Genomic DNA, 57,671 nt, shown 5'->3' on the forward strand with positions numbered 1-57,671 from the left:
TCCAGGGTGGTGCGGAGTTGGTCGCGGACGGACTCGTACATCGCAAGGCTCCCTGTCGGGGTGGCGGAGGGGTGGGGTGGGGCCACGTCGTGTGCCGGGGCGTGCGCGCCTCTGGTCATCGACGGGGCGATCGGGCGGAAGGGCGTACGAGGTCACGGCGGAGCCGGCCCGGGGTCCCGGTGGGGCTATGCCGCCCAGTTGAGGATGATCTTCCCGCTGCGGGCTGTCGCCGCCTCGTCGAAGGCGGCCTCGTGGTCCCGGTAGTCATAGCTGCCGGTGATCACGGGGCTGAGGTCGAGCCCGGCTTCGAGCAGGACGGTCATCGCGTACCACGTCTCGTACATCTCGCGCCCGTAGATGCCCTTGACGGTGATCATGGAGGTGACGATCTTCGACCAGTCGACGGCGAACTCGTCCGCCGGCAGCCCCAGCATGGCTATTCGGCCGCCGTGCGTCATGTTGTCCACCATGTCGCGCATGGCGGAGGGGCGGCCGGACATCTCAAGACCGATGTCGAAGCCCTCTTTCAGCCCGAGCAGTCGTTGGGCCTCCGCAATACCGTGATCCATCACGTTCAGTGCGAGGGTCGCCCCCGCCTTGCGCGCCAGTTCCAGACGGGACTCGCTGACGTCGGTGATCACCACATTGCGCGCTCCGGCGTGTCGCGCGACGGCAGCGGCCATGATCCCGATCGGGCCTGCTCCGGTGATCAGTACGTCCTCCCCGACGAGGGGAAAGCTCAGCGCCGTGTGCACCGCGTTACCGAAGGGGTCGAAGATCGCGGCGATATCCAGGTCCACCTCGGTGCGGTGCACCCAGACATTGGACGCGGGCAGGGCCACGTACTCGGCGAACGCACCGTCGCGTCCCACACCAAGCCCCACGGTGCTGCGACACAGATGCCGACGGCCGGCAAGGCAGTTGCGGCACCTGCCGCAGACCAGGTGCCCCTCGCCACTCACCGTGTCGCCCACCGCGATGTCCCGGACGTCGGGGCCGACTGCCGCAACCTCGCCCACGAACTCATGGCCCAACACCCTGGGAGTTTGGACGGCCTGCCGGGCCCAGGTGTCCCAGGATCGGATGTGCAGATCGGTTCCGCAGATCCCGGTCCTGAGCACCCTGATCAGAACGTCACCGGGTCCGGTCTCCGGCTCCGGGACGTCCATGAGCCACAGCCCGGGCTCCGCACGCTGCTTGACGAGTGCCTTCATGACTGCGGCTCCAGACGGTGGTACCGATACGGCAGGACAGTGGTGCGGAGAGAAGCCAGCTGGAACCGAACGAACGCCAGACCGTGCTTCCTGGTGATCGGCACCAAATCTGCCCAGGTCAGCGGCTGGAGTCCAGCGAGGTTTTCTTAAGCAGGGCAACAGCAGAGCTTCACACGTCAGTGGGCAGCCACGGCATGTCGAGAAATCCGAGCGTGCCCGCGCACCGTGGTCGGAGCTCAGAACGCAGACAGCCGGCCGGCCGCCCGGCCATCGGTCCAGCCCCATCCCGGGGCCCGCACACCGCACAGTCGAGAGTCACCCAGGGCAATGGTTCACATCCCCTTGGTCACCGTGCGAACTGTCCGCGGTACCCCGCAACACGGAGAGCCGGAGCACCCCACCCGTTCCTCAAGCGATAGAAAGCGAGCATTTTCGATTTGTGCCGCACATCAGTCGCGTATCCGGCTCCGCAGTGCGAGCCTGGGAGGATGAGCTGGGCATCGTGGACGACCACGGGGGTGTATTCCGGGCGTGGTGGAGTGCTCACCCAGGAGGTGGGCATTCTGACCGGTGACCTGACCGTGCATACGACCTGGGCCGGCGATGAGGCTCGCGTGGCGGTGCAGTACAGCGGAGCTTCCGACTGGTTCACCATGGCCGGCAGCCCCCTGCCCTGTGAGTCCGAGGAGGACAGTCGCGCGCTCCATCAAGCGGTGGTGCAGGCGGTCGCGCTCGGGGGCGGTGCCGCGGTACCGCCCATTCCCCATCACACGGTTTAGCGACATCACGGGGTTGAGTGACACGCGCACATGCCCCCGCTCTGTGGAGCGCCGCGAGTGGGCCGCGCATCGCGCCGTCATCGGGTGGGAAGAATAGAGATGCCCGACGAGCCCACCCGTCGAGGACGCGGGCTTCGAGTCGCGCGATGGACTGCGTGGCGTCCGGTGAGAAGCGACCGGTCCCTCATGGGATCGGCGCCCGGTTCACGAACCAGCCGGAGTTCGGGCCCGAACCGTCCGCCGGGTGATCGCCGTGGATCACGGTCGGTGGGTATCACCAGCGACGCCTCTTGCTGATCGCCCACAGTCATCAGCCCGTCTCCGAGGGCCATGGAATCGTTGCCCCCTGGTTCGGCGGTCGGCGATGAAGGGCGCTCGACGGCCTCCCCCGAATCTGCCTCCCGCGCTTCCCGCAGCGCTTGGGCCAGGTGTGTGCGGTGCCACTGGATCTCGTCCGGAGGTACGGCGCGCGCCAGCCGCCCGACCACCTCCTGAGCCGCGGTGCTCCTTGACCGGCCGGCGGCGGACCCGGGCCTCAACCGGTGCAGACGAGTCCGCTCGGCCGGGTCGGGGACCATCTCTGCCAGAACGCTCTCGTCGAGTGCGGAGCTGATGATCGCAGCCCGCCGCCATGGATCGTCGGTGCCCCTGAGCAACAGCCCGAGCCGTCGGCCCCGCCAATTGCGAGGGCGTCGGTCCTCCCCGGACTCCAGCATGGACCGCAGCTCCGGCGGTGTTCTGCCACGAAGGAGCGCCGGGTGGTCCCTGGCGAAGTCCTTCACTTCCTCAACGAGGTAGAGCCAGACCACCGTGCGGTATCGGTTGAGGGAGAACCGGACCGGGACCAAATGTCCGGTGCGGGCGAGCCGGGCGAAGCGCGCGGGGCTGATGGAGAGCAGCCGAGCGCCCTCCACCGTGCCGACGGTCCGCACGCGCTCCCGTAGGGCCAGGAGCCCCACGCCGTCACGTAACCGATCGAGCTCTTCAGGTGCAAAACCCCGACGGCGACCCACCGATGCGCACGAGGCACGGACGTATCCGAGCTGAACGGCCAACTCAAGTTCGTAGCGCCTCAGCTCCAACAGGGCAGCGGCACGGTCGAACGCGATCACACCCCCGGGTCGGTCCCGAGCGGATAAGTCCATCGAACCGTGGTTCGACCTTACGGTGGCGGCTGGTTGAACGGGTGATGCGTAACGCTCCATGCTGGTCTCCCCCGTGAGTCGCAAGCTCTCGGTCTTGACCATAGCCAGGATGCGCGCCGCCCGTCCGAGCCTGTGGATAACCTCGCCCGTACCTCCTGGGGCGCTCGCCCGTACCTCCCGGGCCGTGATGTCGCTCCGCCGAACCGACAGGCGTTGCTACAGGTCAGGAGCTATGCACCCCTGGTTGTCGTGCCTCAACGCTCAGGTGTTCACCCACCCGGTTGACCAGGAGGGTCATCTCGTACGCTATCTGCCCGACATCGGCTTCCGCCTCACTCAGCACACAGAGGCAACTGCCCTCCCCCGCAGCCGTCACAAACAGCAGCGCTTCGTCGAACTCGACCATGGTCTGACGAGCCCTACCCGCGCGAAAGTGGCGTCCCGAGCCGCGAGCCAGGGAGTGCAGCCCCGACGAGACGGCCGCCAGGTGCTCGGCGTCTTCACGCGCCAACTCCGTGCTAGCCCCGGTCACCAGGCCATCGTTGGATAGCACCAGTGCATGCCTGATGTGCTCGATCCGCTTGGTCAGATCGTCGAGCAGCCAGTCAAGTCCCTTGTCCAGCGGCATGGTGGTCCCTCCCCGCTCATATGTTCCCCGTGTGCGCGTAAGCCTTTCGTACACGGGACGACAGGGCAAGGTGTAACTTGCGCACCGAATCGAGGAACGTCACTGTGTACATTCAGTCGGCATATTCAGGCGGCTGTGCCGGGGCCATCCGCCACTGATTCCCGCCCGGATCGCCTCGTTTGCGTGAGCGCTCCGCTTCACCTTCGGCGCCGATGGAGCACCCGGGGGATGACTCCCCTCAACGAACGCATCGGGAATGAACCGTCATGATGCGTGAGGGATGTGACCCATGAGACAGGAGACCATGGCGAGGGAATCGTCTTGCAGGTCGCTCTCGATCGCCCATTCCACCTCCCTCCATGGATCGCCCGATTCGACACCCAGGGGGTTCCTATGCCCCGCGGCAACAATGGATTCCCCGCGGCCATCGGCGCGATTGCGTTCACCTTAGAACCGCCACGCACATCTGACGGTCCATGCCTGAAATGCCGCATCACCGAATGCTCCACGAGTCGCTTCATGGCAGGTTCTGAACGCGCTCGCCGACCGATCTCCTCCCCCGATTCGCACGGCCGGGCGGCTCCCGGCCCGTCGCTGGCCCCTCGGGCTCCGCGGGCCGCGGTTGATCCCGGGAAGGTGCACACATGGCCACCACAACGACCCGGCTTCTCCGGCCCCTCGTCCAAGTCTGGCCTGACCATCACGACTCCCGCCCGTGCAGGGACTTGACGTGCAGAGGCGGTGAAGATCCGGAACTCGGCCAGGAACAGATCTCGATCCGAGCAGATCCCTGCCTCCAGCCTTTCATTCGACGTAGAAGGCCCTGTGCCGACCGTGCAATGGAAGTTGCGACTCAATCGATCCTGAGGCGACGGTTCGGACAACCGCAGCGGGCTTGCAGACAAAACCCCTTGGGGCGGCGCGTCGGCGAGGCAGAGAATGAACCATGTCCATTCCCCTCACCACCGAGCGCCTGGCCCTCCGCGCCTTCGATGAATCGGACTTGGACCGACTGCTGAGCCTCGACGGTGATCCTGAGGTCATGCGCTTCCTCGACCACGGACCGCCTCCTACCCGCGACCACCTGCGGAAGCACGGCCTACAGCGGTTCATCCGACCCCACCCCGGTACGGGTCGACCGGACTACTGGGCCGTCTGTGAGTCGGTGAGCGGGGAGTTCATCGGATGGATAGAGTTCCGACCTGTTGCCGACACCAACACCAGCGTGGTGGAGCTCGGCTATCGACTCGCCAAAGCCGCCTGGGGAAGGGGCTATGCCACCGAATGCGCGTTGGCTTTGATCCGCAAAGGTTTTTGCGATTGGGGTGTGCAGTCGGTCATCGCGAACGCCATGGCGGTCAACCATCGTTCGCGTCGAGTGATGGAGAAGTCGGGTCTCACTCATGTAAGGACCGCCTTCGACGAATGGCCCGACTACATCGAGGGGGCAGAGTTCGGCGATGTCCACTATGAATTGACGAGAAGTCAGTGGAGGGCGCGAAATTCCGAGAAGGCGCTCTGAACGACTGCTTCCCTTCGTCCTCGATAGACCCTCTGCAATCCGCCACATGGTGAACCCATAGGGTTCCTCGTGCGCTCAAGAAGACACACCACGATCGGCACCGCACTTCAGACCAGCACTCCCAGATACCGGGTGATTCAAAAGGTCTCGCCGAATGCTCCGCACGGCGGAGCGACGACGCCACACGGATCGCTGCTTCGGGGATGATCACTTCATCACGACCCTCGGCTCACCCGTTGCGATCACATCCGTGAAAGGAATTCTGCCGCTCATGTCAGTCGACCCGAAGGACGACCAACGATCCGTCACGGAGTTCTTCAGCTCCCGCGCTGCCGACTGGGACGCGCGCTTCCCGGACGACGGACCCGCTTACGCAGCAGCAGTGGCCTCACTGGAACTGCCGCCCGGTGGCACGGTTCTCGACGCGGGATGCGGCACCGGGCGGGCTCTCCCGGCCCTGCGGTCCGCCGTCGGACTCGGGGGCACCGTCGTAGGCGCCGATCTCACACCCGCCATGCTCGCGCAGGCCACGGCCCAGGGGCGTACGGAGCACGGCTCGCTCCTGCTGGCCGACGTCAGTCGACTGCCCCTGGCCGACATCTCTCTCGACGCGGTGTTCGCCGCCGGACTCATCAGCCATCTGCACCATCCGGGTTCCGCACTGCGAGAGTTGGCGAGAGTGGTGCGCAGCGGGGGACGACTGGCCCTCTTCCACCCCGTGGGCCGCGCCGCGCTCGCCAGCCGGCAGGGAAGGCAACTGGCTGACGACGATCTGCGTGCCGAACCCCGACTCGATGCCCTGCTGACCGGGTCGGGATGGACGATGACGTCCTACGAGGACCGGGACCAGCGCTTTCTCGTCCTCGCCGTACGGAAGGCCGAGCAGACGGACAAGTAGACGGACGGCTGCACCGGGAGCTGGCCGCAGCACCTACGGCTCTCTCCCCGCACCCGGATCTCCCCAGATCACGGGGTTGCCGCAACAGCTCTAAAGGCGGCACCTGACGGGCATGCAGAGTACAAGGATCGGCGACGCCCCGTCGCCGCTGGGGAAGGTGGTCCGGGTGTTCAGCAGACTCCGCAGGCTCTTCGTCCATCGGCAGCAGAAGACTCCGGCGGCTCCCGTCCGCTCACCGCAGCACAACCTCTTCGAGGCGGCGGCCTCCTATGTGTCCGGATGCGCAGAGGACGACCAGGTGCAGATGGACGAGGCGGTGACCTGGGTGTCCCCCGAGGCGCTCTCGTTCGGCATCAACGAGTTGGCCTGTCGGGCAGTCATAGCCCTCGCCCGGGAGCGGGACGAGTCCCCTCAGACGGTGGCGCGGAGCCTGTTGGGGCTCCCTGCCGCCTGAGGGCCGACCTGCTCTGCGTCGGGCGGGGTCCCGCGACGGCCACCGCGAAGGCAACGGGGCCGTCGGAAGAACACTCGACGGCCGGGTTACCCACTGGTTAGGGTGCGCCGACGAACCATCGGGTAGGAACGATCCGGGCGAGGAGGCATCATGGCCGAGACGGAAGTCTCCGTCGATGATGACGCGCTGTACGTACTGACCGCGGTGCTCTTGACCCCGGCGCAGTTTCCCAGCGTGCTCGGCGACGATTTCCCCGCCGCGTGCGCCGCTCTGGGTGTTCAGCCGTACGCGGACGGCTACGGGCTGGTGATCGGCCAGGACTACGAGGGCTCCCGCTGGACCGTGGTCGTCGACGATGTACCGCTCGTCGCCGTGGCCATCGCCTCGTGGGACTGCGGGATGGAGTACGACCTCTCTCCCCACGATCGCACCGTGGTGACCGCACTGCCCGGTTGGCCCCTGTCCGTGGCCGTCGCGGCGCCCGGGGTGCCGGAACCGCACGACCCGGAGCCGGAGGAGGGCAGCGTGCCGCCACTGGCGCCGCCGAGCCCCGAGGAGTGGGGCCCCGCGCAGCGCCGGCTGGGTGCGGACGAGATCGCGCTCCAGTGGTCACAGTGGCGACAGCAGATCGAGGACGAGCAGACACTGCCCACGCCGCGAACGACCGCAGATCGGACACAGGGTGTACACCCGGGGCTACGTCAGGCCATGGACCAGGCCAGGAGCTATCTGGAGTTCCCTCCGCCGGTCGGACGGGTGCGATCCACCTTCGCCCCGGGCGGCGCCCGGACGCTGCGCGCCGACGGCCCGGGTTGGTCCATGGTCGCCCGGACCGACGACATGGCGTTCTTCCTCCTGGACGAGGAGCCGCACGAGGTGCTCCCGGTGCGTCGGGGCGAAGAGTTGCCCGAACTGCTCACAGCCCTCGACAAGATGGCCGTACGGCCGGGCTGAGGAAACGGGTCAGCCGGGCGGCCGGGCGGCGCAGCAGGGTCCCACCCCACCCGCCCGGTGGACCGGACGCGAGCCAGGTGATGTGCGCATCCGCCGCCCGGTCAGCGGCCGATTTCCTTGCGGCTGACCCTGCGCAGCCTGCGGCGCTGGCTGGGGTCGAGCATCAGATAGGCCAGAGCCGGCACCCCGAGCACGACCAGGAGTGAGTACCAGCCGAGCAGCGGGCTCAGAAGCAGAGCCACGGCCACTCCTGCGATGACGACCTTTGTCCTCGTTGACACGTCAATGCCTCCTTGCACGGCCTTGCCCCGACATCTGAAGGGAACAACGTACGGGCTCCCCGGGTGGTTCCGTACGGACTCGGGCTCCCCCGTCTGCCCCGGAGTACCGGATTCGGGTGGCCCTCCTCCCTACTCTCCCCTTTTACCGGCTTTACCGGCTTTACCGGCTTTACCGGCTTTACCGGCTTTACCGGCGTTCCGCAGGGGTTCGCCCACGTCGCGCAGATGGGTGAGCGCCTGCCGGTAGGAGTCGATGAGTCCGCTCTCCGTGTAGGTGATGCCCAGCCCGCGGCAGTGGGCGCGTACGAGAGGTCGGGCGAGCCTCAGGTGCGGTCGGGGCATGCTCGGGAACAGATGATGTTCGATCTGGTAGTTCAGGCCGCCCAGCATCCAGTCGGTGACCGGTCCGCCGTGGACGTTGCGCGAGGTGAGGACCTGTCGACGAAGGTGTCCCCAACTACGGGCTTCCTCCTCGTCGGGCATGGGCATCCCCTTGTGGTTCGGCGCGAAGGCCATGCCCAGATGGAGCCCGAGCAGCAGTTGGTGGATCAGGGCGAAGAGGAGGGCTTGGCCGATCGGCATCGTGGCCAGGAGCAGGACCGCGTAGCCCACGAGGTGGACGACGAGGAGGAGGCCCTCCGTGGCACGGACGGTGCGAGAGCGGGGTGAGCCACCGAGGCGGTTCGGGGAGAGGACCGCCCGCAGGCCGTAGACCTTGAGCGCCATCCCCTCCAGGGTGGTCAGCGGGAAGAACAGCCACGCCTGGTGGCGGGTGAGCCAACCGTGAAACCCCGACCTGGTCCCGGCTTGCCACGGGGTGAAGACCAGGACGTCCGCGGCGACGTCCGGGTCCCTGTCGACGTCGTTGGGGTGGGCGTGATGGCGCTGGTGCTTGTCGTTCCACCACTGCTGGCTCATCCCCAGCAGCACATTGCCGTGGAAGAGCTGGATGAGCCTGTTGGTGCGGCGGTCTCTGGAGATCTGTGCGTGGCCCGCGTCATGGGCGAGGAAACCGGTTCTGGCGGAGAGCACGGCCAGGAGCGGGGCGAGGAGCAGGACCCACCAGGAGCCTCCGAGGACCGCCGTGCCGACGACGGTTCCGGCCAGACCGAGCAGGTTGAGAAGGATGCTTCCCGCGTACCAGCCGGCGCGGTGCTCCAGGAGTCCCTGTTCCTTCACCGTGCGCAACAGCGGGGTGAACTCGCTGGGGCTGCGTGCCGGAGGAACGGGCGTACGGGGCTTCGGCGCCTTCATCGTGCTCCACAGGGCCGTCTCTGATCTGTCGCGAGGGGGTTGCTGGTCTTCGGACACCCGCCCCGAGTGCGGCGCTGAGGGCTCCCAGGTCTCGCCGTTCGCTGTCGGCGGTGCGGCGGACAGGGGTTCCCTGTCCACGCGTGGCCTGGCCTGGGGCATGTCGTCTCCGGTTGTCGCGGGCGTTGCGGCCCGGGTGTGCCTGTGCTGACCTGAGGAAACGTAGACAAGGCGGGTGGGCCGTGACCATGACGCCATCCCCCGTACGGTGCGGGGGCGGGCCCTCCCCCACTGAGGTGGTGTTGAGTGCACCCATGACCGCCGAACCGGTTCACGTGGGCTGGATCACAGCGTCGCGCCCGCCGTGAACGCCGCGCATGGAGTACCCTCGGCGACTCCCAGTCGAAGCTAGTCAAATTTGAGGAATGCGTCATCGCTGTGCACAGGCCCCCTGCGGCAACGCCCTCGCCGACCGCTGAACCACCCGTCGGTCCAGCCCCGTCCCTCCCGAGCGCCCCTGATGCCTGCCCGGACGGTGCGCTCGCCTCGCGCTCCGCAGTGTTCCTGCCGGCGGACCCGCCCCGTGCCGGCCGTATCGCGTTCTGGTCCGCCGAGCCCCCCGGGGTCCCCGGGTCCGACTCGTCGGGGACCGTCGACGACCTCACCGTGGTCTGTGCGGACAGCGGGCTGCACACCGTCCCCGCCCTACTGCTCCCCGTGCGAGAAGCCCTCGACGTCCTGACCAGGGCAAGGGGCGACGCCGGTGCTTCGTCGAGCGCACGGTTTTGGGGATCGGCCGCCGTCGTCGCACTCCAACTCGTCGCCAGGGGACTGCTCCTCCCCGGGCTGACGCCCACCGATCGGGACGCGTGGCGGGTCGGCCCCCTGACGGCCGAGGACACGGAACGCATCCGCGCCCTGGCCGCCGCCATGCCGTCGAGCGCGCACGCCGTGCCGCTCCCGGCACCGGCAGCCGACGCGGGTGAGCCCGTACTCCTGCCCGAACCGGAACGACTGCTGCGATCGTTCCTGGACGCGGTGGCGGACGTTCTGCCCCGCACTCCCGCGGCAGAAATCGCAGCGGGCGCACCGGCGTTCGCCGCGGACGCCCCCCAGACCCTGCCAGGCGCGCGGGCATGGGCGGCGGACATCGCCGCGGGCCACGACGCAGGCGTACGCCTCTCCCTGCGGATCGAGTTGATCGAGGGATCCGCGTCTCCGGATCCGGATCCGGCACACAGGGAGGGCGGGCAGGAGCCCTCCCCGCCCTCCCTGAAGGCCGTTCTCCAGATGCACAGCGCCAGCGACCCCGCGATCGTCGCGGACGCAGCGGACGTCTGGGCGAGCGGCGATCGCCCCGGCGAGGCATTCGGTCCCCGGGCCCGGATGGATCTCCTCCTCGCGCTGCGCCGCGCCGCCCGGGCATGGCCGCCGTTGGCCCCGCTGCTGCACGCCGCCGTACCCGATGAGCTCCCCCTCGCGGAGGAAGAGGTCAGAGAACTGCTCGGCGACGCGACGCGGGCCCTCGCCAGCTGTGGGGTGGAGGTCCACTGGCCCAAGGACATGGCGCAGCGACTCGTCGCCCGCGCCGTGATCGGACCGATGGACGGCGCCGCCGAGGGACGGGCGGCCGAACGTTCGGGGCTCGACTCGTTCGTCTCCGCCGATGCGCTGCTCAGCTTCAACTGGTGGTTCGCGCTGGGTGATCAGCAGTTGACGCCGGAGGAACTGGATCGGCTCGCCGAGGCGAACCGCCCGCTGGTGCGCCTTCGCGACCAGTGGGTGCTCGTCGACCCCGACGAGGTGCACCGTGCCCGCGATCGCCGGGACCACACCTTGGCACCGGTCGATGCGCTCGGTGCCGTGCTCACCGGCAGCACGGAGATCGACGGTCGGAAGGTCGAGGTGGAGGCGGTCGGCTGGGTGGCCCGGTTGCGCGATCGACTCGCCGATCCGGAGGGCGGACTCCAGGAGATCGGCCAGCCGTCGGCACTCGCCGCGTCCCTGCGCGACTACCAGTTGCGCGGATTGAACTGGCTGCACCGCATGACCTCGCTCGGTCTCGGCGGCTGTCTCGCCGACGACATGGGCCTCGGCAAGACCATCACCCTGATCGCCCTGCATCTCCACCGACAGATCGATGAGTCGACAGTCGGCCCGACCCTGGTGGTCTGCCCCGCATCGCTCTTGGGGAACTGGCAGCGGGAGATCGAGAAGTTCGCTCCGGGCACACCGGTACGTCGGTTCCATGGCCCCGCCCGGACCCTGGAGCACCTGCGCGACGGCGAGTTCGTTCTCACCACGTACGGAACGATGCGTCTGGACGCCGAGCGGTTGGGCGGCGTCAGCTGGGGCATGGTGGTGACCGACGAGGCGCAGCACGTGAAGAATCCCTACTCCGCGACCGCGCGCCAACTGCGCACGATCGGCGCGAAGTCGCGGATCGCCCTGACCGGCACCCCCGTGGAGAACAATCTGTCGGAGCTGTGGGCGATCCTCGACTGGACCACTCCGGGGCTCCTGGGTCGACTCGGTACCTTCCGCAACCGATATGCGCGTGCCGTCGAGGGGGGCGATCTGGCGGCGGCGGAACAACTGACCGCGCTGGTGCGGCCCTTCCTCCTGCGCCGGCGCAAGTCCGATCCCGGAATCGCCCCGGAGTTGCCGCCCAAGACGGAAACGGACCGTGCCGTGACGCTCACCGCAGAGCAGGCCGGTCTGTACGAGGCGGTGGTGCGCGAGACGATGGCGGCGATCGCCGAGGCCGACGGCATGGAACGCCGCGGTCTGGTGGTGAAGCTGCTCACCTCGCTGAAGCAGATCTGCAATCACCCCGCGCAGTACCTCAAGGAGGAACAGCCGCGGATCACGGGGCGTTCGGGCAAGGTGGAACTGCTCGACGAACTTCTGGACACGATCGTCGCCGAGGACGGCAGCGTCCTGGTCTTCACCCAGTACGTGCAGATGGGACGCCTGCTGGAGCGGCACCTCTCGGCGCGCGGGGTACGGACGCTGTTCCTGCACGGGGGTACGCCCGTCATGGAGCGCGAGACGATGGTGGAGCGCTTCCAGAGCGGGGAGGTCCCGGTCTTCCTGCTCTCCCTGAAGGCGGCCGGCACCGGTCTGAACCTCACCCGTTCCGGTCATGTGGTCCACGTGGACCGTTGGTGGAACCCCGCCGTCGAGGCCCAGGCCACGGATCGTGCGTACCGGATCGGCCAGACGCAGCCCGTGCAGGTCCATCGGCTGATCTCCGAAGGCACGATCGAGGATCGGATCGCCGACATGTTGGCGCGCAAGCAGGAGCTCGCCGATGCGGTACTGGGCTCCGGTGACGCGGCACTGACCGAGCTGACCGATGCCGAGTTGGCCGAGTTGGTGGGGCTCCGCAGGGACGGGGGGACATCACGGTGAACCGCCGTCACGACGCGTACGGCGGTCTGGGACCGGGGGCGAACGACGGCGCGGATGACGCCGACCGCACCAACAGCAGTGGGGAGATCGGGGACATGGACGGTGGGCAGGACCGCAGCGGGATCACGCAGGGCGGTCCCGACGCGAACGAGCGGACCTTCGCCCCGCTGCCGCCCCCGCCCGGGCGCGGTTTCGCCCAGACGTGGTGGGGCCGCACCTGGGTCAAGGCGTTGGAGGAGACCGCGCTGGACTCCCAGCAGCTCACCAAGGGCCGCAAGAACGCCCGGGCGGGGGCGGTGGGCGCGGTCTCCGTGCGTCCCGGGCGGGTCACCGCAGTGGTGCGCGACCGCGACGGAACCGGTCACCGCTGCGATGTGCTGTTGCAGGAGCTGACGGCCGCCGAATGGGATCGGTTCCTGGACATGGCGGTCGATCGAGCCGGGCACATCGCGGCGCTCCTCGACCGTGAGATGCCGACGCATCTGGTGGAGGACGCGGCAACGGCAGGGGTCGAGTTGCTGCCGGGCATCGGCGATCTGGAGCCCGAATGCGGATGCGGTGCCTGGGACCTGTGCCCCCATACGGCTGCGCTCTGCTACCAGGTGGCGCGGTTGCTCGACCAGGACCCCTTCGTCCTGTTGCTGCTGCGGGGTCGGGGCGAGCGGGTGTTGCTGGACGAGTTGCAGGCGCGCAGCGTGGCTCGGGCGAGTGCGGGAACCCCGCGAACACCACAGCAGCCTGCCGAGGGCGTACGGGCTGCTGTGGTGTTCGCGGCGCAGGGCGGGCTGCCGCCCCTGCCCGGACCGCCGTCGCTGCCGGACCGGAGCGGCCCCGCGCCTTCCCTGGACAGCGAGATCGCCCCGGGGAGCGGTGTTGACCCGGCGGCGTTGGAGTTCCTCGCGGCCGATGCCGCGGCCCGGGCCCACCACCTCCTCGCACAGGCCCTCTCGCCCGGTCATTCCCGACAACCACGGACGGCACGGCAGGAGGTCGACGTCGACGCGGTACGCCTGGCAGCTGCACAGCCGGGGCCGGTGATCGCCGGACGTCTCGCCGCGGGCACCGGGCGCCAGCGCGTCGAGTTGGATGTGGCCGTGCGGGCCTGGCGCGCGGGAGGCACGGCGGCGTTGGCCGTGTTGGACGATGCATGGACTCCGGATGCGGAGTTGCTCGCGCGGGCGGCTGCGGCTTTGGACGGTGCGTGGGAGGACATGGACCGCCCTCGGTTGCGGAGCGCCGGTGCGGGTCGCTGGACGGTCGTCGGCGCGGAGAGGCAGCTACGGATCGGTGCGGACGGCCGGTGGTGGCCGTTCCGCAAGGAGAAGGGTCGCTGGGTTCCATCGGGTCCTGGGGGCCGTACGCCCGACGCGGTGCTGTCCGAGGTGCTACCGGGGGTAGCGGGCGAACTGGACTGAAGACCCTCAAAGCAACACTGGTCACACCGGCAACAGGGAGAGAGATCGGCCGAACCCTGCTGAACTCCCCCCACGGCCTACGCGCGTAGGGCAGGGTTCCTTCAGATGCATGGATCATCCGGTTCGTCGATGCACCGGGGCAGCCGTCCCTGCGCATCGACGAACCGGCCTCCCTCGTGTCGACACGTCGTCGTCAGCGCACGAGGGACACCAGCACGACCGGACCGAGACCCGCCTGACCCCCACCAGGAGGCTGCCCCATGTCCCACGAAATGTCCCCCGAGTCGAAGAAGACCCGCCCGCTGCGCCGCTCGCTCGTCCTCGGTGTGCCGATCGCCTTGGTCACGGCCGTCGCCGTGGCCGCGACGGCCACCGGCACCACCCCCACCCCCAGCAAGCCCCGCGCCGCGGCCCCGGAAGTGGTGGGCACCGCGGTCCTCGACGAGATCCCCTTGGCGAAGTTCAGCAATTCGCTCATCCCGAACTCCGTCGCCAACGACCGCGGGGTGCACCTCGGCATCGGCAGCGACATGTTCCCGGCCGACCGCAAGGGCGAGTTCTGGGCGCTGACCGACCGCGGCCCCAACGGTCAGATCAAGGTCGACGGCGTCAAGCGCCGCACCTTCGCCGTACCGGAGTTCAACCCGGCGATCGTCCGGGTGCGCGTCGCGGGCGAGCGGGTGTCCGTGCTGCGGGCGATCCCCATCACCACGGCCTCCGGCAAGCCGGTCTCGGGGCTGCCGAACCAGGCGTCGCGCGACGAGGCCCCGTTCAACTTCAATGCGACGACGCCTCTGTCGTACAACCCCAGCGGTCTGGACACCGAGGGAATGGCCCGGGCCGAGGACGGCTCATTCTGGCTCGTCGACGAGTACGGACCGTCACTCATCCACGTCTCCGCACGCGGCCGGGTCCTCGCCCGTTACGTGCCCAAGGGGCTGGGGCTCCAGGGCGCCGACTACCCCGTCGTGGAAGCGCTGCCCTCGATCCTCCTGAAGCGCAAGCTCAACCGCGGATTCGAAGCGCTGACCGTACTGCCGGGCGGTGACCTCGTCCTGGCCGTGCAGAGCCCGCTGCTCGTACCGGACGCAACCGCGGGCGAGGCGTCCCGCAATGTGCGGCTGTTGCGCTTCTCCCCCGAGGAGGCGGAGGTGACGGCGGAGTACTCCTACCAGTTCGACCCCGTCCACGTCGTCGATCCGTCGGAGACCGACACGGCCGAACTGAAGCTCTCCTCGCTCGTCCCGATCGACGACGACACCGTCCTGGTCCAGGAGCGCACGGACAAGTCGTCACGACTGCACCGCGTGACCCTACCGAGCGGCGAAGGCATCCTCGGCAGCCGCTGGGACGATCCGGCGACCTCTCCCAGCTATGAGCAGGTCGAGGATCTGGCAGCGGCCGACGTGCCCGTACTGGCCAAGGAACTGGTCGTCGACTTCGGCAAGGTTCCCGGGGTGCCCGGCAAGATCGAGGGCATCGCCCTGGTGGGCCGCAACACCCTGGCCCTGATCAACGACAACGACTTCGGGATGTCGGACGGTGCTCAGGCCTTCGACGAGCAGGGCAGGCTGGTGGACAGCGGTGTCGACACCAGAGTGACCCATGTGAAGCTGCCGCGCCCGCTGCGCGGCTGAGTCCTCGGACGTACGTCGGAGTGGATGGGCAGCGATCCGGGTGTGGCCCGGATCGCTGCCCCTTCATATGTCGGTGTCGGTCCGGCTCCATCGGGTGCACCGGGAGATCGCGCTCGCTCGGGCGGCCTCCACCATCCCGGACCCGGTTCGTGCAGCGCCCTGCGGCGCCCGGCCCACCGTGCGAGACGCGCGACACGACATCGGGCGGCACGACATCCCCGGGCAGCGGGAGCCGACGCGAGATCCTGGGGCCGGCCCGGACGCCACCCGGCACCAGGGCTGCCAGCCCCGCTTCTGACATCCCACCAGGAGAGGCCCGAATGGACCGTAGAAGACTCCTTCGGGGCGCCGCCGCAGCGGCGGCCACGAGTGCGCTGTTCCCGATCGTCACCGCCCATGCAGCAGCCCGCCCCTCGGATCGATCGGACGGCGGGGCCCGCGCACCCGGCCCCTCGCACGATCATTCGTTCGAGGCCCGGCGTCGAAGCGATGTGGACCATCCCTCCGCACAGTGGCGCCCCGCGGCCGCGGAGAACTACACGGTTTCCAGCCGTCCGGGCTCCTATCCGATCGACTTCGTCGTCATCCACGTCGCCCAGGAGACCTTCGCCGACACGGTCAAGATCTTCCAGAACCCGGCGAAACAGGTCTCCGCACACTACGTCGTCGCATCGGCTGACGGTTCGGTCGCGCAGTGCGTCCGGGAGCGCAACATCGGTTGGCACGCCGGAAACTGGGACTACAACACCCGCAGCATCGGGATCGAGCACGAGGGCTGGGTGGACCAGCCCGCCTACTTCACCCATGCCCTCTACGAGAGTTCGGCCGCGCTCACCGCGTCGATCTGCGAGCGGTACGGCATCCCCAAGGACCGGGCGCACATCATCGGCCACCACGAGGTGCCGGGGGCCGACCACACCGACCCCGGACCGTTGTGGGACTGGCAGCGCTACATCCGCCTGGTGAACTTCGCGTGACCCCGGTGCACGACCGCCGGTGGGAAGAGGTCAAAATACCGAAGCGATAGCCTGCTGACTACTTGTCACTTGAGTGCGTGTCCGGCTCGGCGGGCTAGGTCACGATGGTTCCAGGGAGGCCGATTTGACCGATGCATGGGTGGCTCTGGAGCCGGGTGCCGACCCGGTGAAACGGGTCGCGGACCTGCGCAGGGCTTACGACGCGTATCTGACTGCGGGCCGCGTCGAGGCGCCGGTCCGGCCCGTGGTGGCCGACTCCTGGCGCCGCTCCGCCCGCGCCCTGGTCAGCCCCGAAGGCGTGGCGGGCATCGAGTTGGACGACGATGCGCTCACCACGTACCGGGAGAGCCACCCCCTGGCCCGGGTGATGCCCCTCATACGTGAACTCACCAGCGGCTACGCCATGGACGGCGACCATCTGGTGGCGGTCTGCGACAGCCATGGACGGCTGCTGTGGGTGGAAGGGCCGCCCACCACGCGGCGAAGGGCCGAAGGGATGAACTTCGTCCCGGGCGCCCGCTGGTCGGAATCGGCGGCGGGCACGAACGCACCAGGCACGGCGATAGCCGTGGACCGGCCCGTTCAGGTCTTCGCCGCCGAGCACTTCCGGCGCCCGGTCCACCCGTGGACCTGTGCGGCGGCACCGATTCACGATCCCGCCACGGGACGCGTGCTCGGCGCGGTCGACATCACGGGCGGCGACCGGTTGGCCCATCCCCACAGTCTCGCCTTCGTCGCCGCGGTCGCCCGGGCCGCGGAATCCCAACTCGCCCTGCTCGCACCGACGACGCCCACCACCGGTAGCGTCCGGCTGACCGCATTGGGCCGCAACGAAGCACTCCTGCTAACCGAAGGGCGCACCTTACGCCTGAGCCGCCGCCACAGCGAGATCCTGGTCCTGCTGGCCCACCGCCCCGAGGGAGTGGGCGGGGACGAGTTGCTGATGGAACTGTACGAGGACGAGTCCGTCACCCCCGTCACCCTGCGGGCCGAACTGTCGAGACTGCGGCACCTCCTCGGGAGGGACCTCCTGCGGTCACGGCCCTACCGCCTCGCCGCCCTGGTGGACACCGACTTCGGCGCGGTGACGCGAAGGCTCGCGTCGGGCACGGTCACGGGAGCCCTGAGCGCCTACGCCGGTCCCCTGCTCCCCGCATCGATGGCACCCGCCGTGGTGCGGCTGCGGCGACGGCTCACGGACCAACTCCGTGCCGCACTGATCTCACGGGGTGACCCCGGCCTCCTCGCGGACTGGGCCTACAGCCCGTGGGGGGAGGACGACCTCCCGGTGTGGCGGGCCTTGGCGGGCGCACTCCCCGGTGCACAACGCCCGGCGGCCCTCGCCCGCATCCGCGAACTGGACGGCTGGCAGGGAGCCTGACACCGGCCGGCCGTGCGCCGCGTCGAACGACCTTGCGGTGAGGGACCGTGGTGCGCGGTCCACGACCCGCGTGGAACGACCGGTCCGCCCAGGCGGGACGGCGCGATCAACGCGGGCGCACGACCGGCCTGTTCAGATCGCCCTCGGCAGGGGAAAGTTGAGGCGCATGACCGCATCGAACGCCGCGTCCGGCAGCAGCCGTTTGGCGAGCATCGTCGCGCGGGCCATGGTCCCGATCGCATAGCGGGCACGGGGTCGGGCGACGGTGGCGGCGCGAACCACGACCCGCGTGGCGGCCTCGGCCGATACGGCGCCTTTGCTCCGGGTGAACGTGCGGTCCGCGTACATGGCCGCCAGCTCACGGCGGAAGTCCGCGTACGGATCCGCCGGCCCGGTAGCCGAGTCGCGTTGCATGGTGCCGACCGCGGTCGAGCCGAACTCGGTGATGGTGGGGCCTGGTTGGACCACCACCACGCGGACGCCGAGCCCGGACACCTCAAGGCGCAGCGAGTCGCTGATGGCCTCCACCGCGTGCTTGCTGGCGTGGTAGAAGGCGCCTCCGGGTGGCGAGAACCGGCCACCCATGGAGGAGATGTTGACGATCCTGCCGCGCCCGGCGCGGCGCATCCCGGGCAGGACCAGTTGCGCCATGCGCACCAGGCCGAAGACGTTGGTGTCGAACTGGGCCCTGACCTCTTCGGGGGTTGCCGTCTCGACCGGCATGTGCAGCCCGTAGGCGGCATTGTTGATCAGGATGTCGATCCGGCCGTGCTCGGCCTCGACCGCGGCCACCGCGGCGGTCATGCTCGTCTCGTCGGTGACGTCCAGCGTGTGCGTGCTGATGCCCAGGGCCGCCAGTTCGGCGAGCGATTCGGGCCGACGGGCGGTGGCGTGGACCTGGTGGCCGAGGCGATGGAGCGCAAGGGCTGCCTCACGCCCCATACCGGAGGAGCAGCCGGTGATCAGTACGGTCTGCGGTGTGGTCATGCCGCGTCCTTTCGATGCAGGAGATCCCAGACGGCGTCTTCCGCCTGGTCGAGGGCGTCGTGATCGAGGGCCTTGAGCCCGTCGGGGCGTTGGAATCGGACCAGACCGGCGAAAGCGCCCAGGGCCAGGGCGACGAGCCGGCCTGCGTCACCGTCGCGGATCTCGCCGGCCTGCTGCCCACGGGCGATGAAGTCGGCGGCGATGCGGTCGATTTCCGCGGCGAGTTCGATGCTGTCGGGGGTGAGGTACGTGTCGTGCTGCTGGTGTTCCAGAAAGACGAAGGCGTCCGGCCGGTCGGTGGCGTACTGGGCGAAGCCCCGCCAGAACCGGCCGAACTCCACACGGATCGACGTCGTGGGGCCACCTTCTTCGACCGCGTCGGCCAGCCGGCGGAGCAGATCGCGTTTGGCGTGTTGGAACGCGGCGTTCCCGAGTGCCTCTTTGCTCGGGAAGTACCGGTAGATGCTGCCGACGCCGACCCCCGCACGCTGGGCGACGGCCGGCATCTGTGTTCCCTCGTAGGTCCGTTCGGCGAAGAGGGCGATGGCTGCGTCGATGAGGGACTGGGAGAGCTCTGGCTTCCGGGGAGTCACGGAATGAATATTCATTCCGCAAGGGATCGCTGTCAAGCCCGATCCATGAGCGCGGAGCGGATGACCCGCCCGATCGACCCGTGTGCGGTTGCGAGCTACAGGAGTCGATGCAGGTCAAGGTGAGGGCCGGCCATCCGAGGCCATGGGCGCGGGAGAGGATGTCCGAGCTCCTTCGACCGGCCGCGCCGGACCGATGGCGAAGGGCTCCTTGAGGCGAGCATCCTCAAGGAGCCCTCATCGATACCGGGCAGGCCCCGCCACCGGAGCACCGCACGGGTGCCCCGGCCGAGCGAGGGTCCGGCTATGGAACCCCGCCGCCGTTCACCGGCTCTCGCCGCATGACGTACGGGCGATGAGTTGCGGTTCGAAGCGGAGTTGCACCGGATGGTCGGGATTCTCGACGATCAGATCGGCTGCGCGCTGCCCCATCCGGTACGAGGGTTGTGCCACCACCGTGATGCCGAGGGCCGGTGCCCAGGAGAAGTCGTCCATCGTCAGGAAGCCGATGTCGTCCGGGATCGCGAGCCCCCTGGCGGACAACGCGGAGTGGACGGCAACCGTCCGCAGGCCCGTCAGACAGACGATCGCGTCCAGAGGGGCACGGCGGTCCAGCAGTGCGTCCACTGCCTCTGCGGTCTCCGCGTTGACGGACACCGCCGCAACGGCGTCCTCGGACAGCAGCAGCCCCGCATCGGCGAGCCCTTGCCGCAGCCCTTCGGTCCGCCCGAGCTGCGAGGGCCGTGTTCCCGATGTGACCACCCCGATCGACCGGCGCCCGCACGCGATCAGGTGCTCGGCCATCATCCGGCCGGCAGCGACGTTGTCCAGGCTGACCGAGTGCAGACCGACGGGCGGATCCGGCACCGACCGCGCCACGATGACGCACGGGGTTCCCCCCATGGCCATCCGGCGCGTCCTGTCATCGGTGGACACACTGGCCGTGACGATGAGGCCGCGCACCCGCTGCTCGTCCATGGCCTGGATCTGTGCGAGCTCGCGATCAGGACGCAAGAACGTGTTGGCGAACATGACGAGGCTGCCATTGGCGGCGGCCACCTCGTCGATGCCGCGGATCAGATCGAGGTAGAACGGGCTGCTGAGGTCTCCCATGACCACTCCGACGGTGCTGGAACGCCCGGCGAAGATGCTCTTGGTGAGCGCGTTCGGCGAGTATTCGAGCCGGGTGACCGCGTCCCACACCCGGGTCGCGGTCGCCTCCCGGACGGCCCCGCCGTTGAGCACCCGCGAGACCGTCGCCACCGATACCCCTGCCGCCGACGCGACATCGCCGATGGTTGTTCGCTTCACCGTCTGTCCCTTCCAGCCACTCCGGTCAGGCGGTGACACGCCGGCCGTCGCGGACAACGATCTCACCGCCGATGATGACAGTGCGCACCTGTGGCAACTCCGCCGGGTCGGTGAGCACGAGGTCGGCGATCGCGCCCGGTGTGACGCGTCCACGCCGTGGTGCCACACCCGGGACGGCATCGGCGACGTTGGCGGTGGCCATGGCGATCGCCGCGGGCAGACGCACCACACCGGCCTTGGTGGCGCGGTCGATCGCGAGCAGAATCGGGTCGTGGTGACCGCCCGCGTAGTCGGTCGAGATCGTGTCGACGAGCCCGGCTGCGAACATGGCGTAGAGCAGTTCGGGGCCCGTGGTGAGCCGCCGTGCGCCGAAGGTGTCGAGGGTGGACACATCCACGGTGGCGCCCAGTTCCTTGAGCCGTTCGGCGTGTTCCAGTGCCTCGCGCGGGTCGAAGCTCGAATGGTTGGAGTGCCCGGCGATGAGCCGCACGCCGGTCCTGGCGATCGCGGCTACCTGCGTCATCGAGGCGGCTGCATTGTGCACGAGTACCGGCACTCCGAGTTGCTGGGCACGGTCCGCGGCTTCGGCGAGTCCCTCCAGGGCGATGTCAAAGGCGGGCAGGACGATATCGGAGACGATGTCGCGGATCTCGTCGACCGACAGCTTGCCGGCCAGCCCGGCGGCCACCAGCGCCTCTTCGACCGTGTCGCGGTCGAAGGACGAGGCCGCAATGTGCCGCCCCAGCACGGAGACCTTCAGCGCGTCCGCCTGCCGGGGCGTGATCGTCACTCCGGTGCGCCGGACCACCTCGGCCGGGATGTACATGTAGCTCGCCCCACCACCGCCCAGGGTGTGTCCGGCACCGATCTCGCCGAGGGCGACCGCGCCATCGGCGACCGCCCGGCGCGCGGTGTACGCACAGTGCTCGTCGGTGAGCCCTCCCCCGTCGGCGACGGTCGCCGCCCGCAGGCAAGCTGGGGTGTTGCAGGAGGCGAGTCTGACGGTGACCGGGTGGTCTTCGTCGGTCCTCGCGACCGCTTCGGCGGTGACGAAGCCGTCGACGCAGAGCACGGTCGTCGTGCCCTCCAGCAGGTGCCGGTCGAGGTTGGCGAGCACCTGCCCGGGTGGGAGTCCTTCGTGACCGCTCGGGAAGAGCGGGCCGTACGCGGTGCCGTGGGTGTGGTTGTTGATCAGGCCCGGGAGGGCGAGAGCCCCCGCGGCATCGACGATCTCGTCCGCGGCGCCGTAGGTTTCCACCGGCCTGGTGGGCAGGATCTCTCGGACCGTGTCTCCCTCGACCACGATGTCCACCCCGTGCCGGAGGTCGCTGCCGGTGCCGTCGACGAGATCACAACCGTGCAAGACAGTCGTATGCACAACGTCTCCTCAGAATCGCTCGAAGCGGAAGGGGGCCAGTTCCCCGGTGCGGTCCTCGCCGAGGGCTTCGGCGGCGACCAGAGCGCCGGCGTACAGGCTGAGGGTGGCGCCGCTGTGGGAGACGGCGAAGTGGAAGTTGGGCAGGTCGGGGGCCCGGCCCAGGACGGGCAGGCCGTCACCGGGAATGGGCCGCTCCCCCACCCGTACGCTCTCCACGCTCGCCGCGCGGAGGCCCGGGTACAGCGCGCGGCCCGCCGCCATCAACCGGTCGACCGCGGTCTGCTCCACACTGATCTCTCCGGTGTCGAAGACCTGTGCCGCACCGTCGATGTCGTGCGTGTGCAGGAGCAGCCGCCCGGCGCCGTCCGGCCGGAGGTGGACGTGCGGGGCGTGGACGACACGGGAGGTGGAGACCGCGACCGGTGATGTGTAGACGAGGACACCGCGGGTGTTGCGCATGGGCAGCTCCAGTCCGGCGAGGCCCGCGATGTGGTCGGCCTGCGGGCCGGCGCAGTTGACCACGGCATCGGCGGCCAGTCGTCGCCCCGATGCGAGGAGGACCGAGCCCACCCGGCCGCCGGATACGTCGATTCCCGTGACCGCGTCGTGCCAGATCCGCTCCACGTCCGCAGTGGAGAAGAGATGGGCGATCAGTCGGGTCGGTTCGATCCAGCCCTCTGCCGGGAAGTGGGCGATCTCGTCGGCGGGGAGTTCGGCGGGGTTTATGTCGGGCTCAAGGCGGAGCACGTCCGCCCGGGTGAGCCAGCGTGCCTCGTATCCGTAGCTCACCACGGTGGCGACCTTGCGGCGCAATCGCTCGCGCTCGTCGTCGCTGCCGCCCCACTCCAGATTGCCGCCTTCGTGGTACCAGTCGCTGCCGGGCACATTGTGCGCCAGCTTCTGGTGTGCCTCCATCGAGGCGACGCTGAGATCGTGGTACGCCCGTGGCTGTTTGCCGCAGGAGTTGGTCCACGAGAAGGTCGCCCCTGATGTGCCACCTGCCGGTGCACCCCCGTCGACCACTGTGACGCGTGCGCCCCGGCGTGCCAGTTCGGCACTCACCGCCGCGCCGTAGACACCGGCACCGATGACAACGACTTGCTCGACCATGTGGATTCCTCTTCTCTCGTTCGTTGGGGAGTCGTCGGGGGCTTCAGCCCGCTGCGGGCAGCGCATGAGCGGCGCCCGGGGGAACGGAAACGGTGGTCTCGTCCCCGGGTGCGGGAAGTCCGAGCGCGCCCGGATCGGGCACGGACACCCGTAGCCGGACCGAATCGGAGATCTCCACGACGACGGTGGCGAGACTGCCCTCGTTGACGATCTCGGCCACTCGGCCGACGATCGACGTCCCGGCGCCCTCGGCACCCAGGCGCAGTGCCTCCGGTCTGAGCAGGACCTGGACCGCATCACCTTCCGCGACGGTTCCCGCGTGCCGTGCGCGCAGTGTGTCCGCGGTGGTCAGCCGTACGGTGCATCCGTCCGGTCCGGCTTCCGTGCACACTCCGGGGACGAGATTGGACTGACCGATGAATCCGGCCACGAACGCATTCACCGGGTGCCGGTAGATGGTGTCGGGGGTGTCGAGCTGTTCGACCCGGCCGTCGCGCATCACCGCGATCCGGTCGCTCATCACCAGGGCTTCGGTCTGGTCGTGCGTCACAAAGATCGATGTGGTGCCCAGTTCGCGCTGCAAGTGCTTTATCTCCAGGCGGAGTTGCTCGCGCAGCTTGAGGTCCAGATTGGACAGCGGCTCGTCGAACAGCAGCACCTTCGGTTGCACCACAATCGCCCTGGCGAGGGCGACGCGCTGCTGCTGCCCACCGGAGAGCTGGCCCGGCATCCGGTCCTCGTACCCGGTGAGACCGACGCGTTCGAGCGCGCCCGCCACCCGCACCTGGACGTCTGCCTTCGGGCATTTGCGCATTCGCAGTCCGTAGCCGACGTTCTGACCGACGCTCAGGTGCGGGAACAGTGCATACTGCTGGAAGACCATCGCGGTGTCACGCCGGTCGGGCGGCAGTCGGTGGACGTCCTGGCCGTCGAGCAGGATCCGCCCGGAGTCCGGTGTCAGAAAGCCCGCGATCATGTTCAGGGTCGTCGTCTTCCCGCAGCCGGAGGGTCCGAGCAGGGTCAGGAACTCACCGGGCCGCACATCGAGGTCGAGGTCCTCCACCGCCACCGCGGCACCGAACTGTTTGCGAATGCCCCGCAGGGTCACGGCGTAGCCGCCCGTACGTGCTCGTGTGGCCGGCTCCTCGGCGGCGTCCACTCGTGCAATCACTTGGTACCTCCGTGGATGAACTCGGTCAGGCGAACGAACCGGGACGCCACGCCCGCGATGACACAGATGCCGACGACGCTGGTCACGGCGACGCACGCCAGGGTCGGGGAGTACTGGTACTCCATGTACTGGAGGAGTTGGATGGGGAGTGTGGTCGCGTCCCGCGATGTGAGGAACAGCGAGAGTTCGACGTTGTTGAACGAGACGATGAAGGCGAACAGCGCCCCAGCGAACATTCCTGACCGCATCAGCGGCAGGGTGACGGTGGTGAACGTGCGCCACGGCGAGGCCCCGAGATCCCGCGCGGCACGCTCCCACAGCGGGTTGACCCCCAGCAGACTGACGCCCACGGTCCGCAGCACGAACGGGATGCCGATCAGTGCATGGGTCACCACGAGCAGCACCGGGCCGATGAACCCGCGCGCACTGAGCATCGAGATCAGTTGGACGACGGAGAGGCTGATCACGATCTCCGGCAACAGCAGGGGGCTGGCGAGGAACCCTTCCAGCGCGGCACGGCCTCGGACCGGGCCGCGCGACAGGGCATAGGCCGCGGCCGTACCCACGACCAGCGCACATGCCGCGGAACCCAAGGCGATCTCGGCGGACAGGGCCATGGGCAGCAGCCATTCGCGGGTCAGTGCGGACTCCCACCACCGCAGCGAGAGCCCGCTCGGCGGGAAGGCGGGGTAGGTGTCCGGCTGTACGGAGGTCCAGACCACGACGGCCATCGGCACGGCAACGAAGGCGAGCACCAGCGTTAGCAGTGCGGTGCGCAGCACCATCCAGGGACGGAATCGCATGGTCACATCCCCTTCCGCGACCGGCGACCGGCGAGCAGCAGTGCGGACACGGTGAGCGCACCCACCACGAGGATGACCACCGCGACCGCCGCCGCCTGGCCCCATTCGAGGCTGACGACCATGCGGTCGCGGACCAGGGTCGCGAGTGTCTGCACCCGCCCGCCGCCGAGCACTGCCGCGGCGGCGTAGGCGCCGAGGCTGATCGCGAACGTCAGCATGAATCCGGCGATCAGTCCGGGACGGATCAGTGGCAGTGTGATCCGGAGGAACGTACGCACGGGTCCGGCGCCGAGGTCGCGCGACGCGCGTTCCAGGACGGGGTCGACGCTCTGCACGCTCGACATCGCGGTGAAGACCGCGAACGGCAGGAGTACGTGGACGAGACCGGCGATCACCGCGAACTCCGACCCGATGAACGCGACCGGTGAGCCGGTCAACCCGGTCCAGAGCAGCACCTTGTTGACCAGCCCGTCGCCCTGGAGGAGCACGAGCCAGCCGTAGGTGCGCACCACCACGCTCGACACCAGGGGCGAGACGACGACGAGCAGGACGAGCGTGCGCCACCGCGATCCGGAGCGGACGATGAAGTGTGCGACCAGGAGACCTGCGGCCGAACACAACAGGCCCACCACCGCCGAGATCCAGACGGTGTCCCACAACACCGATCTGAAGTAGTCGTCACGGAAGAGGCTGCCGTAGTTCGCCGTGGTGAACGGTCCGGTCACCGTCGCACCGTCGTAGGTCAGCACACTGCTGGCGAGCAGGATCGCGGTGGGCATCGCGAAGACGGCGAGGACCCACACCGTCGCGGGCAGGGTGAGCCACGGCGATCGGGACCGCTTCCGCGCCGGCGTGCGGACGGGCGGGCTCGCCACTTCCGCCGTCATCGCACGGCCTCCGCCCATTGTTGGCCCCAGGTCGTACGGTTTCGCGTGACCGTTTCCGGATCGGCGATCTTTATCTTTTCGAGCTTCTCGGCCGTGGTGATGTGCTTGGCCGCGAAGTCCGCGGGGAACGGCAGGCCGGTGACCGCGGGCCCTACGTTGTAGGCGAGGGCCCAGCGCCGTTGCACCTCGTCGGAGAGCCAATAGTCGATGAACTCGTACGCCGCTTCCTTGTTCTTCGCCCGGACCGGCACACCGAGCGAACCGAGTGACGCGTAGGAACTCTCGCCCGGCACCGTGTAGTCGTAGTCGGTGGTCTTGGCATAGATCGCGGCGCGGCCGTCGAGGTAGGGGAAGAGCGTTGCGGTGCCCTTCTCCATGTAGGGCACCGCTCCTGCGGAGGCCTGTGGAGTGGCCAGGGCGTACTGGGCCAACTCCTTGATCCGGGCGAAGCCGGGTTCGGTGTCGTCGATTCCCCCGCCGTCCAACTCGGCGGCGCTGAGCATCGCGTAGACGCCGAGGATGTTGGCGGGGTTGAAGATGAGGGTGCCGGATCGGTACTTCGGATCCCACATCGTCTGCCAACTGGTGGGCGGTTTCGCGAAGAGTGACCGGCGGTACATCAGCACGACCTGCTGGACGTCCTGGATCGCGCCGACGCCGTAGGTCTTGGCTTGCAGTTTCTGTGGAACGCGGGCCAGGTTCGGCACCTGTTGCACTGTCACCGGGGCGAGCAGACGGTCCTTGCTGCCCTGGTACAGCTCAAGGCTGGTCATCACGGCGATGTCGAATCCGGGGTCGCCGCTGGCGGCCCGGATGGACGCGTACTGCTCCGACGCCGATCCGGCGGCCGTGTACGTGATGCGGATGCCGGTCTTCTTCGTGAACGGCTCGGCGATCTCCTTCTCGAAAATGCTCTGGTACTCGGCGCCGTATCCCTCGATGACGAGTTCATTGCCCGTGCTGCCGCCCGTACTCGTCGACGCACAGGCGGCCAGCGTCACGGTGAGTCCGAGCGCGAGTGTTAGGCAGGCGAACTTCTTCATGGCAGCCACACCTCCAGGATGTAACTAGTTACATTCACTGGTGGGAAACTCAAGCACGCGACTGCGCGGACAGTCAATGGCTTGTTCTGATCGCAGTACGGGAGGGGTGAAGTCGATGCTCGTCGGGTCGGGGTGTTTCAGCGACGCGCGGTCCATGACCGATGGTGCCGAACACGCCGCCCGTGCCCCGAGCACCGTCGCCCTGGCTCACTGTCCCGTAGACCGCATGGAACTTGCAGCTCAGAGCCGTGATCGGGGCAGTGCGGATGCCTCCGTCGAAGCGCGGGGCAAGCCGACCGAAAGCCGGGAGGCGGAGTGCGTCGATGGCATCCGCCGTCCGTGCGACGGTGGGAGCCGTCGACGAGATGGCCGATTCGGGCGCGCTTAGTTAAGGCGTCAACTTAGCTCTCAGGGGCCGTTGGGACAAGCTGGTGCAGCCGACCGTTTTCGCCCCCTCGTGAGGGGGCGGATCCCTGCCGCGGCCTGAGAGGAGGACCGTGGTCCGGACGAATCCAGGCGCGGACACCTCACGGTGTCCGCGCCTGGATTCGTCGAGTGGGAGGCGGCTCTGGCTAGCCGCTGTCGCCCTTGCCCTTTCCTCCTTCTCCGCGCTGGTTGGGGATTTCCACGACGAGCGGTGTGGTGGCGTTGTCCTCGGTGATCTCGTACGGGCCGGTGACGGGATCGGCGGGGAGGACATAGCCCTCGGGAACGTCGGTCTCCTTGAGGTAGTACTCGCCCGTGGGGAGGTCGCCGAAGGCACACTCGCCGTTGTTGTCGGTGGAGCAGCCGTTGCCGACCTCGGTGTCCGGGTTCGTACCGGTGGTCTGGAGACCGGACTCGCCGTTGGTCTCGCGCCACAGTTCGAAGACGGCACCGGCCAGTGCCCTGCCGTTCTTCTGGTCGGTCTTGACGATCTTGATCGTTCCCCGCGCTGTGGGGGTCCTGGCGTTGTGAGCAGTGACGGTCACGCCCGCGTCGGCGTTGTCGGCAGTGAGGTCGAGCGGTCCGAACACCGGGTCGGCAGGCAGCTCATAGCCGTCCGGGGCCTGTGTCTCACGCCAGTAGTACGACCCGATCTCCACCGTGCGGGAACAGATCCCGCTCGCGGTGGTGGTGCAGGAAGCACCGACAAGGGTGTCCGCGTTCACACCACCGGTCTGGAGACCGGACTCGCCGTTGGTCTCCTCCCACAACTCGAACACCGCGCCCGCGAGCAGGGCGCCCGTCTGCGAGTCCTCCTTCACCACCGTCACGTCGCCGGTCACCGGGGTCTGCGGAGTGGTCACCTCTGCCCGGCAGTTCGGATCACAGCCGGGGTCGTCGGTGCCTGCACCCGGGGTGACGGTCACCGTGTTGGTGAGGTCACCCGTGGTCTCGGCCTCGGGGGTGCCCGTGATGACGAAGGTCACCCGGCCGCCCGCCGCCACATCCACCGTGGTGTCGACGTCTCCGGTGCCGGACGGATCGGTGCAGGCGCTGGCAGCGCCTTCGGCCTCGCACGACCAGGTGACGTCCTTGAGGGGCGCGGGCAACGGGTCGACCACCCGGACGGCGTGTGCGTCCTGGGGGCCGGCGTTGCTGACGATGACGGTGTAGGTCAGCGGTTCGCCAGGTGTGTAGGACGGTGAGTCGACCGTCTTGGTGACGCTCAGTCCGATGTCGGCGCAGCGGGTCGGATAGAGGGTCTGCGGCTCGCGGGTCTCGTGGATCCAGGCACCGCCGCCGTCGTAGATCATGGTGTCGGACGGTGTGTAGGTGTCGCCGACCGTGACGCGCGGACCGCAGGGGCTGCCCCAGTCGTTGTTCCCGCGCTGGCCGACCTCCTGCTCGGTGGTCGTCGCCAGGGTTGTGGTGTCCCGGGCGTCGACGGCGACGTTTCCACCGATCATGTCGTTGTCGGTGTTGCTGTCCTGGCCGATCTCGGCATTGGTGAAGGTCCGGACGGCGACCGATTCCTTCGGAAAGACGTTGCCGCGGACCAGGACGGTGTCCCGCATGACGCGCCAGGTGCCCTCCCTCTCACCGAGCTGGATCATCGGTCCCGACCCGGTGAACACATTGCCCAGGACGTCGATGCCGGAGGACGAGCGCGACTGCTGGTCCTCGGGGGTGTTGGGGAACGTGTCCGGGTCGAGGTTCTCCAGTGCGGTGCCCGCGCGAACGGCCGCCGAGTTGTCCGCCAGCGGGGTGAACGAGATCTCGTTGTCGGTGACGGTCACGTGGTGGGCCGGGACCGCGTAGACGACATAGGCCGCGGGCCCGCCGCGGACGGTGTTGCGGAGGTAGTTGAGCGTGTCCCCGCCGTACGGGAACAGAATGCCTGTCGGGTTGTCGGTGAGATCGTTGTCGGCGAACGTGATGTCGCTGCTGTTCTGGATGGCGTCCAGTCCATCGGCGCTGGCGGACGGGTTGATGGTGAGGTTGGCGACGCCCACATTGTCGGTGAAGGTGCTGTCCTGGACCGTCAGGCGCTTGACCGACTCGGTGTAGGTGGCCCACCAGGCAATGCTGCGGACCGTGGCGTTGGTGACCGTCACGTCCGTGGTCATGTCCCAGTAGAAAGCGTTGGCCCCGTCGGTGAAGGTGGAGTCCTGGACCGTGATGTGGTCCGAGTAGTAGAAGCGGACGGCGGCCGAGCCCCGGCGCGCATCGTCGGGGTTCTCATACCCGTCGACGGTCACGCCGCTGATCAGCACATTCGTGTTCTCGTACCCGCCGATACCGATGCCCCCGCTGCCCGCGGAGCCGGCGACGAGCTTCATGGAGGTGCCGGTGACGCGGAAGCCCGTGTTGTTGGCGACCATGATCCCGGTCGCGACGTCGGTGAGGCTGCCGCCGGTCATCACGGGCCCGGTCAGCGGGTGTCCCGAGGTGCGGACCCAGACCTGTCTGATGCCGGTGCGCACCTTGCTGATGTCCGGGTTATCGATGGTCACGGAGGTTGCGCGGGCCAGGTCGATGCCGATGCCGACGCTGTTCGGCGCGCCGATGACCGTGACATCCGTGAGTTGGGCGCCGGTGGTGGCGCCGAGGCTGATGCCCGTGGTGCCCACGTCGGAGACCGTCACCCGGGTCAATCGGGGTCCGTCACCGGTGGTGGCGGCTGCGGTGGCGATCCCGTAGACGTACCCGGTGACCGAGGTGTCGGTCATCACCACACCGCTCGAACCGCTCAGGTTGATGCCGTACGACCCGGCCAGGGAAGTACCGGTGACGCTCACCTCGCTGAAGGAGGGCCCGTTCGTCTTGCCGGTGAGGATGCCCTGTTGGGTGGCCTCGATGTCCACTCGGGTGAATTGGGGCCCGGTGCCGGTGGCCGCGGTCGACATGTAGTAGCCGCGGGTGGCCCCGGTGATCTCCGTGTCGCGCACCACGACGGAGGTGGCATTGCCGGCGCTGATTCCGGTCGAGATGCCGTTGGCGGCATTGTCACCGTTGTCGAAGACGTAGTTCGCAACGGTCCTTCCGGTCGCCGGGCTGCCGGCGAAGACGATGCCGGTGACGGTCGCCAGGTTCGCGGTGTTGGTGATGTGGACGCCGTCGAGCACGGTGTCCGTGGAGGTCGCCGCGACCGTCACCACCGTTTTGCTCGCTGCAGTCGGTTCGAAGGTCACACTGCTGACGGTCAGCCCCCCGCCGGTGACCGAGAACAATGCAGTGACCACCGATGCCGAAGCGCTCGTCAGGGTCACCTGCCGGGGTACGACGATGGTCTTGGTGAACACATAGCTTTCGGGGACGATGTGCACCGTGTCCCCGACTGCGGCAGCGTTCAGCGCCTGCTGGAGGGTCAGCAGCGTCGGCGGCTGGGTGGGGCCGACCCATGCGATGAGTGCGTCGTCCGCAGGGTTGACGACCCGCCGACTCACGGTGGTCGATCGGTACGCGGCGGGCTCGGCTCCCGTGCGGGGCGCAGCCTTGGTGAAACGGGCCTCCGAGGGCCGGCCGGGGTACCCGGCCTGACGCACTGTGGGATCGCTGCCTCCCATATCCGTGACCGACGAGGCCGGTCCGGGCGCTGGGGTTGCCGGGTCCGCAACGGCGGTTCCCCACATCCCCCACACCAGCAGACAGGTCAGTGCGGTTCGCACCGATCTGGCCGCGGCAGATGAACGTCTTCGATTCAAGAACTCCTCCAGGTCGCTTCGGCAATCCCCGCGGAACGGGTGACACGGTGACCCGAAACAAGCAGACGCCCCGGCACGCCCTGGTCCTGACGCGCCGCGCGTAGGGCGATTGCCGCACGTGCGGTACCCGTCCGCGTGACCGGATCCGTCGCCGGGGAGAAGAGCAGCGCTACACATGCGCGAGCACTCGGACGCGGCGTGCTCGGAAATGTCGGCGCATTGCCGCTGCGGTGTCCGGCACGTGGTCTGCATCGATGCGCTGGGTGCTGACCGTACGGACGGCCCCTGCCGGCATGGAAGGCAGCAATACACGATACTGCACAGCACTGAGCACGATACTGAACATCTAGTTCACCGGGTGGGTATGGACCGAGCGCTCAGAGTACCCACGTAGCACATTTTGTCTCTCTTGACTGCTTATCCGCCTGTGGAGTTCAGGGATATTAAGAGAGGTTGCACAACTCTTGACAAGAATACTGCACGTGCGTGCACCATAACGCACATCACATTTGGCGCTCACACAGTCGTGTGGAGGTTCTCGCTGTGACAGACAACAGAGTGCGCGTCCTCGGGGGGCGCGCTCATCGCTCCCGCCGGTCAAGAACAGTCAGGATGACTGGAGGAGTACTGCTCGCCACCGCCCTGACCGTCACCCTCGCTGCGTGCAGCGGCACGGGCAACGACGGCACCAACAACACCAAGAAGGCCGGGGACGGGCCGAGTGGAACACTACGTTTCGGCACCAATCAGCAGTTCAGTGACTGGGATCCGGTCACCAAGCAGAACAGCACCTTCACCTCGCTGGTCTACGAGTCGCTGCTGAGCATCGCCCCGGACGGCTTCACCCTCAAGCCACAACTTGCCACCGAGTGGAAGCAGACGCCCCTACGCGTGGACTTCACCCTCCGCTCGGGTGTCCTCTTCCACGACGGCACCCCCTTCAATGCGGAGGCCGTCGTCAAGAACCTGGAACGGGTCAAGAACACCCCCAGCCAGTACCGGAACCAGCTCGCCAACGTAAAGTCGATCACCGCCGTCGATGACACCCATGTACGCATCGACCTCGCAAAACCGTCCCCGAGCCTCGTCAACAATCTGGCGCGGTTCGCGATGTACATGATCTCCCCCAAGTCGCTGGAAGCGGGCGACTGGAAGACGACGGGCGTAGGCACCGGCCCCTGGAAGTTCGACGCCAAGGCGTCCACCAAGGGGTTGCGCACGGTCGTCAGCGCCTTCGACGAGTACTACGACAAGAAGTCCGTCGGGCCCGCGCGCATCGAGGTCACCCAGATCAACGACCCCGACAGCCTGTACAACGCCCTGAGCGCCGGACAACTCGACGTCGTCTGGGCCAGCCCGCCGTTGGCCGAGCGCGCCGAGAAGGAGGGCTTCAAGTCCGTCTCGTTCCCGTCGGTGCTCTGGCACCTCCAGATGTACGACACCAAGACGGTGTTCAAGGACAAGAAGTTCCGGCAGGCCGTGTGCCACGCGATGAATCCGCAGGACTATCTGGACGCCGCACTCGGTGGCAAGGGCAAGCTCTACACCCAGCGCATCCCGGAAGGCCAGCCCGGTCACAACCCTTCGCTGAAGGGCTACCCCTACGATCTGGCCAAGGCAAAGAAGCTGATGTCGGAGCTGGGGGGCGGGAAGCGCTCGTTCACACTGATCAGCTACGACACTCAACGGACCGTGGCTGAGCTGTTCCGCAGTCATATGTCGAAGATCGGCGTCGACGTCAAGCTTGAACTCCCCAACTTCGCACAGTTCTTGAGCACGTTCCAAAGCGGTGAGTACCCCGCGTCGATCCTCTCCGACGGCTCGCGATCCGGGCCCGACGACTACTACAACCGCAAGTTCGCCCCGGACGCGGCGGGGAATCCGCTGAGGATCCCCTACCCGCAGATCGCCGCCGCAGCGGCGGAGGGACTGGCCGCCAAGTCTCCCCAGGGGCAGGACGCCGCCTGGCAGAAGATGTCCCAGATCATCGATGCTGAGGCCCTGGACTGCGCCTACTTCGACTACTCGGGCTTCTGGGCCTACAACCCGAAGAAGATCCAGAACGTCGTCTCCACCACCGGTGACGTGGCGGTGTTCCGTTACAAAGAAGCCAAGCCACAGGGCTGACAACGACCGGATTCCCGTTGTCAACGGCCGCCGGCTCCGGCGTCGTACGCGCCGCACCCATCTGATGTGAATCCCCTTCGAGTGCGTCCCGCGCGAGGACGCACCTCCTGCTCTCGTCCTCCCCGAATGCCGCGCGACCACCACGTCGCGCGCCTTCGTCGGCAGACCAGCCGCCCCCTCGCACGGCCTCGCATGGATCTGCCCACCACCACCCCGTATCCCAGGGAGTCAACCGTGTCAGCAACCAACGCCAGCGAGCGCAAACTGCTCATCAAGGGCGCCACCGTTCTCACCATGGATCCGGCGCTCGGTGATCTCACCACCGGTGACATCCTGATCGTCGGTGACCGCATCGCCGCCGTCGGCTCCGGTCTGGTCGACCCGGACGCCGAGGTGATCGACGCCCGCGGGATGATCGCCATCCCCGGTCTGATCGACACGCATATGCACACCTGGCAAACCCCCTTGAAGGGTCTTCACGCAACGGGTTGGACCTTCGACGAGTACCAGGCCCGCGTGTTCTACCTGCGGGAGCACTTCGGCGTCGACGACATCCACGATGCCACCCTTGCCGGTTCCATCGAGATGCTCGACGCAGGAATCACCGGCGTCCTCGACTTCTGTCACAACGTGATGTCGCCCAAGCACGCCGAGGCGGCACTGCGCGCCCACCGCGCCACCGGGCAGCGCACCCTGTGGGCCTACGGGATGCTCGGCAGCCTCGACTCCTCGGGCGAGGACCAGTCCTGGCGGCTCGACCACGTCCGGGCGCTGCGCCAGGAGACCGGCGACGGTGGGTTGCTGCGCATCGGCATGGCACTCGCAACGCTTGAGCGCAGCAGCATGGACCAGATCGCCAAGGAAATCGGGCACGCCCGGGAACTCGGCATGCAGATGACCGTGCACCAGAACCCGGCCGGTCAGATCCGGGCCCTGCACAAGGCCGGGCTGTTGGGGTCCGACATCGTACCGGCGCACTCCAACGTCGCCGACGACGAGGAGTTGGAGATGATCGCGGACCTCGGCGGAAGCATCTCCTTCACTCCCGAGTGCGAGTTCGCCGGTGGCCGCTCCATGACCGTGCTCAACCGCGCCCACCGGGCCGGCGTCGCTTCCAGCCTCGGCGTGGACACTCCGGCCCGGGTCCCCATCGACCTGTTCAACGCCATGCGCCTCACCTTCATGCTGATGCGCAGCGTCGACGCCTTCGACGAGCGCGAGGCCGGCCGCTACCCGCTGGTCCGCCGTCCCGGAACCCCGATGGTCGACCCCCGCCACGTACTGGAGTACGCCACGGTGAACGCGGCACGCGCCATCGGACTCGGCGACGACCTCGGCCGGCTCGCCCCCCGGCAGCTCGCCGATGTCGTCCTGATCAATCCGGCGCCGTACGGGGTCGCCCTGGGCGACCCGGCCAACCATGTGGTCCTGCGGACCCAGCCCCGCGACGTGGACACGGTCATCGTCGGCGGTGTCATCCGCAAGCGGGACGGCCGGCTGACGGACCTGGACCGCATCGAGGCGGGTGCCGCGACCAACAGGGTCCGCAGGCGGATCTTCGCCAACGCCGAGTCCGTACCGCAAGGTGTGGGTATGTGACCTAGGACCCCAACGCCCACTCGGTCCGACTGGTGCGCGTGGGGGATCGCCACTGTCCAGGCCCTCAGCACCGGCCGGACGCTGGAGGGACAGTGTTGTCGGTGGGACGGGCCGGGATGGTGGGCTTCCACCCGCGCGGAGTGCCCGGGGCTGTGTTCCTGCCGGTCAGGAACACAGCCCCGATCCGCACCATGAGGACCAATGGTCGCGGGGGTGGTTCGGGTCAGCCCCGAAGTTCCAACTCGGGGTATCCGGCACCGTCAGCACCCGCGAAGTAGCTTCCGCCGATGGTGCCGGCGTGGCTGCGCTTCGACACGATGGTGATCACGCGGTACGTGCCGGCGTCCAACGGCGGCAGGGTGTGGTTCAGGCCCACCTTCGTGATCACGCCCCGTCCGCCCTTGAGGCCGGTGACCTTCACTATCTCGCCGGACGCTCCGCTCACCCGGCCGACCAGGGCGACGTCCCGGCTCTGGTTCTGCCCGGTGTTGTGGATGACCAGCCGCTGCTTGACCAGTTGGCCCGGCTCGGAGCCGCCGGTGACCCTGCCCGTGAGCTGGATGCTGCCGTTGTACCCGAAGCCCGGGGGCGCCGTTTCATTCACGGTGTTCAGCCGCAGGATGTTGTTCGCGTAGAACATGTCCTGGTAGACCGGGCTGTCGTAGGGGCCCTGGCTGACCTCGAAGTTCGAGCCGAGGAGGGTCTCGCCGCCGTCGTTGCCGACCTTCGCCTCGACGGTGACCCGTCGTGACTCGCCGGGGGCGATCGAGTCCATGCGAACGGAACCGCCCTGGATGGGGACGCCGTTGTGGGTCAGCCCGGTGGAGCCGACCGGCAGCCGCACGGCCAGGTACGGCGCGGCGGCCTGCGGGCCGTTGTTGGTGACGGTCACGCGGTAGGTGATCTTGTTGCCGGGGACCGCACGGTCCGGCGCATACCCCGTGATGTCCATGTCCGTGGTGGGAAGGTTCGGCGGGCTGGCGTCGGCGTGCGCCGTGCCCGCGGGTGCCACGAGGACTGCAACACCCAGGGCGGTGACGACGACGGAAGCGAGGCGCCTCATGTGATCTCCTGTTCGGTGGGACGTGCACGGACGACTGAAACAACGGGGAGGGCCAGGCCCTCCCGTACGGTGTCCTGCGCGGTGATCACATCTTGTTCCGCCCGCTCCCGAGTGGCGATTACCGCTGAGGTAATCGAGCTGCCGAGCGCACGAAACCAGGGTGCAGCGCCCCCCGGCTTCCGTCGTCGCGTTCCGCACGCACCAGGACCCGCTCGGTTGCCCGGGGGCGTGCCCCTCGCCCTTCGCGCCGAGCGGTCGATCGCCTCCGTTCGAGGCCGGACGGTCACGGAGCGTAACGTCCGCGGCGACGAGGAGCTCCCCCAAGTCTGTGAAACGCCTCTGACCTGCATCCTCATCACGCCAATGCCCCGCACCTCAGCTGGTGGGGTCCCTGTCGGACGTCCTGTTCGGGGTACTCGATGCGCGCAGGTGTGCCGACCGAAACACGAAACCGTCGATATAGGAGCAAACTATTCGATAGAGCCCAAAATCTATCGACGAGACAACGGCTGGTGCTGACATCGAAGCCATCGACAACCGAGCCGGGTGACACCAGGCACAGGGCTCTGACCTGCGTTGTTCCGATTCAAGGCCGAGTGAGTGCGGAGACGAGGAGGTGGCAATGGCAGCACAGGGCAGGCCCGGCGGCGCGGAGCAGCCGCCGACTCCGCACACCCCCGCGGACCGTCCGTCCGATCCGACGGGGCCCGGCCGTCCTGTGGCACCGCCCACCCTGCGTGAAAGCGTCGTCCGGCTACTGAGCTGCCCGGACGCCGACACGCTGCTCGCCACCGCGATCGACGTGGCGCTCGCAGGCATCGCGCCGGACGCCGGGGCCGTCTTCATCGCGGACGAGGACGGTTGGCTCCGTCTCGCCGGCCACCAGGGCATGGCATCGGACCTCATCGAACGGTTTCCCGTGGTCGCCCCGGACTCCACGCTGCCGCTCGCCACCGCCGTACGGGAACAACGGCCCGTGTACGGCACGGCCGAAGAACTCATGGTGCGGTATCCGGACCTCAGCGACATGCTGAACGTCGCCATGGACTATGTCGTCCTGCCGCTGATGGTCGACGATCGGTGCCTCGGGGGGCTCGTGGTTCGGTTCGCCCGTACCACCATGCTCTCCGCCGAGGACGAGCAACTGTTGACGATGGTCGCCGACGTCTTCGCGCACCGGCTGGAGCACCTGCTCGTCCTGGAGCTGTCCGGGCCGCCCGCCGGTGTACCCGGGGGCGGCACCAGCGCCACGGGCAAGCTGAGCCGCCGTACCCGGCTGGAGCTCGCCATGTCGAGCGGGAACATCGGCGCTTTCGAGTGGGAGATCCGTACCGGCACCCTCATCTGGGATGAGCGCACGATCAGGCTGTTCGGGATTGAATCAGATGATTTCGACTCCCGCCTCTCCTCCTTTGCGAACGCCGTACATCCGGACGACCGGGCGGCGGTGGAGCAGGCCATCGAGGAGAGCCTGGAGAGCGGGGAGTACCACGTCGTCTGCCGGGCCCTGTGGCCCGACGGCTCCAGCCACTGGCTGGAGGCCAAGGGGTCCGTGGTGCGGTCGGCCGACGGCGAGCCCGAGACCATGATCGGCGTGGTGTGGGACATCACCGAACAGCGTGAGCGCGAGGACCGACGTGAGGCCCGCAGGGAGTTCGTACTGAGCGTGACCAGCGCATTCGCCGCGGCGCTGACGACTCAGGACGTTCTGGACGCCATGACCGGCACGGTCCTTCCCGAGCTCGGCGCACGGGCCATCGCCATCCACATCGAGCACGACGGCCGACTGCTCCTCGCGGGTGCTGCCGGCTACCCCGACGACACGATGGAACGGTTGCGTCTGATCGGAACGGAAGGCGACGGCCCGATGGCCGCTGCTCTACGGGCCGGCCACCCTCTCTTCTTCTCCACGCGCAAGGCGTACCTCCAGCGGTTTTCCGCCCACCGGTTCCGGCCGTCCCCGGGCCATCACGCATTCGTCTTCATGCCGCTGACATCGGCGGACGGCACGGTCGGAACCTGTCTCATCTCCTACGCGGAACCGCGCGACTTCGGTTCGGACGACGAGATCATCATCGCCGCCGTCGGCGGCATCCTCGCCCAGTCCCTGGCCCGCGCCCGGCTCTCGGACCTCTTCCGCCACCGGATGACCGAACTCCAGGAACTGATGATGCCGCGCACCCTCGATCGGCTCTCGGGGTTCGAGATCGCCGCCCGCTACCTGCCCGCTGCCGAAGGGATGCAGGTCGGGGGCGACTGGTTCGACATGATGCCGCGCGATGACGGCGGCGCCTCGTTCGTCATCGGCGATGTCCAGGGCCACAGCGCACAGGCCGCCGGAGTCATGGGCCAACTGCGCACCGCCCTGCGCGCACACGCCTCGGACGGGTTCCGAGCCGAGCATTTGATGGCCCGGGGCAATCAAACCCTCTGGGGCCTGGACACGGAACGCTTTGCCACCTGCTGCATCGTCGATGTCGCCCCGCCCGGGCATCTCCAGATCGTCCGGGCCGGCCACCCGAGCCCCCTCCAGTGCGAGCCCGACGGAACCGTCCGTGAACTGGCGGTGCCCGGCGGACTTCCCCTCGGGTACGCACCCGATGACCGATATCCCGTCTTCCACGGCCTGCTCGAACCCGGCGCCACGCTGCTGCTCTACACGGACGGGCTGGTGGACCGTCCCGACCGCCCGTACGACCAGGCGGTGGCCGCCGTGTCCGCCGCCTTCGGCCAGTGGACGGTGGCGGCCCGGGACCGCCGCCCCGGCGCGCCGTCCGACCTGGAGGAACTCGCCCACCTCCTGGTCTCGGACGCCTTTACGCACCCCGGATACGACGATGTGGCGGTCCTACTGATCCGCCGCAAGCCCCTGGTGTGAACGCCGTCCCTTCGGGGTGTGGAGAGGGCCCTTGAACAGGCCGCATCCCGCGGCCGGTACGCACCGACGACCGTGCTCGGCACGGGCATGAGCAGCGACTTCCTCCATGGCGTTGCGGGGGACCGCTGCGGTTTCACGACCCCGCTGGACCCCGACATGACTTCGCCTGACCGGGCCCCCTTCGCCCCGAACGGCTACCTCGTCCGCTGACGCGCGCCCGGAAAGCCCGTCGAAAACACCGACCCAGATATGACGGGAATACCCGAGGGGGGTATATTGCTGATCCAAAGCAACATACCCCCCTCCGGTATAGGAGCACGTTATGTCGACCCTTGACGCCCCACCCAATCCACGCCGCTGGACGGCGCTCGCACTCATTGCGCTGGCCCAGTTCACGGTCATCATGGACACGTCCATCATCGGGGTGGCGCTGCCCAAGATGCAGGTTGACCTGGGCTTCTCCCCCGAGGGTCTGTCCTGGGTGTTCAACGCCTACGTCATCGCCTTCGGTGGCCTCCTCCTGCTCGGCGGGCGGCTGTCCGACCTGTTCGGCGCCAAGCGGATCTTCGTCGCCGGTTGGACCGTGATGGCCGCAGGCTCCCTGGTCGCCGGGCTCGCCTCCGAAGTCTGGGTCGAACTGACCGGCCGTGCCCTCCAGGGCGTAGGCGCGGCGCTGATAGCCCCCGCCGCCCTGACCCTGCTGATGATGCTCTTCGGATCCCGTCCCAAAGAGCTGACCAAGGCGCTGGCCCTGTACGGCGCCGCGGCCCCGGCCGGTGGCACCGCCGGAGTCTTCCTCGGCGGTGTCATCACCGAGTACGCCAGTTGGCCCTGGGTGTTCTACATCAACGTGCCGATCGCCCTGATCGTGATGGCGCTCACACCGGGTGTCATGCCCTCGGCCCCGGTCCGCCGCGGTTCCGTCGACCTCGCCGGAGCGGCCACCGTCACCGCCGGACTCGCCACCGCCGTCTACGCCGTCGTCCGCGCGCCCGAAGTCGGCTGGGGCTCGGCCGAGACCTGGCTGGTACTGCTGGCCGGAGTGGCCCTGATCGCCGCGTTCGTCGCCATCCAGTCCAAGCGCCGCGAGCCGCTGATGCGGCTGGGCATCTGGCGGGCGCCCAACCTGGCCGGAGCCAACATCGCGCAGCTGCTGATGGCCGCCGCGTGGATCCCGATGTGGTTCTTCCTCAACCTCTACCTCCAGCAGGTCCTGGGGCTGGGCGCGTTCGCATCCGGCGCGGCCCTGCTGCCCATGACGGTCGCCATCATGATCATGATGATCGTCCTGGCACCCCGTCTGATCGCCCGCTTCGGAACCAAGCCGCTGATCGTCACCGGTCTACTGGCCCTCGCGGCCGGCATGTTGTGGCTGTCCTTCGCCCGGTCGGACGGCAACTTCTGGGTCGACGTCCTGCCCGCATCCCTGCTGGCCGCCATCGGCATGTCGCTGGCGTTCATCCCCTCCCTCGGAACCGCCCTCTCCAGCGCGCGCCCCGAAGAGGGCGGTCTGGCATCCGGCATCGTCAACACCAGCTACCAGGTGGGGTCCGCCCTCGGCCTGGCCGCGATGACGGCCGTGTCCGCGGCGTACGGAGCTCGTGAACTCGGCAACCCCGGTGCACTCACCAACGGGTTCTCCGCAGCGTTCCTCGGCGCAGCAGCCATCGCCGCCGTCGGCGCCGTGGCGTCCCTGCTCACCCTGCGTACCGCACCCGCGCAGGGCTCAACCCAAGGAGGGAACCAGCCCGCAAAGGCCGAAGCGGTCTGAGCCCAGCGGATTTCACCCCGCACCGCACCACGCGCCGCCTGACAGGGAAGAATCCCTTGTCAGGTGGCACGGCATTCTCGGTATGGCGTTCTCGATGGTGTCAGGGGCCGACCAGGTGGTTCACCAGTTCGCCGATTCCCTCGACGCTGACCCGGACCTCGTCGCCCGCGCGCATGAACACCGGGGGATCCTGGCCCATGCCGACTCCGGCCGGCGTACCCGTGCTCAGCACATCGCCCGGTTCGAAGCTGAAGTACTGGGACAGATCCCCGATGAGTTCGGCGATGCCGGTCAGCAGATCCGACGTGTGCCCGTCCTGCATCAGCCGGCCGTTCAACGTGGTCCTGATCGCCAAGTCCTCGGGATCTGTGATCTCGTCCGCGGTGACCACGGCGGGCCCCATCGGGCAGAAGGTCGGATACTGCTTGCCGAGCAGCATGTCGGTCCACGCCCAGCGACCGTCCTCCGGAGTGGCGGCGCTGACGATCCGGGGGACCGCGTCACGGGCGGACACATCGTTGATGATGGTGTAACCACCGATGTAGTCCATGGCGTCGGCCGCCTTGACGGCGTGACAACTGCGGCCGAAGACCACACAGAACTCACCCTCGAAATCGACCATGTCCGGAGCCCCGGCCGGGATCCGTATCGATGCGTCGGGGCCGATCACCGAGTGCGGCGACTTGACGAACCACGCGGCCTTCCGCGGTGCCTCACCGCCCATCTCCAACACGTGGGAGCGGTAGTTGACGCCGGCGGCGACGATCAGGACGCGCTCACCCAGCGGCGCCAGCAGCGTGACGGGCCCGGGAACCAACCACCCCGGGTCCTCGACCCCTGAGACGTCCGCGGTGACCCTCGCCAACACCCCCCGCACGGCGTCCACGTAGTCCGGTCCGCGTCGGAAGACATCGGCGACGGTGGTGGGGACCGCCACGCCGTGCGCGTCCAGGACGCGCGACAGGTCGACCACGCCCAGGCCCGGAACATCGGCGCCAGGAGCCGAACGTCCGGACGGGTCGGAGTAGGTAACGAGACGCATCAAGTCTCTCCAAGCTGGTATCGGGGGAAATGCACCGCGGCAAGGCGTGCCGGCCCTGTGTGTCGTACGCGGCGGCAGCCCCGCCGTCGGGTGGGCGGGGCCGGCGGACCGGACGATGATCAGGGCTACTTGAAGCTCTCCGGCGGGAAGGTACCCCATTCGTCGGCAGAGCGGGGATCGGTCACCGACCAGTGCGTCGGCGAGTAGTTCTCATCGTCGAGGATGGTCATCTCCTCCGAGGAGAACTCCAGAATGTGCCCGACGTGGTCGCGGAAGTAGATCGCCACATTGTGGCCGGGACCGTGGCGCACCGGGCCCCACAGGATCTCGACGCCGTTCTTCTTCATCGCCTCGGACGCCTCCAACACTGCGGCGGCGTCCTTGACCGTGAACTGCACGTGGTGCAGCCCGTTCACCTCGGCGCGCGCCAAAGCCATGCAGTGGTAGAGCTTGCTGCCGCGGAAGAAGGCCATCAGCGGTGAGGTGTCGGGCAGTTGGATCTGCGAGCTCTCCATCAGACCCAGGTGCGTCTTCACGTACTCGATCTCACCGTCCATGTCGACGGTGCGCAACACCACGTGGTCCGAGGCGATCGGCGCGGGTGCCACGGACGGCCGTCGGGTCGAGGCGGCCACCGGCACGTCCGGTACGAAGCCGGTCCTGAGCTCGATCGGGTGGCCGGCAGGGGTACGGAAGCTCAGGGTCGGTCCCGGGCGGAACCGGGAGATCTCGTCGTTGCGGGTGAAGTCGACACCGGCCTCGGCGAGCATGGATGCGGCTTCCTCGAACGCCGCGTCGTCGGTGACGATGTACGAGATGGTCTCCAGCCCGCTCACACCCGGTGTGTAGACGAGCGAGTGGGCGTCCGGCCCGTGGCCCGCCAGATAGTAGCGGCCCTGGTCGTCGTGACCGGCGTGCTGGAAGCCCAGGTGGCTGACCGCGTACTCAGCTGAGGCCGCCGGGTCGGGGCTGAACAGCGCCACATGACCCGTGCGGTAGATGCCCAGGCCCTTCGGCTTGGTGACGGGTTCGACCGGTCGCGGGATCTGCATCGGTTCGGCTTCGGTGTCGACGGACATCGTGCGGCTCCAATCGGTTTGGGCGGTTCGGTGTCTGAGCTGTCTGAGCTGTCTGCGAGCGTTGAGGGTCGTGTTCGTGGTGTGTTCGTGGGGGCCGTGCGGTCGGTGCGGTCGGCTCAGCCCGCGTTGCCCACGGTGCTGAGGCCGCCCGTGACGGCATCGGCCGCATCGGATTCCAGGACCGAGACGAGGACGGCGATGTCCTCCTCGCCGTAACCCCGCGCGCACGCGGTCTCGCAGATCCTGTGGACCGTGCTCAGCAGCGGCATCTCCGCGCCGACCTCGGCCGCGGTGGCCATGATGGCCTCGGCCACCTCGACCGCACCGGAGACCGTTCCCTTCACCGGGCGAGTCTGGCCCTCGGCCATCATCGGCGCGCGTACGTTGAACATCGTCGAGGCCGCGGCGGACGGCCTGATCGTGTCGATGACCAACTGGGTGTCCAGCCCCACGGCCTTGGCCAGTGCGATTGCCTCGGCGGCGGCGGTGATGTGGACGAACGTCAGTGTGTTGGCGACGAACTTCATCTTGGAGCCCGAGCCGAACTCGCCGGTGGCGATGACCCTGCCCAGGGCTTCGAGCGCCGGACGGACCCGTTCGAGCGAACTCGCGTCTCCGCTGGCGAACACCGTTCCCTTGCGCTCGGCCACCATCGGCGGGGTGCCGCTGACCGGAGCGTCGAGCATGGTGATGCCCTGAGCGGCGAGGATGTCGCGGGCGGCCTCCTTGCGGCTGAGCGCCATCGCACCGATGTCGACCACGAGCAGGTCGGACCGACCGGCGGCGAGCAGGCCCCGCTCACCACTGATCACATCGTCGAGTGCGTCCGCCGAGGTCACGCAGGTGAAGATGACGTCGGCGCGTTCCGCGACCTCCTTCGCCGAAGTGGTCGCCTTGCCTCCGATGGCCTCGAAGTCCGCCATCGAACTGCGTCGATAGCCCCACACGGAGTAGCCGTCGGCGATGAGGTTCGCCGCGAACGGCAGGCCGATCTTGCCGGGGGCGATCAGACCGACCGTGAGGTCGGAGCCTTGGGTCGTCACCATGTGTCTCCTTGCTAGGTGCGCCGTTCGCGCGGGGTTGGGGTTGCGATCAACGCAGGTGGTAGCTGCGGTCCGAGAAGTCGACGGCGATCTCGATGCGCCCTTGGTGCACCTGCCACTCCTCGACCCGGAACGATCGGGCGCCGCTGCTGTGGAAGGGATCGGCCGCAGCGAGGGCGGCGGCGTCCTCGCTGCTCGTGGCGCGCACGATCAACATGCCGTTGGGCCCGGGGTTGCCCGTCGCGTCGAGGAACGGCCCGGACATCAGGAGCGCACCCTGCTTCTCCAGCCCGGTGAGGTAGGCCAGGTGCGCGGGGATCTGGGCGACGAGTTCCTCCGGTCGGGCTCCTGGCTCGGAGAAGATCACGAAGAACTGCTTGTTCAGCGAGCCCGCAGTGGGGTTCGGTGCCGGCGCGGTCATCGCTGCTGGCCCTTTTCGGCCGCCAACTCCATGATGCGCGGGTTGCCGTCGTTCCACAGGAGGACCATCGTCACCGAGTCGAGCAGCCAGCCGGAGCCTGCGCGGACCAGGCCGAAGGTGTACGTCCCGTTGGTCGCCGTGTAAGGGCTTCCGCCGGGGTTCGCCAGCCGCATCTCGACCCGGGCGTGCACGGTGCAGGTCGCATGCGCGCCGTCGGTGCTGATGTGGGGCAGCGACAGGAAGTGCTGTGAGGCGTCGGTGTGCACGATGGTGGCGTTCCATCGGGCTTCGAGGTCGGCCGGGCTGAGTACGGCGGCGGGGCGACCCGTCACGGACTCGTAGTTCCAGGTGACCCGTTCGGCCAGGAATCCCGCCGCGCGTTTGATGTCCCGGGCGTCCAGTGCGAGGACGAACGCCGCCACGGTGTCCTCGATCGCCGCCCGGTCCTGCGCAGGGTCGTTCCGTGCTGCGGAGCTTGTCATCGGGGCCTCCCCGGGTGGTGTCGGATGACGGTCACGCCTGCCGCTGGCATGTCCGCTCCTGGTAGAAACCCAGCGCCTTGAGAACCGGGATGTCGGTGTGCGAGAAGAGGATCGCCGGCTCGTTCTCGGTGTTGATGTGCTCGTGCACGGACCATCCCGGGACCGTGAAGGTGTCGTGCTCGGACCAGTCGAGCACCTGACCGTCGACGATCGTCTGACCCCGGCCGCGTACCACGTGGTAGATCGCGCTGCTGGTGTGCTGGTGCGCCTCGGTGTGCATCCTGGCCGGCAGCGCCTGGATGTAGGCGCCCATGGTCGGCATGATGGAACCGCCGCTGTTCGGGTTGGTGAACTCGAAGATGACGCCGTCGGTGGGCGAACCGCTCCAGTCGTCGAGGGCGGTCTTGAGTAGCTGCTCGGTCTGGCTCCAGGGGTAGTTGATGACCGGGGAGTACGGTTTGTCCCATGTCTGCCAGGCCGGGTTGAGCCTGCTGTTCGCATAGAGCCGTTCGGTCGAGTCCGCGGAGCGCAACTCCTCCTGGACGCGATCTGGGCCGTCGACGAAGAAGTTCGCTTCGAGCTTGTTGATCAGCGGAAGGTCGAGCCCGTCCATCCACACCACCGGCTCGTCGGTGAAGTTGCCGTGGTCGTGCCAGGCCCAGGACGGGGTGAGCACGATGTCACCGGGGTGCATGTGCGCCCGCTCACCGTCCACCGCGGTGTAGGCGCCCGACCCTTCGATGACGAACCGGAAGGCGGCAGCGGCATGTTTGTGCATCGGTGCGATCTCGCCCGGCAGCACCAACTGGATGCCCGCGTAGAGGTTGTTCGCGGTCTCCACCCTCTTGGCCAGCCCGGGGTTGATCAGCATCAGGACGCGTCGCTCCGCCTCCTCGGCACTGATCAGCTGACCCGCGGTCATCAGCTGGGCGCGGACGTCGTCGTACCGCCATACGTGCGGCAGTGCGCGGCTCTTGGGCTCGGTCGGCAACAGCCGCGGGTCGGTGTTGCGCCACAGCGGCTCGACGCTGAACGAGTCGAGGCCGGCGTAGTACTGCTCCACGTCGATCCCGGACGTCGTACTGTCCGTGCTGGTCTGGATCATGTCGTCTCCTTCTGGCTTCTTGGCCCGGCGCCTGCGTTGAGGGGGTTCACCAGTTGCGCTTCACGACGGGGAGGCTCAGTTCACCCAGCCCGTCGATCTCGGCGCGTACGACATCGCCCGCCTCGATCGGGCCGACCCCCTCCGGGGTCCCGGTTGCGTAGATGTCTCCGGGCCACAGCGTCACGACGCTGCTGGCCTGCTCGATCAGGTCGTCGATACCGACGATCAGATCTCGGGTGTTGGCCTGCTGGCGCAGTTCGTCGTTGACCCAGAGCCTTAGGCCGAGGTTGCCGGGGTCGGGCACCTCGTCGGCGGTGACGATGAACGGGCCGATCGGTGTGAAGGTCTCGAACGACTTGCGCATCGTGCGCTCTTCCTGTCGCTCGCCCTCGGTACGCAGGGTCAGGTCGAGCAGGACGAGGTAGCCGAAGATGTGGTCGGCGACCTGCTCGGCGGGTACACCGCGGGCCGGCTTGCCGATGACGATCCCCAGTTCCACCTCGTGGTGGAACGCACGGCCGGGCATGGGCGGCAGTTCGACCGCATCGGCCGGCCCCGAGATCGATGCCGAGCTCTTGACGAAGAAGCCCACATCACCCGGCGACCGCAGCGCCTGCTGATTGGTCGGTCGATACTGCGAGTCGGTCATCTCGGCGACGTGCGCGTGATAGTTGGCCGGTGCTGCGAGCACTTGTCCGGGACGCGGGATCGGCGGCAGCAGGGTCACATCGGCGAGCGGGCGCTCCGGGGCCGAGGCCAGCGCTGCCTGGAGCGACTCCTTGAGTTCGTCAAAGTGCTCGATCAGTTGGTTGATCACATAGGGAGTGCCGTGCCATCGGCTGTCGACGACGTCGGTGACATCGCGCACTGAGGCGCCGTCGACGATGCCGATACGGTACTGGTCGAAGAGTGCGATGCGCATGGAGTGGGTCGTTCCTTCGCGGTTCGGAGTCGGAGCACCGGCTCCAGCCCGGGTTCGGTCGGGGGTGGTGGTGCCGGATGGTCAGTGGTCACCCGGGTGCGGGGGTGGCGGTGGTGCCCAGCCGGGGGTGACGCCTGCCGCCTCCAGCAGTTCGCCGACGGTGTCGACGGCCCGTCGACTGATGCTCGCCGCGTCCGCGGCGAGGAGTGTGCCGTCGCGTTTGACGGCTCGGCCTGCGACGTAGACGGTGTCGACGGTCTGCCGGCTGGCGTGGTGCACGATCGAGGCGATCGGGTTGAGGACCGGAGTCATCGAGATGTGATCCGTGCGGATCATGACGATGTCGGCCTGCTTGCCCGGGGTGAGGCTGCCGGTGACATCCTCCATTCCCAATGCGCGGGCGCCCTCGATGGTCGCGAATTCGAGCACGTCACGGGCGGACAGATCGAGCTGCCACGGGTTGGCCCCGCCCTCCAGCGACTGCTGGTTGGCCAGGCCGCGCGGCACCGCCAGGGCGAAACGCATCGCCGTGAACGGATCGCCGCCGACGGCCATGCAGGTGTCGATGCCGATGTTGGGCCGGATGCCGGCCTTGAGCAGTTGGGTGATCGGCGGCCAGCCGTGCCCCATTGCGGACTCGTCCTCCGGGGTCACCGACGCCGATACGCCGGAGTCGGCCATCAGCCGGAACTCCTCATCGGTGAGCAGGTTGCAGTGACCGAAGATCAGGTCGTCGCCGAGGAGACCCGCCTTGTGTAGCCGGGTCACGTTGGGTCGGCCGTGCGGATCGAGCACCGCCATGCCGATGTGGGTGTTGATCCGGAGCCCGAGTTCACGGCCGAGTGCGAAGTCGGCCCGTACGACGTCCATGGGCGAGGAGTCCGGTCCGCGTACGGCCAGGCCCATCGTGACGAGCCCGGAGTCGGAGGAGAAGTACCGGCTGCGCACTCGGCGGATCTCGGCCTCGTTGCTGGGGGTGGTGCTGGTGAACGGCGGTGAGAGGATCTCCAGTTGTTCGGACATCGCCCCGCCGTAGCCGAACATCGCGCGGATGCCGCTGGTTTGCAGCGCGCGCACGGCCTCGTCGGTGTGTTCGGGCGAGGACTGGTTGTGGGAGTAGTCGAAGACGGTGGTGACCCCCGAGTCGAGGGAGTCATGGGCACCGAGGGCGGTGCCGAGGGACATGTGCTCCGGCGTCATGTGCGGGCCGAGCATCCCGAACATCGTTGTGAAGTACTGGAACAGGGACCAGTCGGTCGCCATTCCGCGCAGTAGCGCCTGGAACAGATGGCGATGTGAGTCGATGAAGCCGGGGAGCACGATGTGCCGCGAGGCATCGACGATGTCGGCGCTGCCCTCGGCGATCTCCAGGTCGGGGCCGATCGCGGCGATCGTGCCGTTCTCGATCAGCACGTCACCGACCAGGTCACCGACGGTCGGATCCATGGACACGATCTGGCCGCCTCGCAACAGCGTGCGTGCCGCCGTCATGCCGTGTCCGCCATGCACCGTTGCAGAGCAGATTTCATCCGGGGAACCCTCCTGTGGGCGGTGGGTCAGTCTGCTAGTGTTCTGCATTACAGAACATGAGACTGTGACACAGAACAATATGTTCGCGTCGTTACGAAGCTGTCAAGAGTGCTGTGGCTTGATTTGTCGGAGTGTTGCGGCCGGAAATACCGGACATACAACTCGCTCACCCCTGATGACGAGGCCGCCTCTACACTCGGCGCCGTGCCTCGTGACATCGAACGCGCGGAGGAGCATCGAATGATCGCGCCAGCCAAGGAGACGGATACGTTGACCCCGAACTACCCGATCGGTTCAGTCGACAAGGCGCTGCGACTGCTGTGCGTCCTCGCCGAGGAGCGGGCAATCCGGGTCGCCGATGCGGGCCGGAGGATCGGAGCAGCCCGCTCGACGGCCCATCGGCTGCTGGAGATGCTGCAACTGCACGGCTTCGCCCAGCAGGATCCGGTGACCCGCGCGTACGTGCCCGGCCCGAGGCTGCTGGACATCGGGGCGGCGGCGCTGAACAACCTGGACATCCGGGCGATCGCCAGACCCGTGATGGAGGAGTTGGTGGTCGAGGTCCAGGAGTCGGCACACCTCGTGATCCTGTCCGGCCCGGACATGCTGATCATCGACGCGGTCGAGAGCTCACGGGCGCTGCGCGTCGGCTCCCGGGTCGGGGTCCGCGTGCCGGGCTACGCAGCGGCCGGTGGACGGGCCGTCCTCGCGCAGTTGCCCGAAGACCGGGTGATGGCGATGTTCCCGTGCGAGGAGCTGGATGTGATCACACCGGACACCCTGACGAGTCGCACCGCGCTCATGGAGGAGCTGGTCGTGGTGCGTGAACGCGGATTCGCCGTGTGCATCGGTGAGGTGGAGCCCGACGTGGCCACCGTGGCTGCGGTGATCCCGAACGGCGATCGCATCACTCCGGCGGCGATCACCGTTTCGGTGCCCCGCTACCGGTTCTCCGAGGAGGATCTCACCCGGCTGGGACGCGCAACGGTGCAGGCGGCGCAGCGCTGTGCGGTGGTCGCCTGATTCTCCGTGCCCGACTGCGACCGCGGCTAGCGCTCCGCGGCTCGCCGCAGCAGTGGTGTCAGTCGGTAGTCGACGAGTTGGCGCATCACGAGGGCGGTGTTGGTGCGTTCCACACCGGGAATGCCCAGGATCTGACCGGCGACGCGGTAGAGGTCGTCGGCGTCGGTGGCGACGACGTGCACGAGCAGATCGATCTCGCCCGAAAGGCCGTACACCTGGAGCACTTCGGGGACGGCCGCGAGGGCCTCCGCGACGTGGTCCAGTCTGCGCTGGGTGACTTGGGTGGTCACGAAGGCGGTGAGCGGATAGCCCAACGCCGCGGGGTCGACACGACGTTCGAAGGAGCGCAGTGTTGCGTTGCGGTCGAGTGAGGCCAGCCGGGCCTGAACGGTGTTGCGACTCAGACCGCTCTGTTCGGCGAGCGCCACGGTCGTGGCACGGGGGTGTTCGCTGAGCGCCAACAGCAGACGGGCATCGGTGGGATCGATCCGTTCGGGCTTGGGCACGGTGCTGCCTTTCGAGAAGGACGAAGACCGGTGATTGGGCATTCTGCGCAATTTTCCGGCAAGACCTTGTGCACATTCTGATGTGATGGTGTCCTTGATGACAACGACTGCACCCTCCTGGGAGCGCTGCGCCGACTGTAACCCGGTCGGTCCGACCCGCCCCGGGGCAGTTCTGCTCCGCGTGTCTGCCACACGCCCCCCTTTCTCTCTTTTCCAGCACGGTGCCCCCCTCTTCGCCGGGGCGCCGGGCGTGAGGAGGCCCGTTTCCCATGTCCACTGCAGCTGAGACCCGTCGGCGTTCCGCCACCGATCCCTTCGCCGCCCTCGGTGAGATCGAGGATCGTGTGTTGTGGCTTGCCAGTGCGATCGTCGACCACGCGAACCGGGTGCGACCCAACGCTTCGGGCCTGAAGGTCGGCGGCCACCAGGCGTCGTCCGCCTCGATGGTGTCCCTCATGACCGCGCTGTGGTTCCGCCATCTGCGCCCCGAGGACAGGGTGTCGGTCAAGCCGCACGCCTCGCCGGTACTGCACGCCATCAACTTCCTCCTCGGCGAGTTGGACGCCTCGTACCTGCCGACGCTGCGCGCCTGGGGCGGTCTCCAGAGCTATCCGAGCCGCTCGAAGGATCCCGATCCGGTCGACTACTCCACCGGCTCGGTCGGCATCGGCGCGACGGCCACGATCTGGGGGGCGCTGGCCCGCCGGTATGCGGACAAGTCCGGTGACGGCGGCTTCAGGGGCCGGCAGTACGCCCTGGTCGGAGACGCAGAGCTCGACGAGGGTGCCGTGTGGGAGGCGCTGCTCGACCCGCAGGTCGCCGAACTGGGCGAGTTGGTGTGGATCGTGGACCTCAACCGACAGTCACTGGACCGCGTCGTTCCGAACATCGCCGCGGACCGGCTCAGGAGCATGTTCACGGCAGCGGGTTGGCAGGTCCTCACGCTCAAGTACGGCACGCTGTTGGAGGAGTTGTTCACCCGTACGGGCGGAGATGCCCTGCGCTCCCGGATCGACGGCATGTCCAATCCTGAATACCAGCGGCTGTTGCGTTGTCCCGCGGACGAACTGCGCGAGCGCCTGCCGGGAGCGGGCCCGGACGCGGACCGGATCTCCGAGTTGCTGGCCCAACTCGACGACGCCCTGCTGACCGACGCGATGCGGAACCTGGGCGGGCACGACATGACCGCCCTGGACACGGCCCTGTCCTCGATCGACGACACCCGCCCCACCGTCGTCCTCGCCTATACGGTCAAGGGCTACGGCCTGCCGTCCCAGGGCCATCCGCAGAACCACTCCTCACTGCTGACGGAGCAGCAGATGAGAGAGCTCGCCGACCGGGTCGGGACGGACCTCGATCGGCCCTGGACCGGGTTCGCAGCCGATTCGGCGGCGGGACGGCTCTGCTCGGACGCCGCGACGCGTCTGCACCGTGACGCCCCGGCACCGGTGACCCCGCCGGCCCTCCCCCTGGACATCGGCCGCACACCGACAGGTACGGCGACCACCCAGGCAGCGTTGGGTCGTGTGCTGCTCGACCTGACGCGTTCCGCACCGGAGGCGGCCCGTAGGGTGGTGACCGTGAGTCCGGACGTCAGTTCGTCGACCAATCTCGGCGGCTGGGTGAACAAGGTCGGCGTCTGGTCCGCCGGCGAGCGTACGGACTGGTTCGCCGACGATCCGGAGACCATCCTGCACTGGCGCGAGAAGCCGACCGGGCAGCACATCGAACTGGGGATCGCGGAGACCAACCTGGTCGGGCTGTTGGGAGAGCTCGGCGCGACGTGGAGCCGGTGGGGCGAACCCCTGCTGCCGATCGGGGTGATGTACGACCCCTTCGTCCAACGGGCCCTGGAGCCCTGGTCCTTCGGCATCTACGCCGGCGGTCAGTCGATCTTGGTGGGTACGCCCTCCGGGGTCACCCTGGCTCCCGAGGGCGGGGCGCACCAGTCCATCACCACGCCTTCCCTCGGTGTGGAGCAGCCCGGCTGCATCACCTACGAGCCGGCGTTCGCGCTCGACACCGAGTGGACGCTCCTGGCCTCCCTCGCCCGTCTGGGGCGGCCCGACGGCACCTCGGCCTATCTGCGGCTCTCCACCCGTCCGGTCGATCAGAACCTGGCCGCCGTGCCCGGCGACCCCGCGGCCCGCGAGCGCCGCAGGCAGCAGGTCGTGGCGGGCGCCTATCCGCTTGTGCGGCGCGAGGGCGCCGTGGTCACCATCGCCGCGATGGGTGCGATGGTGACCGAGGCGCTGGCCGCCGCCGAGCGACTGCGGCTGATGGGAATCCCCACCGACGTGGTGTGTGTGACCAGCCCGGGGCTGCTCTTCCGGGCACTCAACTCCCGCCTCGGACAGGACGAAGCCCCCGACTGGATCCTCGACCAGGTGTTCCCCGCCGACCGGGCGACCCCGCTCGTCACCGTCCTGGACGGACACCCGCACACCCTCTCGTTCCTCTCCACGATCCACCACGTGCCGCTGCGCACCCTGGGGGTCACCGGCTTCGGTCAGTCCGGGTCGTTGGAGGAGGTCTACCGCTACCACCGCATCGACACCGACAGCATCATCCGGGCGGCGCTTGACCTCACCCAGTAGAGGCTCTTGGCGCGTACGTAGGTGACGTGGCGCGGTGGCAGGCGACGGCGGCATCGCCCGTCTGCCCGGCCGAAGTCCGGCACCGGTTGGTTCCTCGGATGTCTACACCGTCTTCTTGAGTGAGGTGAGATGGGCGAAGACCACGACATTGGCCGAGTAGCCGCTCTTCTTGTTGAAGCGTCCGCCGCACGTCAGCAGTCGCAGTTCCGGACGCTCGGTCGCTCCGTACACCTTGTCGTCAGGGAACTCGCTCTTCTTGTAGGTCTTGACGTCGTCGACGGTGAACACCGCCGTCTTCCGGTCCGCGCGCACGACCTTGACGGCGTCGCCCCGCCGTAGGGCGTTGAGGTTGAGGAAGATGGCGGGTCCCGTTCGGGTGTCCCGGTGGCCGACGATCAGGGCGGTTCCCGCCTCTCCCGGTGAGGGGCCGCTCTGGTACCAGCCCGCGACCTTGGGTTTGCTCAGCGGGGGCGCACCGAGCCGGCCCTTGGCGTCGAGCCCGACGGCGCTGAGCGGGGCCTCGATCACGATGGCGGGGATGGCCAGCTTCATGGGCCGGGAGGGCGGTAGCGGTGTGTGGGACGCCGGGACGTTCTTCGGCGGTGTGTGGGGGGCCCTTCGGAACGGCGGCGGCGCGCCGCCCGCAGCGTCGGAGCTGCGGACGGCGGCTGGCGTCGGCTCGGGTGAGTCACCGCTCGCCCAGACCGCGCCCGTGACCAGGGAGGAGACCGCGCACAGCGTCATGGTGAGACGACATGCGCGGCTCGGTCCCCGTCGCCGCGGCCGGCAGGGACTGTTATGCCTCGCCACGGGAGCGGCGGCGCGCTGCCCTGCGGGCGAGGAGTAGCCCGGCGATGCCGGCTGCGCCGGCCACGAGCGCCGTGGTCGTTCCGGTGGGGGAACTGCTCGACGAGGCGGTGCTCTCCATGGTGGGGACGCCACCGCCGCCGGCCGGTACGGGACCGGACGGCTTCTCGTACGTCTCGCTGGCACTGCTGTCGTTGCTACCGCTGGTGCCGTTGCTGTCGTTGCTACCGCTGGTGCCGTTGCTGGCGGTACTGCCGTTGGCGCCGTTGGGGGGGTTGCCGTTGGTGTTGGCGCCGCCCGAGGTGCTGCCCTCCTCGCAGTGGACCACGAAGGTCTTCAGCTTGGTCACACCGCTGGGTACCGTCCACTGGAGCTGGTAGGTGCCGTCGGGAAGCCGGTATTCGTCGCTGCGGGCCCTGCCCTCGTCGAGGGGAAGACTCCCGCTCAGTGTGTCGCTCTGAGGGGTGGTGGGGGGTCGGGAGGTGATCGTCCAGGCGATCGCGGTGAGGTTCTCGAAGTTGTCAGCGACGATCTTGAACTTGCAGACCGAATCTTCGCGTTGGACGTTGCCCCGGGAGGAGGAGGCGGACAGGACGGTGAGGTCGCCGCTGTCCCCCGGGGCTGCGAACGCGGCGGGCGCGTCGGCCAGCGCGAGACCGGCGGCGAGCGCTACGGCTACCGCGGCACCCGTTCGGGGACGGACGGAAGCGGTGATGGGCATGCTGGGCTCCTTCAAGCCGAGATGATTGTCGTACTAATCACGTGACTGTCCAAGAGATGCATGTTCCGTCGGAAAGCAGCGCAAGAAACGCCGTCGAAACGGTAGAAATAGCCCGAGTAGCGGATAGACCACTACGGGACGATCGGAGCGCATCGCACGGCCCCCGGCCGAGCCGGCGCGGATCACTGCGGACAGACGGCTGCCGAATGGTTCCCTCCGGGGTCCCAGGACGTGCAGTGTTCAGGCCGGTGTACCGTTCGTCGGTCCTGTTGCCACGGTGGTGGCCCGGGTGGGGACGGTGTGTGAACTGGCTGCTGCCGCCGCCGCGTAGTGAGCTGCGGTGGGTGGGCCGGTGGGGCGGATGCGGCCGACGAAGCGGACCAGGACGAAACCGAACGCACAGAACAGGGCGAGGCCGATGGCCGCGCGGGAGAACCCGGCCGCAAGGGCGTCGGACACCGCGCTGCCGCTCGTGTACTGGCGCGTGTAGACCGAATTGAACAGGGCCGCGGTGACAGCGGTGAGGACGGCTGCCCCGACATAGCGGCCCATGTTGGAGATGCCGGAGGCCGCTCCGACCTGATCGTCCGTGACACAGGCGGTGGCGACGGACGACGCGGGCCCGTTCGCCAGTCCCAGACCGACGGCGAGCACGACCAGCGGGCCCACGAAAGCGGCGTACCCCCAGGAGGCATGGGTGAAGCCGAACACGGCGAACGCGACGGTAGCGATCCCGAAGCCGCCGGCGATCACCCTGCGGGCGCCCAGCCTGTCGACGAACCGCGTGATCAAGGGAGCGGTCACCACGATCCCGACCGCCGCGGGCAGCGTGGCCACGCCCGCCTCCAACGGCGTCATGCCCAGACCGTCCGGGTTTTGGAAGTAGAGGCTGCACACGTACATGACCGCATTGATGCAACCGGCGACCACCAAAATCGCGACGCTGGACCCGACCAGGAACTTGTTGCGCAGCAGCCCCAGGTCGATGAGAGGGGCGCGCACGCGCTTCTCGACCAGGACGAAGCCGACCACCGCCGCCGCCGAGACCACGAAGCACACCAGGGTCGGGCCACTGAGCCAGCCCCAGTCCGCGCCCTCGGTCACCGCGAAGACGAACGGGACGAGGGCGGTGGCGATCAGCACCGTCCCCGCGAAGTCGACGGAGCGCGGACGCGAGGGGTCCCGGGACTCCGGCACGGTTCGCAGGGTCAGCGGCACGCAGGCAGCCGCGATCCCCGCATCGATCCAGAAGAGTCCTTGCCAACCTGTGATGTCCACGAGCACACCGCCGAGCAGCGGCCCCGCGGCTGCACCGGCGGCCGAGGCTGCTCCCCACAGTGACACCGCACGCATCTGCGCGTCGCCCGAGGAGCCTGCCGACAGCAGGCTGAGCCCGCAGGCCAGGATCGTCGAACCGGCCGCGCCCTGTACCGCCCGGCCGGCGATCACGGTGCCGGCACTGTCGCCCCATGCGATCACCACGCACGAGGCCACGAACAGCAGGAGGCCACCGATGAAGATCCGACGACGTCCGAAGATGTCGCCCAGGGCGCCCGAGGTGACGATCACGGCCGCGCCCACCAACGAGTAGCCGGTGACGGCCCACTGCAGCGTGTTCAGGGAGGCGCCGGTGTCCTCACTGATGGCGGGCAGGAGAATGCTGACCGCGGATGTGTTCGCGTTCACGACGAAGGCGGAAACGCACGTTGCCGCCAGTACGCCCGTGGACGCGCCGGCGGAGGCAGCCGTGGAACTGCCTGCGCCCGCGCTCACACAACACTCCGGGCGGGGACGAGGAACTCGTTGACCATGTGGGGCCTCCCAAGCATGCAACTGTCACGCCTGCATTGACGTGTTCGCTCGCAGCCCGAAGCCGGACACCCGTTCGGCGGAATCCCTGCTCAACGCTCGGGGACCCCGTGGCACTACCTCTTCGAGCAGATAGCCGGGCGGGACCCCCACGGAAGACAGGACCCACCACGCGCTCCGGAGCCGAGGCGAACACAGGGCCATGTTCACCCACACTCCGTCCGCCACCGCACAAGGACACGACGTCCCTACTCGGGCTCAGGCCCGGAACACCATGTGGCAGCGGTGAGTGGCGGCGCCGACGCGCCTGCCCACGCGGAGCGTACAGATGGGGGAGCGTACGGATGCGGTTCGGTCTGCTGCCGGATCGGCCCCACTCCGCACTTCACGCCTCCGCGCTTCACGCCCCACGCCGCCCCGACGCTCGTCGCCCGGACGCTCGTCGAGAGGCCCGCTCTGACCGACCTTTTCAGTACAGCCCCTCGGGGGCCGAGCTCGTCGTTTGCAGCGGACGGACATTGGCGACGCCGTCGCTGGGCCATCGGTCGGTCCTGTGGCACAGTGCCTGGTCCCGCTCCAGGATGTTGGGTAGGAAGAGGTCCTCGTGCAGCACGGTGAGCCGGACCTGACCCACCGCTCCGGGAGCGACCGGGGTCGATCGATCGCCCTTGTCCACCACCGCCATGGTGACCTGCGGGTAATTCGGCACGTAGCTGATCAACTCCCCGTCCCGGTCCACGTCGAAGCAGGCGGCGTTGCCGAAGGTGTTGCCGTAGGTCAGACCGCAGATCCCGCCCTCAAGGGCGGTCCTGAAGGTCCGGTACATATCGGCGCTGATCTGGGTGCCGCTCAGGCGCACGCCGTCGAGGGCGGCGACCAGGTCCGGGTGTCGCTGCCGGAGGACTTGGAACAGGGCGGGCGTGGTGTTGAGATAGTGGACCCGGCCCTGCCGGAGCACGTCGGTGATCTGCTCGACGAGGTGGGTGGTGTAGTCGCCGACCTCGGCCAGGCGTCCGGCCCGGATGAGTCGCTTGACCCACCGCGGGTCCATGTCCACCGCGTACACCTGGCCGGCGTGGAGCTCCGACACCTCTTGGACGCCGTTTCCGATCAGGTGCGGTCCTGTCGGTGTGGCCTGGAGCCAAGTGCGGCCCGGTGCGAATCCCTCCCGGACGAAGGACCAGCGGCGCCAGGTCGCCCGGTGCAGCAGCATGTCGGGCGTGTAGAACACCCGGCAGGGCGTGCCGGTGGTGCCGCCCGTGTCCCAGATCCGCCCGGCGAGCGGTCGGGCCACGGACAGCGGGACGAGGTCCGCGGGGTCCTCCTCGCGCAACCGTTGCAGTGGGAACGGCCCGAACGCTCCGAGTTGGTCGTACCGAGTGATGTCCCGGGGGTCGAAGTCCAGCTGCCGGGCCCGCCCGAGCCAGAAGGGGCTTCCGGCCAACGGGTCGAAGTGCCGACGGACGACCCTGCGGGTCCACTCGTCCAGGTCGGTGTCCAGCCATTGCGCGACCAGGGCATCCGGGTCGGTACGGGTGGCGGCTGTGGTCATGACAGCGCCGTTGCGCCGGTGAGGTCGATGCCGAGGTCGTAGGCGGTGCTCAGGGCCTGCTCGATGTGTTCCGGCTGTTCGATGTGGACCACCGGGAAGGGGAACGCGAGAATTCCCTCCGGGATGGAGGGCCCCATCACCAGCCCGAGTTGTACGCCCTGTTCCTTCATCCCGCTGTAGACGTCGACCAGGCTGATCGGGTCCGTCGAGTTCCGCTGGAACAGGTCCCTGACC

At 68.3% G+C, this 57,671-nt stretch carries 48 protein-coding genes (2 of these 48 only partly in view); 17 read left to right on the forward strand and 31 right to left on the reverse strand.

Going from position 1 to position 57,671, the window contains the following annotated elements:
* Together ABZ348_RS20050 and tdh are read right to left on the reverse strand one after the other, a co-directional pair.
* Positions 1–41: the start of a glycine C-acetyltransferase gene (locus ABZ348_RS20050; protein ID WP_358934813.1), read on the reverse strand. Its footprint begins 1,174 nt before the window's first position; the window shows 41 of its 1,215 coding nt (coding positions 1–41); it begins with the start codon at positions 39–41; its stop codon lies beyond the left edge, outside the window.
* A 144-nt stretch (positions 42–185) separates the two neighbouring features.
* Positions 186–1,214, reverse strand: a complete 1,029-nt coding sequence (gene tdh, locus ABZ348_RS20055; protein WP_358934815.1) for an L-threonine 3-dehydrogenase — start codon at positions 1,212–1,214, stop codon at positions 186–188.
* Between the two features lie 488 nt (positions 1,215–1,702).
* On the opposite strand from tdh, the gene ABZ348_RS20060 reads away from it, so the two are divergent.
* On the forward strand, positions 1,703–1,993 hold the full coding sequence (locus ABZ348_RS20060; protein WP_358934817.1) for a hypothetical protein: 291 nt from the start codon (positions 1,703–1,705) through the stop codon (positions 1,991–1,993).
* Positions 1,994–2,070: 77 nt separating this feature from the next.
* On the opposite strand, the gene ABZ348_RS20065 is transcribed toward ABZ348_RS20060, so the two are convergent.
* On the reverse strand, positions 2,071–3,138 hold the full coding sequence (locus tag ABZ348_RS20065) for a DUF6397 family protein (RefSeq protein WP_358934818.1): 1,068 nt from the start codon (positions 3,136–3,138) through the stop codon (positions 2,071–2,073).
* A gap of 223 nt (positions 3,139–3,361) precedes the next feature.
* Positions 3,362–3,766: a roadblock/LC7 domain-containing protein gene (locus tag ABZ348_RS20070; RefSeq protein WP_358934819.1), complete on the reverse strand. Its 405-nt coding sequence runs from the start codon at positions 3,764–3,766 to the stop codon at positions 3,362–3,364.
* Between the two features lie 946 nt (positions 3,767–4,712).
* Here ABZ348_RS20070 and ABZ348_RS20075 point away from each other — a divergent pair.
* From ABZ348_RS20075 to ABZ348_RS20090, 4 genes are all read left to right on the forward strand, one after another.
* Positions 4,713–5,288 (forward strand): GNAT family N-acetyltransferase, encoded by a 576-nt coding sequence (locus ABZ348_RS20075; RefSeq protein ID WP_358934820.1) that lies wholly within the window; start codon positions 4,713–4,715, stop codon positions 5,286–5,288.
* A 271-nt stretch (positions 5,289–5,559) separates the two neighbouring features.
* Positions 5,560–6,186 carry a class I SAM-dependent methyltransferase gene (locus tag ABZ348_RS20080; protein WP_358934821.1) on the forward strand — a complete coding sequence of 209 codons (627 nt, stop codon included), beginning with the start codon at positions 5,560–5,562 and terminating at the stop codon, positions 6,184–6,186.
* Between the two features lie 112 nt (positions 6,187–6,298).
* On the forward strand, positions 6,299–6,640 hold the full coding sequence (locus ABZ348_RS20085; RefSeq protein WP_358934823.1) for a hypothetical protein: 342 nt from the start codon (positions 6,299–6,301) through the stop codon (positions 6,638–6,640).
* A 150-nt stretch (positions 6,641–6,790) separates the two neighbouring features.
* Positions 6,791–7,594: a hypothetical protein gene (locus tag ABZ348_RS20090; protein ID WP_358934825.1), complete on the forward strand. Its 804-nt coding sequence runs from the start codon at positions 6,791–6,793 to the stop codon at positions 7,592–7,594.
* 101 nt (positions 7,595–7,695) lie between these two features.
* On the opposite strand, the gene ABZ348_RS20095 is transcribed toward ABZ348_RS20090, so the two are convergent.
* On the reverse strand, positions 7,696–7,875 hold the full coding sequence (locus ABZ348_RS20095) for a hypothetical protein (protein ID WP_358934827.1): 180 nt from the start codon (positions 7,873–7,875) through the stop codon (positions 7,696–7,698).
* A gap of 129 nt (positions 7,876–8,004) precedes the next feature.
* A complete protein-coding gene (locus ABZ348_RS20100) occupies positions 8,005–9,129 on the reverse strand; it encodes an acyl-CoA desaturase (RefSeq protein WP_358934829.1) in 1,125 nt (374 codons plus the stop codon).
* Between the two features lie 435 nt (positions 9,130–9,564).
* Here ABZ348_RS20100 and ABZ348_RS20105 point away from each other — a divergent pair, with 435 nt between their 5' ends.
* The 5 genes from ABZ348_RS20105 to ABZ348_RS20125 all read left to right on the forward strand — a co-directional run bounded on the left by ABZ348_RS20105 (position 9,565) and on the right by ABZ348_RS20125 (position 17,950).
* The gene (locus ABZ348_RS20105; protein ID WP_358934830.1) at positions 9,565–12,540 is read left to right on the forward strand and encodes an SNF2-related protein; all 2,976 of its coding nucleotides are present in this window, start codon (positions 9,565–9,567) and stop codon (positions 12,538–12,540) included.
* 95 nt (positions 12,541–12,635) lie between these two features.
* On the forward strand, positions 12,636–13,955 hold the full coding sequence (locus tag ABZ348_RS20110) for an SWF or SNF family helicase (protein WP_358934921.1): 1,320 nt from the start codon (positions 12,636–12,638) through the stop codon (positions 13,953–13,955).
* Between the two features lie 272 nt (positions 13,956–14,227).
* Positions 14,228–15,592: an esterase-like activity of phytase family protein gene (locus ABZ348_RS20115; protein WP_358934923.1), complete on the forward strand. Its 1,365-nt coding sequence runs from the start codon at positions 14,228–14,230 to the stop codon at positions 15,590–15,592.
* A gap of 320 nt (positions 15,593–15,912) precedes the next feature.
* Entirely contained in the window at positions 15,913–16,569 is a 657-nt protein-coding gene (locus tag ABZ348_RS20120; RefSeq protein WP_358934832.1) for a peptidoglycan recognition family protein, read from the forward strand.
* Positions 16,570–16,693: 124 nt separating this feature from the next.
* Positions 16,694–17,950 (forward strand): GAF domain-containing protein, encoded by a 1,257-nt coding sequence (locus ABZ348_RS20125; protein WP_358934834.1) that lies wholly within the window; start codon positions 16,694–16,696, stop codon positions 17,948–17,950.
* 132 nt (positions 17,951–18,082) lie between these two features.
* Here the strand turns inward: ABZ348_RS20125 and ABZ348_RS20130 are convergent, their stop codons facing one another.
* The 10 genes from ABZ348_RS20130 to ABZ348_RS20175 form a co-directional block, all read right to left on the reverse strand.
* Positions 18,083–18,937, reverse strand: coding sequence for an SDR family NAD(P)-dependent oxidoreductase (locus ABZ348_RS20130; protein WP_358934836.1), 855 nt, complete (start codon positions 18,935–18,937; stop codon positions 18,083–18,085).
* Positions 18,934–19,530 carry a TetR/AcrR family transcriptional regulator gene (locus ABZ348_RS20135; RefSeq protein ID WP_358934838.1) on the reverse strand — a complete coding sequence of 199 codons (597 nt, stop codon included), beginning with the start codon at positions 19,528–19,530 and terminating at the stop codon, positions 18,934–18,936. Before ABZ348_RS20135 ends, ABZ348_RS20130 begins: the two co-directional genes overlap by 4 nt.
* A gap of 321 nt (positions 19,531–19,851) precedes the next feature.
* Positions 19,852–20,838 (reverse strand): LacI family DNA-binding transcriptional regulator, encoded by a 987-nt coding sequence (locus tag ABZ348_RS20140; protein ID WP_358934840.1) that lies wholly within the window; start codon positions 20,836–20,838, stop codon positions 19,852–19,854.
* Between the two features lie 25 nt (positions 20,839–20,863).
* On the reverse strand, positions 20,864–22,216 hold the full coding sequence (locus ABZ348_RS20145; RefSeq protein ID WP_358934842.1) for an amidohydrolase family protein: 1,353 nt from the start codon (positions 22,214–22,216) through the stop codon (positions 20,864–20,866).
* A 9-nt stretch (positions 22,217–22,225) separates the two neighbouring features.
* Complete coding sequence (locus tag ABZ348_RS20150; RefSeq protein WP_358934844.1) at positions 22,226–23,326, reverse strand: FAD-dependent oxidoreductase; 1,101 nt, start codon at positions 23,324–23,326, stop codon at positions 22,226–22,228.
* 43 nt (positions 23,327–23,369) lie between these two features.
* Positions 23,370–24,497 carry an ABC transporter ATP-binding protein gene (locus ABZ348_RS20155; RefSeq protein ID WP_358934846.1) on the reverse strand — a complete coding sequence of 376 codons (1,128 nt, stop codon included), beginning with the start codon at positions 24,495–24,497 and terminating at the stop codon, positions 23,370–23,372.
* Entirely contained in the window at positions 24,494–25,300 is an 807-nt protein-coding gene (locus ABZ348_RS20160) for an ABC transporter permease (RefSeq protein ID WP_358934848.1), read from the reverse strand. The genes ABZ348_RS20155 and ABZ348_RS20160 overlap by 4 nt, the downstream gene beginning before the upstream one ends.
* Before the next feature lie 2 nt (positions 25,301–25,302).
* A complete protein-coding gene (locus ABZ348_RS20165; RefSeq protein WP_358934850.1) occupies positions 25,303–26,187 on the reverse strand; it encodes an ABC transporter permease in 885 nt (294 codons plus the stop codon).
* Positions 26,184–27,230, reverse strand: a complete 1,047-nt coding sequence (locus ABZ348_RS20170; RefSeq protein ID WP_358934851.1) for an extracellular solute-binding protein — start codon at positions 27,228–27,230, stop codon at positions 26,184–26,186. Before ABZ348_RS20170 ends, ABZ348_RS20165 begins: the two co-directional genes overlap by 4 nt.
* A gap of 572 nt (positions 27,231–27,802) precedes the next feature.
* Positions 27,803–31,102 carry a SpaA isopeptide-forming pilin-related protein gene (locus ABZ348_RS20175; protein WP_358934853.1) on the reverse strand — a complete coding sequence of 1,100 codons (3,300 nt, stop codon included), beginning with the start codon at positions 31,100–31,102 and terminating at the stop codon, positions 27,803–27,805.
* Positions 31,103–31,972: 870 nt separating this feature from the next.
* Between ABZ348_RS20175 and ABZ348_RS20180 the strand changes: the two genes are divergently transcribed.
* A complete protein-coding gene (locus ABZ348_RS20180) occupies positions 31,973–33,487 on the forward strand; it encodes an ABC transporter substrate-binding protein (protein WP_358934855.1) in 1,515 nt (504 codons plus the stop codon).
* Between the two features lie 234 nt (positions 33,488–33,721).
* Positions 33,722–35,086: an amidohydrolase family protein gene (locus ABZ348_RS20185; RefSeq protein ID WP_358934857.1), complete on the forward strand. Its 1,365-nt coding sequence runs from the start codon at positions 33,722–33,724 to the stop codon at positions 35,084–35,086.
* A gap of 223 nt (positions 35,087–35,309) precedes the next feature.
* Here the strand turns inward: ABZ348_RS20185 and ABZ348_RS20190 are convergent, their stop codons facing one another.
* Complete coding sequence (locus ABZ348_RS20190; RefSeq protein ID WP_358934859.1) at positions 35,310–36,149, reverse strand: CARDB domain-containing protein; 840 nt, start codon at positions 36,147–36,149, stop codon at positions 35,310–35,312.
* A 622-nt stretch (positions 36,150–36,771) separates the two neighbouring features.
* Between ABZ348_RS20190 and ABZ348_RS20195 the strand changes: the two genes are divergently transcribed.
* From ABZ348_RS20195 to ABZ348_RS20205, 3 genes are all read left to right on the forward strand, one after another.
* Entirely contained in the window at positions 36,772–39,027 is a 2,256-nt protein-coding gene (locus tag ABZ348_RS20195) for a SpoIIE family protein phosphatase (RefSeq protein ID WP_358934861.1), read from the forward strand.
* Between the two features lie 18 nt (positions 39,028–39,045).
* Positions 39,046–39,237: a hypothetical protein gene (locus ABZ348_RS20200; RefSeq protein WP_358934863.1), complete on the forward strand. Its 192-nt coding sequence runs from the start codon at positions 39,046–39,048 to the stop codon at positions 39,235–39,237.
* Between the two features lie 112 nt (positions 39,238–39,349).
* On the forward strand, positions 39,350–40,798 hold the full coding sequence (locus tag ABZ348_RS20205; RefSeq protein ID WP_358934865.1) for an MFS transporter: 1,449 nt from the start codon (positions 39,350–39,352) through the stop codon (positions 40,796–40,798).
* A gap of 100 nt (positions 40,799–40,898) precedes the next feature.
* Here the strand turns inward: ABZ348_RS20205 and ABZ348_RS20210 are convergent, their stop codons facing one another.
* The 8 genes from ABZ348_RS20210 to ABZ348_RS20245 all read right to left on the reverse strand — a co-directional run bounded on the left by ABZ348_RS20210 (position 40,899) and on the right by ABZ348_RS20245 (position 48,383).
* Positions 40,899–41,840, reverse strand: a complete 942-nt coding sequence (locus tag ABZ348_RS20210; protein ID WP_358934867.1) for a fumarylacetoacetate hydrolase family protein — start codon at positions 41,838–41,840, stop codon at positions 40,899–40,901.
* A 125-nt stretch (positions 41,841–41,965) separates the two neighbouring features.
* A complete protein-coding gene (locus tag ABZ348_RS20215; protein ID WP_358934869.1) occupies positions 41,966–42,919 on the reverse strand; it encodes a VOC family protein in 954 nt (317 codons plus the stop codon).
* 116 nt (positions 42,920–43,035) lie between these two features.
* The gene (locus ABZ348_RS20220; protein WP_358934871.1) at positions 43,036–43,965 is read right to left on the reverse strand and encodes an NAD(P)-dependent oxidoreductase; all 930 of its coding nucleotides are present in this window, start codon (positions 43,963–43,965) and stop codon (positions 43,036–43,038) included.
* Positions 43,966–44,011: 46 nt separating this feature from the next.
* Positions 44,012–44,383 (reverse strand): YciI family protein, encoded by a 372-nt coding sequence (locus ABZ348_RS20225; protein ID WP_358934873.1) that lies wholly within the window; start codon positions 44,381–44,383, stop codon positions 44,012–44,014.
* Positions 44,380–44,865 carry a nuclear transport factor 2 family protein gene (locus ABZ348_RS20230; RefSeq protein WP_358934875.1) on the reverse strand — a complete coding sequence of 162 codons (486 nt, stop codon included), beginning with the start codon at positions 44,863–44,865 and terminating at the stop codon, positions 44,380–44,382. Before ABZ348_RS20230 ends, ABZ348_RS20225 begins: the two co-directional genes overlap by 4 nt.
* A gap of 31 nt (positions 44,866–44,896) precedes the next feature.
* Positions 44,897–45,970, reverse strand: coding sequence for a cupin domain-containing protein (locus tag ABZ348_RS20235; RefSeq protein WP_358934876.1), 1,074 nt, complete (start codon positions 45,968–45,970; stop codon positions 44,897–44,899).
* A gap of 46 nt (positions 45,971–46,016) precedes the next feature.
* Positions 46,017–46,892, reverse strand: coding sequence for a fumarylacetoacetate hydrolase family protein (locus ABZ348_RS20240; RefSeq protein WP_358934878.1), 876 nt, complete (start codon positions 46,890–46,892; stop codon positions 46,017–46,019).
* A gap of 81 nt (positions 46,893–46,973) precedes the next feature.
* Positions 46,974–48,383: an amidohydrolase family protein gene (locus ABZ348_RS20245; RefSeq protein WP_358934880.1), complete on the reverse strand. Its 1,410-nt coding sequence runs from the start codon at positions 48,381–48,383 to the stop codon at positions 46,974–46,976.
* 279 nt (positions 48,384–48,662) lie between these two features.
* Between ABZ348_RS20245 and ABZ348_RS20250 the strand changes: the two genes are divergently transcribed.
* Positions 48,663–49,445, forward strand: a complete 783-nt coding sequence (locus ABZ348_RS20250; RefSeq protein ID WP_358934882.1) for an IclR family transcriptional regulator — start codon at positions 48,663–48,665, stop codon at positions 49,443–49,445.
* Positions 49,446–49,471: 26 nt separating this feature from the next.
* Here ABZ348_RS20250 and ABZ348_RS20255 read toward each other — a convergent pair whose 3' ends face one another.
* Positions 49,472–49,951, reverse strand: a complete 480-nt coding sequence (locus ABZ348_RS20255; RefSeq protein WP_358934884.1) for an Lrp/AsnC family transcriptional regulator — start codon at positions 49,949–49,951, stop codon at positions 49,472–49,474.
* Between the two features lie 269 nt (positions 49,952–50,220).
* Here ABZ348_RS20255 and ABZ348_RS20260 point away from each other — a divergent pair, with 269 nt between their 5' ends.
* Positions 50,221–52,548, forward strand: coding sequence for a 1-deoxy-D-xylulose-5-phosphate synthase N-terminal domain-containing protein (locus ABZ348_RS20260; RefSeq protein WP_358934886.1), 2,328 nt, complete (start codon positions 50,221–50,223; stop codon positions 52,546–52,548).
* Positions 52,549–52,650: 102 nt separating this feature from the next.
* On the opposite strand, the gene ABZ348_RS20265 is transcribed toward ABZ348_RS20260, so the two are convergent.
* The 5 genes from ABZ348_RS20265 to ABZ348_RS20285 form a co-directional block, all read right to left on the reverse strand.
* Entirely contained in the window at positions 52,651–53,292 is a 642-nt protein-coding gene (locus tag ABZ348_RS20265; RefSeq protein WP_358934888.1) for a class F sortase, read from the reverse strand.
* Positions 53,293–53,344: 52 nt separating this feature from the next.
* Positions 53,345–54,076 (reverse strand): hypothetical protein, encoded by a 732-nt coding sequence (locus tag ABZ348_RS20270; protein WP_358934890.1) that lies wholly within the window; start codon positions 54,074–54,076, stop codon positions 53,345–53,347.
* A 240-nt stretch (positions 54,077–54,316) separates the two neighbouring features.
* Positions 54,317–55,849, reverse strand: coding sequence for an MFS transporter (locus ABZ348_RS20275; RefSeq protein ID WP_358934892.1), 1,533 nt, complete (start codon positions 55,847–55,849; stop codon positions 54,317–54,319).
* 505 nt (positions 55,850–56,354) lie between these two features.
* Complete coding sequence (locus tag ABZ348_RS20280) at positions 56,355–57,437, reverse strand: arylcarboxylate reductase (RefSeq protein ID WP_358934894.1); 1,083 nt, start codon at positions 57,435–57,437, stop codon at positions 56,355–56,357.
* Positions 57,434–57,671: the 3' portion of an ACP S-malonyltransferase gene (locus ABZ348_RS20285; RefSeq protein ID WP_358934896.1), read on the reverse strand. The gene runs 725 nt beyond the window's last position; 238 of the gene's 963 nt are visible here — the last part of the coding sequence; its start codon lies beyond the right edge, outside the window; its stop codon occupies positions 57,434–57,436. The genes ABZ348_RS20280 and ABZ348_RS20285 overlap by 4 nt, the downstream gene beginning before the upstream one ends.

This window comes from Streptomyces sp. NPDC005963 (assembly GCF_040638655.1).
GTDB lineage: Bacteria > Actinomycetota > Actinomycetes > Streptomycetales > Streptomycetaceae > Streptomyces.

Coding starts and splice junctions, on each gene's coding strand:
- tdh (WP_358934815.1), bottom strand. CDS start 1,214: ATGAAGGCACTCGTCAAGCAGCGTGCGGAGCCCGGGCTGTGGCTCATG.
- ABZ348_RS20060 (WP_358934817.1), top strand. CDS start 1,703: ATGAGCTGGGCATCGTGGACGACCACGGGGGTGTATTCCGGGCGTGGT.
- ABZ348_RS20065 (WP_358934818.1), bottom strand. CDS start 3,138: ATGGACTTATCCGCTCGGGACCGACCCGGGGGTGTGATCGCGTTCGAC.
- ABZ348_RS20070 (WP_358934819.1), bottom strand. CDS start 3,766: ATGCCGCTGGACAAGGGACTTGACTGGCTGCTCGACGATCTGACCAAG.
- ABZ348_RS20075 (WP_358934820.1), top strand. CDS start 4,713: ATGTCCATTCCCCTCACCACCGAGCGCCTGGCCCTCCGCGCCTTCGAT.
- ABZ348_RS20080 (WP_358934821.1), top strand. CDS start 5,560: ATGTCAGTCGACCCGAAGGACGACCAACGATCCGTCACGGAGTTCTTC.
- ABZ348_RS20085 (WP_358934823.1), top strand. CDS start 6,299: ATGCAGAGTACAAGGATCGGCGACGCCCCGTCGCCGCTGGGGAAGGTG.
- ABZ348_RS20090 (WP_358934825.1), top strand. CDS start 6,791: ATGGCCGAGACGGAAGTCTCCGTCGATGATGACGCGCTGTACGTACTG.
- ABZ348_RS20100 (WP_358934829.1), bottom strand. CDS start 9,129: ATGAAGGCGCCGAAGCCCCGTACGCCCGTTCCTCCGGCACGCAGCCCC.
- ABZ348_RS20110 (WP_358934921.1), top strand. CDS start 12,636: ATGGACGGTGGGCAGGACCGCAGCGGGATCACGCAGGGCGGTCCCGAC.
- ABZ348_RS20115 (WP_358934923.1), top strand. CDS start 14,228: ATGTCCCCCGAGTCGAAGAAGACCCGCCCGCTGCGCCGCTCGCTCGTC.
- ABZ348_RS20120 (WP_358934832.1), top strand. CDS start 15,913: ATGGACCGTAGAAGACTCCTTCGGGGCGCCGCCGCAGCGGCGGCCACG.
- ABZ348_RS20130 (WP_358934836.1), bottom strand. CDS start 18,937: ATGACCACACCGCAGACCGTACTGATCACCGGCTGCTCCTCCGGTATG.
- ABZ348_RS20150 (WP_358934844.1), bottom strand. CDS start 23,326: ATGGTCGAGCAAGTCGTTGTCATCGGTGCCGGTGTCTACGGCGCGGCG.
- ABZ348_RS20160 (WP_358934848.1), bottom strand. CDS start 25,300: ATGCGATTCCGTCCCTGGATGGTGCTGCGCACCGCACTGCTAACGCTG.
- ABZ348_RS20165 (WP_358934850.1), bottom strand. CDS start 26,187: ATGACGGCGGAAGTGGCGAGCCCGCCCGTCCGCACGCCGGCGCGGAAG.
- ABZ348_RS20170 (WP_358934851.1), bottom strand. CDS start 27,230: ATGAAGAAGTTCGCCTGCCTAACACTCGCGCTCGGACTCACCGTGACG.
- ABZ348_RS20180 (WP_358934855.1), top strand. CDS start 31,973: ATGACTGGAGGAGTACTGCTCGCCACCGCCCTGACCGTCACCCTCGCT.
- ABZ348_RS20190 (WP_358934859.1), bottom strand. CDS start 36,149: ATGAGGCGCCTCGCTTCCGTCGTCGTCACCGCCCTGGGTGTTGCAGTC.
- ABZ348_RS20195 (WP_358934861.1), top strand. CDS start 36,772: ATGGCAGCACAGGGCAGGCCCGGCGGCGCGGAGCAGCCGCCGACTCCG.
- ABZ348_RS20205 (WP_358934865.1), top strand. CDS start 39,350: ATGTCGACCCTTGACGCCCCACCCAATCCACGCCGCTGGACGGCGCTC.
- ABZ348_RS20210 (WP_358934867.1), bottom strand. CDS start 41,840: ATGCGTCTCGTTACCTACTCCGACCCGTCCGGACGTTCGGCTCCTGGC.
- ABZ348_RS20215 (WP_358934869.1), bottom strand. CDS start 42,919: ATGTCCGTCGACACCGAAGCCGAACCGATGCAGATCCCGCGACCGGTC.
- ABZ348_RS20220 (WP_358934871.1), bottom strand. CDS start 43,965: ATGGTGACGACCCAAGGCTCCGACCTCACGGTCGGTCTGATCGCCCCC.
- ABZ348_RS20225 (WP_358934873.1), bottom strand. CDS start 44,383: ATGACCGCGCCGGCACCGAACCCCACTGCGGGCTCGCTGAACAAGCAG.
- ABZ348_RS20230 (WP_358934875.1), bottom strand. CDS start 44,865: ATGACAAGCTCCGCAGCACGGAACGACCCTGCGCAGGACCGGGCGGCG.
- ABZ348_RS20235 (WP_358934876.1), bottom strand. CDS start 45,970: ATGATCCAGACCAGCACGGACAGTACGACGTCCGGGATCGACGTGGAG.
- ABZ348_RS20240 (WP_358934878.1), bottom strand. CDS start 46,892: ATGCGCATCGCACTCTTCGACCAGTACCGTATCGGCATCGTCGACGGC.
- ABZ348_RS20245 (WP_358934880.1), bottom strand. CDS start 48,383: ATGACGGCGGCACGCACGCTGTTGCGAGGCGGCCAGATCGTGTCCATG.
- ABZ348_RS20250 (WP_358934882.1), top strand. CDS start 48,663: ATGATCGCGCCAGCCAAGGAGACGGATACGTTGACCCCGAACTACCCG.
- ABZ348_RS20260 (WP_358934886.1), top strand. CDS start 50,221: ATGTCCACTGCAGCTGAGACCCGTCGGCGTTCCGCCACCGATCCCTTC.
- ABZ348_RS20265 (WP_358934888.1), bottom strand. CDS start 53,292: ATGACGCTGTGCGCGGTCTCCTCCCTGGTCACGGGCGCGGTCTGGGCG.
- ABZ348_RS20270 (WP_358934890.1), bottom strand. CDS start 54,076: ATGCCCATCACCGCTTCCGTCCGTCCCCGAACGGGTGCCGCGGTAGCC.
- ABZ348_RS20280 (WP_358934894.1), bottom strand. CDS start 57,437: ATGACCACAGCCGCCACCCGTACCGACCCGGATGCCCTGGTCGCGCAA.